The organism is Microbacterium sp. IEGM 1404, assembly GCF_030056775.1.
Lineage (GTDB): Bacteria > Actinomycetota > Actinomycetes > Actinomycetales > Microbacteriaceae > Microbacterium.
The window spans coordinates 390731-448026 of record NZ_JASHKP010000004.1 but is presented as its reverse complement, the minus strand read 5'-3'; the positions used below and the strand labels follow the sequence as shown (position 1 = coordinate 448026).

At 71.3% G+C, this 57296-nt stretch carries 52 protein-coding genes and 3 tRNA genes (2 of these 55 running past the window's edge); 23 read left to right on the top strand and 32 right to left on the bottom strand.

The window, feature by feature from the left end:
• A protein-coding gene (locus QM517_RS16495) for an ATP-dependent Clp protease ATP-binding subunit (protein WP_303655684.1) crosses the window boundary here: on the bottom strand, positions 1-1751 show its 5' portion. It extends 775 nt beyond the left edge of the window; only the first 1751 of its 2526 coding nucleotides appear in the window; it begins with the start codon at positions 1749-1751; the stop codon falls past the left edge of the window.
• A 192-nt stretch (positions 1752-1943) separates the two neighbouring features.
• Here QM517_RS16495 and QM517_RS16490 point away from each other — a divergent pair, with 192 nt between their 5' ends.
• The 3 genes from QM517_RS16490 to QM517_RS16480 are packed head-to-tail and all read left to right on the top strand — an operon-like array spanning position 1944 to position 3405.
• Positions 1944-2570 carry a hypothetical protein gene (locus QM517_RS16490; RefSeq protein WP_283289014.1) on the top strand — a complete coding sequence of 209 codons (627 nt, stop codon included), beginning with the start codon at positions 1944-1946 and terminating at the stop codon, positions 2568-2570.
• Entirely contained in the window at positions 2570-3175 is a 606-nt protein-coding gene (locus QM517_RS16485) for a hypothetical protein (protein ID WP_283289012.1), read from the top strand. The genes QM517_RS16490 and QM517_RS16485 overlap by 1 nt, the downstream gene beginning before the upstream one ends.
• Complete coding sequence (locus tag QM517_RS16480; RefSeq protein WP_283289010.1) at positions 3172-3405, top strand: helix-turn-helix domain-containing protein; 234 nt, start codon at positions 3172-3174, stop codon at positions 3403-3405. Before QM517_RS16485 ends, QM517_RS16480 begins: the two co-directional genes overlap by 4 nt.
• 1 nt (position 3406) lies before the next feature.
• On the opposite strand, the gene QM517_RS16475 is transcribed toward QM517_RS16480, so the two are convergent.
• The 3 genes from QM517_RS16475 to QM517_RS16465 all read right to left on the bottom strand — a co-directional run bounded on the left by QM517_RS16475 (position 3407) and on the right by QM517_RS16465 (position 5856).
• The gene (locus QM517_RS16475) at positions 3407-4120 is read right to left on the bottom strand and encodes a hypothetical protein (RefSeq protein WP_077050795.1); all 714 of its coding nucleotides are present in this window, start codon (positions 4118-4120) and stop codon (positions 3407-3409) included.
• A 16-nt stretch (positions 4121-4136) separates the two neighbouring features.
• Positions 4137-5600 carry a cardiolipin synthase gene (gene cls / locus QM517_RS16470; protein ID WP_077051350.1) on the bottom strand — a complete coding sequence of 488 codons (1464 nt, stop codon included), beginning with the start codon at positions 5598-5600 and terminating at the stop codon, positions 4137-4139.
• 70 nt (positions 5601-5670) lie between these two features.
• A complete protein-coding gene (locus tag QM517_RS16465; RefSeq protein ID WP_077050796.1) occupies positions 5671-5856 on the bottom strand; it encodes a hypothetical protein in 186 nt (61 codons plus the stop codon).
• Between the two features lie 136 nt (positions 5857-5992).
• Here QM517_RS16465 and QM517_RS16460 point away from each other — a divergent pair, with 136 nt between their 5' ends.
• Positions 5993-7153 (top strand): DUF4192 family protein, encoded by a 1161-nt coding sequence (locus QM517_RS16460; protein ID WP_283289007.1) that lies wholly within the window; start codon positions 5993-5995, stop codon positions 7151-7153.
• Here the strand turns inward: QM517_RS16460 and lysS are convergent.
• From lysS to tilS, 13 genes are all read right to left on the bottom strand, one after another.
• Positions 7104-8621, bottom strand: coding sequence for a lysine--tRNA ligase (gene lysS / locus QM517_RS16455; protein ID WP_077050798.1), 1518 nt, complete (start codon positions 8619-8621; stop codon positions 7104-7106). The genes QM517_RS16460 and lysS overlap by 50 nt on opposite strands.
• A gap of 81 nt (positions 8622-8702) precedes the next feature.
• Positions 8703-9557, bottom strand: coding sequence for a pantoate--beta-alanine ligase (gene panC, locus QM517_RS16450; protein WP_283289003.1), 855 nt, complete (start codon positions 9555-9557; stop codon positions 8703-8705).
• Positions 9554-10285, bottom strand: coding sequence for a DUF2520 domain-containing protein (locus tag QM517_RS16445; RefSeq protein ID WP_077051351.1), 732 nt, complete (start codon positions 10283-10285; stop codon positions 9554-9556). The genes panC and QM517_RS16445 overlap by 4 nt, the downstream gene beginning before the upstream one ends.
• On the bottom strand, positions 10282-11865 hold the full coding sequence (locus QM517_RS16440; RefSeq protein WP_283289000.1) for a PH domain-containing protein: 1584 nt from the start codon (positions 11863-11865) through the stop codon (positions 10282-10284). The genes QM517_RS16445 and QM517_RS16440 overlap by 4 nt, the downstream gene beginning before the upstream one ends.
• Entirely contained in the window at positions 11862-12461 is a 600-nt protein-coding gene (locus QM517_RS16435) for a PH domain-containing protein (RefSeq protein WP_283288998.1), read from the bottom strand. Before QM517_RS16435 ends, QM517_RS16440 begins: the two co-directional genes overlap by 4 nt.
• Complete coding sequence (locus tag QM517_RS16430; RefSeq protein ID WP_283288996.1) at positions 12403-12900, bottom strand: DUF3180 domain-containing protein; 498 nt, start codon at positions 12898-12900, stop codon at positions 12403-12405. The genes QM517_RS16435 and QM517_RS16430 overlap by 59 nt, the downstream gene beginning before the upstream one ends.
• Complete coding sequence (gene folK / locus QM517_RS16425; RefSeq protein ID WP_283288994.1) at positions 12897-13424, bottom strand: 2-amino-4-hydroxy-6-hydroxymethyldihydropteridine diphosphokinase; 528 nt, start codon at positions 13422-13424, stop codon at positions 12897-12899. Before folK ends, QM517_RS16430 begins: the two co-directional genes overlap by 4 nt.
• Entirely contained in the window at positions 13421-13789 is a 369-nt protein-coding gene (folB, locus tag QM517_RS16420; protein ID WP_077050802.1) for a dihydroneopterin aldolase, read from the bottom strand. The genes folK and folB overlap by 4 nt, the downstream gene beginning before the upstream one ends.
• A complete protein-coding gene (gene folP / locus QM517_RS16415) occupies positions 13789-14580 on the bottom strand; it encodes a dihydropteroate synthase (protein ID WP_303655683.1) in 792 nt (263 codons plus the stop codon). The genes folB and folP overlap by 1 nt, the downstream gene beginning before the upstream one ends.
• Positions 14577-15167 (bottom strand): GTP cyclohydrolase I, encoded by a 591-nt coding sequence (gene folE / locus QM517_RS16410; RefSeq protein WP_283288986.1) that lies wholly within the window; start codon positions 15165-15167, stop codon positions 14577-14579. The genes folP and folE overlap by 4 nt, the downstream gene beginning before the upstream one ends.
• A gap of 6 nt (positions 15168-15173) precedes the next feature.
• Positions 15174-17177 (bottom strand): ATP-dependent zinc metalloprotease FtsH, encoded by a 2004-nt coding sequence (gene ftsH / locus QM517_RS16405; protein ID WP_283288984.1) that lies wholly within the window; start codon positions 17175-17177, stop codon positions 15174-15176.
• Between the two features lie 152 nt (positions 17178-17329).
• Complete coding sequence (gene hpt / locus QM517_RS16400; protein ID WP_077050806.1) at positions 17330-17881, bottom strand: hypoxanthine phosphoribosyltransferase; 552 nt, start codon at positions 17879-17881, stop codon at positions 17330-17332.
• Positions 17882-17904: 23 nt separating this feature from the next.
• The gene (tilS, locus tag QM517_RS16395; RefSeq protein WP_283288981.1) at positions 17905-18906 is read right to left on the bottom strand and encodes a tRNA lysidine(34) synthetase TilS; all 1002 of its coding nucleotides are present in this window, start codon (positions 18904-18906) and stop codon (positions 17905-17907) included.
• A gap of 106 nt (positions 18907-19012) precedes the next feature.
• Here tilS and QM517_RS16390 point away from each other — a divergent pair, with 106 nt between their 5' ends.
• A complete protein-coding gene (locus tag QM517_RS16390) occupies positions 19013-19546 on the top strand; it encodes an inorganic diphosphatase (protein WP_283288978.1) in 534 nt (177 codons plus the stop codon).
• 52 nt (positions 19547-19598) lie between these two features.
• Here QM517_RS16390 and QM517_RS16385 read toward each other — a convergent pair whose 3' ends face one another.
• Entirely contained in the window at positions 19599-21053 is a 1455-nt protein-coding gene (locus QM517_RS16385; protein WP_283288977.1) for a peptidoglycan DD-metalloendopeptidase family protein, read from the bottom strand.
• Between the two features lie 216 nt (positions 21054-21269).
• On the opposite strand from QM517_RS16385, the gene QM517_RS16380 reads away from it, so the two are divergent.
• From QM517_RS16380 to QM517_RS16365, 4 genes are all read left to right on the top strand, one after another.
• A tRNA-Glu gene (locus tag QM517_RS16380) sits at positions 21270-21342 on the top strand.
• 26 nt (positions 21343-21368) lie between these two features.
• Positions 21369-21442: transfer RNA gene (locus tag QM517_RS16375), tRNA-Asp, on the top strand.
• Positions 21443-21506: 64 nt separating this feature from the next.
• Positions 21507-21579, top strand: a tRNA-Phe gene (locus tag QM517_RS16370).
• 161 nt (positions 21580-21740) lie between these two features.
• A complete protein-coding gene (locus QM517_RS16365; protein ID WP_283288976.1) occupies positions 21741-23126 on the top strand; it encodes an MFS transporter in 1386 nt (461 codons plus the stop codon).
• A gap of 8 nt (positions 23127-23134) precedes the next feature.
• Here the strand turns inward: QM517_RS16365 and QM517_RS16360 are convergent, their stop codons facing one another.
• From QM517_RS16360 to QM517_RS16345, 4 genes are all read right to left on the bottom strand, one after another.
• Entirely contained in the window at positions 23135-24718 is a 1584-nt protein-coding gene (locus tag QM517_RS16360) for an AMP-binding protein (RefSeq protein WP_308208917.1), read from the bottom strand.
• Positions 24719-24819: 101 nt separating this feature from the next.
• Positions 24820-26190 (bottom strand): MDR family MFS transporter, encoded by a 1371-nt coding sequence (locus QM517_RS16355; protein ID WP_283288971.1) that lies wholly within the window; start codon positions 26188-26190, stop codon positions 24820-24822.
• Between the two features lie 34 nt (positions 26191-26224).
• Positions 26225-27418, bottom strand: a complete 1194-nt coding sequence (gene chrA / locus QM517_RS16350; protein WP_283288969.1) for a chromate efflux transporter — start codon at positions 27416-27418, stop codon at positions 26225-26227.
• A 43-nt stretch (positions 27419-27461) separates the two neighbouring features.
• Positions 27462-28418, bottom strand: a complete 957-nt coding sequence (locus tag QM517_RS16345; RefSeq protein ID WP_283288968.1) for a Gfo/Idh/MocA family protein — start codon at positions 28416-28418, stop codon at positions 27462-27464.
• Positions 28419-28530: 112 nt separating this feature from the next.
• On the opposite strand from QM517_RS16345, the gene QM517_RS16340 reads away from it, so the two are divergent.
• The 7 genes from QM517_RS16340 to QM517_RS16310 all read left to right on the top strand — a co-directional run bounded on the left by QM517_RS16340 (position 28531) and on the right by QM517_RS16310 (position 35770).
• Entirely contained in the window at positions 28531-29685 is a 1155-nt protein-coding gene (locus QM517_RS16340; protein ID WP_283288966.1) for a polysaccharide deacetylase family protein, read from the top strand.
• A gap of 133 nt (positions 29686-29818) precedes the next feature.
• The gene (locus QM517_RS16335) at positions 29819-30943 is read left to right on the top strand and encodes a glycosyltransferase (protein ID WP_077050815.1); all 1125 of its coding nucleotides are present in this window, start codon (positions 29819-29821) and stop codon (positions 30941-30943) included.
• A gap of 45 nt (positions 30944-30988) precedes the next feature.
• Complete coding sequence (locus tag QM517_RS16330) at positions 30989-31243, top strand: glutaredoxin family protein (protein WP_077050816.1); 255 nt, start codon at positions 30989-30991, stop codon at positions 31241-31243.
• 9 nt (positions 31244-31252) lie between these two features.
• Positions 31253-32188: a hypothetical protein gene (locus QM517_RS16325; RefSeq protein WP_283288963.1), complete on the top strand. Its 936-nt coding sequence runs from the start codon at positions 31253-31255 to the stop codon at positions 32186-32188.
• Positions 32178-33416 carry a kynureninase gene (locus tag QM517_RS16320; RefSeq protein WP_283288961.1) on the top strand — a complete coding sequence of 413 codons (1239 nt, stop codon included), beginning with the start codon at positions 32178-32180 and terminating at the stop codon, positions 33414-33416. Before QM517_RS16325 ends, QM517_RS16320 begins: the two co-directional genes overlap by 11 nt.
• Positions 33417-33461: 45 nt before the next feature.
• Positions 33462-35207: a cation:proton antiporter domain-containing protein gene (locus tag QM517_RS18740; RefSeq protein ID WP_077050819.1), complete on the top strand. Its 1746-nt coding sequence runs from the start codon at positions 33462-33464 to the stop codon at positions 35205-35207.
• Positions 35208-35296: 89 nt separating this feature from the next.
• On the top strand, positions 35297-35770 hold the full coding sequence (locus QM517_RS16310) for a dehydrogenase (protein ID WP_077051355.1): 474 nt from the start codon (positions 35297-35299) through the stop codon (positions 35768-35770).
• 57 nt (positions 35771-35827) lie between these two features.
• On the opposite strand, the gene QM517_RS16305 is transcribed toward QM517_RS16310, so the two are convergent.
• The 3 genes from QM517_RS16305 to QM517_RS16295 all read right to left on the bottom strand — a co-directional run bounded on the left by QM517_RS16305 (position 35828) and on the right by QM517_RS16295 (position 40610).
• Complete coding sequence (locus tag QM517_RS16305) at positions 35828-38173, bottom strand: excinuclease ABC subunit UvrA (protein ID WP_283288959.1); 2346 nt, start codon at positions 38171-38173, stop codon at positions 35828-35830.
• Between the two features lie 137 nt (positions 38174-38310).
• On the bottom strand, positions 38311-39852 hold the full coding sequence (locus tag QM517_RS16300) for a DEAD/DEAH box helicase (RefSeq protein ID WP_077050821.1): 1542 nt from the start codon (positions 39850-39852) through the stop codon (positions 38311-38313).
• Between the two features lie 185 nt (positions 39853-40037).
• Positions 40038-40610, bottom strand: coding sequence for a DNA-3-methyladenine glycosylase I (locus tag QM517_RS16295; RefSeq protein ID WP_283288957.1), 573 nt, complete (start codon positions 40608-40610; stop codon positions 40038-40040).
• A gap of 82 nt (positions 40611-40692) precedes the next feature.
• On the opposite strand from QM517_RS16295, the gene QM517_RS16290 reads away from it, so the two are divergent.
• Positions 40693-40893: a hypothetical protein gene (locus QM517_RS16290; RefSeq protein WP_077050823.1), complete on the top strand. Its 201-nt coding sequence runs from the start codon at positions 40693-40695 to the stop codon at positions 40891-40893.
• A 49-nt stretch (positions 40894-40942) separates the two neighbouring features.
• Here QM517_RS16290 and QM517_RS16285 read toward each other — a convergent pair whose 3' ends face one another.
• The 3 genes from QM517_RS16285 to QM517_RS16275 form a co-directional block, all read right to left on the bottom strand.
• The gene (locus QM517_RS16285; protein ID WP_283288954.1) at positions 40943-43045 is read right to left on the bottom strand and encodes an acyl-CoA dehydrogenase family protein; all 2103 of its coding nucleotides are present in this window, start codon (positions 43043-43045) and stop codon (positions 40943-40945) included.
• Between the two features lie 153 nt (positions 43046-43198).
• On the bottom strand, positions 43199-45238 hold the full coding sequence (recQ, locus tag QM517_RS16280) for a DNA helicase RecQ (RefSeq protein ID WP_283288952.1): 2040 nt from the start codon (positions 45236-45238) through the stop codon (positions 43199-43201).
• A gap of 87 nt (positions 45239-45325) precedes the next feature.
• Entirely contained in the window at positions 45326-45526 is a 201-nt protein-coding gene (locus QM517_RS16275; protein WP_283288950.1) for a hypothetical protein, read from the bottom strand.
• Positions 45527-45551: 25 nt separating this feature from the next.
• Here QM517_RS16275 and QM517_RS16270 point away from each other — a divergent pair, with 25 nt between their 5' ends.
• The 3 genes from QM517_RS16270 (at position 45552) to QM517_RS16260 (ending at position 47547) form a co-directional block, all read left to right on the top strand.
• Positions 45552-46067 carry a CGNR zinc finger domain-containing protein gene (locus QM517_RS16270; RefSeq protein WP_283288948.1) on the top strand — a complete coding sequence of 172 codons (516 nt, stop codon included), beginning with the start codon at positions 45552-45554 and terminating at the stop codon, positions 46065-46067.
• A gap of 122 nt (positions 46068-46189) precedes the next feature.
• Positions 46190-46528 (top strand): GNAT family N-acetyltransferase, encoded by a 339-nt coding sequence (locus QM517_RS16265; RefSeq protein ID WP_283288947.1) that lies wholly within the window; start codon positions 46190-46192, stop codon positions 46526-46528.
• Positions 46525-47547 (top strand): pirin family protein, encoded by a 1023-nt coding sequence (locus QM517_RS16260; RefSeq protein ID WP_283288946.1) that lies wholly within the window; start codon positions 46525-46527, stop codon positions 47545-47547. Before QM517_RS16265 ends, QM517_RS16260 begins: the two co-directional genes overlap by 4 nt.
• A 213-nt stretch (positions 47548-47760) precedes the next feature.
• Here QM517_RS16260 and QM517_RS16255 read toward each other — a convergent pair whose 3' ends face one another.
• Entirely contained in the window at positions 47761-51333 is a 3573-nt protein-coding gene (locus QM517_RS16255; RefSeq protein ID WP_283288945.1) for a S8 family serine peptidase, read from the bottom strand.
• Between the two features lie 151 nt (positions 51334-51484).
• On the opposite strand from QM517_RS16255, the gene QM517_RS16250 reads away from it, so the two are divergent.
• Positions 51485-52039 (top strand): ECF transporter S component, encoded by a 555-nt coding sequence (locus tag QM517_RS16250; RefSeq protein ID WP_283288943.1) that lies wholly within the window; start codon positions 51485-51487, stop codon positions 52037-52039.
• Here the strand turns inward: QM517_RS16250 and QM517_RS16245 are convergent.
• From QM517_RS16245 to QM517_RS16235, 3 genes are read right to left on the bottom strand one after another with little or no spacing between them, the layout of a single operon-like run.
• Positions 52036-52587, bottom strand: coding sequence for a hypothetical protein (locus tag QM517_RS16245; protein ID WP_283288941.1), 552 nt, complete (start codon positions 52585-52587; stop codon positions 52036-52038). The genes QM517_RS16250 and QM517_RS16245 overlap by 4 nt on opposite strands.
• On the bottom strand, positions 52584-52931 hold the full coding sequence (locus tag QM517_RS16240; RefSeq protein ID WP_139340644.1) for a hypothetical protein: 348 nt from the start codon (positions 52929-52931) through the stop codon (positions 52584-52586). The genes QM517_RS16245 and QM517_RS16240 overlap by 4 nt, the downstream gene beginning before the upstream one ends.
• Positions 52928-54709, bottom strand: coding sequence for a TIGR03767 family metallophosphoesterase (locus QM517_RS16235; RefSeq protein WP_283288939.1), 1782 nt, complete (start codon positions 54707-54709; stop codon positions 52928-52930). The genes QM517_RS16240 and QM517_RS16235 overlap by 4 nt, the downstream gene beginning before the upstream one ends.
• 193 nt (positions 54710-54902) lie before the next feature.
• On the opposite strand from QM517_RS16235, the gene QM517_RS16230 reads away from it, so the two are divergent.
• Together QM517_RS16230 and QM517_RS16225 are read left to right on the top strand one after the other, a co-directional pair.
• Positions 54903-56651: an ABC transporter ATP-binding protein gene (locus QM517_RS16230; protein WP_283288936.1), complete on the top strand. Its 1749-nt coding sequence runs from the start codon at positions 54903-54905 to the stop codon at positions 56649-56651.
• Positions 56648-57296: the 5' portion of an energy-coupling factor transporter transmembrane component T gene (locus tag QM517_RS16225; RefSeq protein ID WP_283288934.1), read on the top strand. Its footprint extends 110 nt past the window's final position; the window shows 649 of its 759 coding nt (coding positions 1-649); its start codon is at positions 56648-56650; its stop codon lies beyond the right edge, outside the window. The genes QM517_RS16230 and QM517_RS16225 overlap by 4 nt, the downstream gene beginning before the upstream one ends.

Sequence of the window (57296 nt, the reverse complement as noted above, 5' to 3'; positions counted from 1 at the left end):
GACATGTCGAGGGAGATCAGCGCGCCCTCGTCGTCGAAGAGGAACTCGGCGAGCGCCTTGGCCAGCTCGGTCTTTCCGACGCCCGTGGGGCCGGCGAAGATGAACGAGCCGCTGGGACGCTTCGGGTCCTTGAGGCCCGCGCGCTGACGACGGATCGTGCGCGACAGGGCCGCGATCGCCTCTTCCTGGCCGATGACCCGCTGGTGCAGGGCCTTCTCCATGAACATGAGGCGGCTGGACTCCTCCTCGGTGAGCTTGAACACCGGGATGCCGGTCGCCTGCGCGAGCACCTCGGCGATCAGGCCCTCGTCGACCACCGCGTGGGAGGCGACGTCGCCCGAGCGCCACTGCTTCTCGAGGCGCAGACGCTCGGCGAGGAGGGACTTCTCCTCGTCGCGGAGGGCTGCGGCCTTCTCGAAGTCCTGCTCCTCGGAGGCGAACTCCTTCTGCTCGCGGACCTTGGCGATCTTCTCGTCGAACTCGCGCAGCTCCGGCGGCGACGACAGGATCGACAGGCGGAGGCGCGCGCCGGCCTCGTCGATCAGGTCGATCGCCTTGTCGGGCAGGAAGCGGTCGCTGATGTACCGGTCGGCGAGGTTCGCCGCGGCGACGATCGCGCCGTCGGTGATCTGCACCTTGTGGTGCGCCTCGTAGCGGTCGCGCAGCCCCTTCAGGATGTTGATCGCGTGGGGCAGGCTCGGCTCGGCGACCTGGATCGGCTGGAAGCGGCGCTCGAGCGCGGCATCCTTCTCGAAGTGCTTGCGGTACTCGTCGAGCGTGGTGGCACCGATGGTCTGGAGCTCACCGCGGGCGAGGAGGGGCTTGAGGATGGATGCCGCGTCGATCGCGCCCTCGGCGGCACCGGCACCCACGAGGGTGTGGATCTCGTCGATGAAGACGATGATGTCGCCGCGCGTGCGGATCTCCTTCGTGACCTTCTTCAGGCGCTCCTCGAAGTCACCGCGGTAGCGGGAACCGGCGATGAGCGAACCGAGGTCGAGCGAGTAGACCTGCTTGTCCTTCAGCGTCTCGGGGACATCGCCCTTGACGATGGCCTGCGCGAGGCCCTCGACGACGGCCGTCTTTCCGACACCGGGCTCGCCGATGAGGACGGGATTGTTCTTGGAGCGACGCGAGAGGATCTGCATGACCCGCTCGATCTCCTTCTCGCGCCCGATCACGGGGTCGAGCTTGTTGTCGCGCGCGGCCTGCGTGAGGTTGCGACCGAACTGGTCGAGCACGGCCGACCCGCCCTGCGCACCCTGCGAGGTCTGCTCGCCGGCGCCGGAGGCGACGCCCGCTGGCTCCTTGCCCTGGTAGCCCGAGAGCAGCTGGATGACCTGCTGGCGGACCTTGTTCAGGTCGGCGCCGAGCTTGACGAGCACCTGGGCGGCGACGCCCTCGCCCTCGCGGATGAGGCCGAGCAGGATGTGCTCGGTGCCGATGTAGTTGTGGCCGAGCTGCAGCGCTTCGCGCAGCGACAGCTCGAGCACCTTCTTCGCGCGCGGCGTGAAGGGGATGTGCCCGGTCGGCTGCTGCTGGCCCTGGCCGATGATGTCCTGCACCTGCTCGCGCACGGCGTCGAGCGAGATCCCGAGGGATTCGAGCGCCTTGGCGGCGACACCTTCTCCCTCGTGGATGAGGCCGAGGAGGATGTGCTCGGTCCCGATGTAGTTGTGGTTGAGCATCTTCGCCTCTTCTTGGGCGAGCACAACCACGCGACGGGCACGGTCGGTGAATCTCTCGAACATCTCTCAGTCCCTCCAGAAATGGGCTGACAGGCACGCCTCCGCGCGCCGTACATCGAGAGTAACCAGCGGCCGGATGCCAGAGCCCCGTGTTCGCCGTGGGCATAGCCGTCGCGCCATCGGGGTTGCGGAACACATCGACAGTCGATAACTTATCGACAACCGATAACAACGAATTTCGATAAGGAGTGAGCCATGGCATCCCCTCGTCCGACCTCGCGCATCCTCTCCCGCGGTGACACCGCGGGGTTCCTCTTCTTCGTCGCGCTCGGCGTGGGCCTCGCCGTGTGGGCCGTCGTGCACAGCGTGATACGCATCGTCGAGGTCCTCCCGAACCGCGACGTGCGCGTGAGCGCACCGTTCCTCGACACCGTCGCGCAGGCGCCGCTCGGCCCGGACGGCGCCACCGTGCCGGTCGAGCTCGGCCCCGGCATCATCGTCGCCCCCGAGCTGCCGATCGCCTCCCTATGGGCGCTCGTCCTCGCCGAGGTCCTCCTCGCCGCCGTCGTCGTGACCGTCGTCGTGCTCCTCCTCCTGCTCACCGCCGACATCCTGCGCGGCCGCATCTTCAGCCGACGCAACACGGCCCTCGTGTCGGTCGCGGGCACCGTGACCCTCGTCGGCCTCGCGGGCGTCCCGTTCTTCCAGAACATGGTGGCCAACGGCGCGCTGGCGCGGATGTCGGACTACACCTACGACCGCGGAGCCGTGCAGGTCATCGATCTGCCGACGCTCTTCGGAGCGGCCTTCGTCGCGGCCCTGGCCGGCACGGTGTTCACCGTCGGCGACCGCCTGCAGCGCGACACGGAAGGACTCGTGTGATGACCGATGCGACACCGGTCTCTCCCCGGATGGAGCGCGGCATCGTGCTGCTGTTCGTCGCGGCGGGTCTCGTGATGGGCTTCACCCTCGCCCTCCCCGGCGTTCGCGCGGCGATCGGCATCGCCACGGGTGCGGGCGGCTTCAGCCTCTTGACGGAGGCGCCCGTCGCGACGGACCCCGGCGCGCCGATCCTGTCGGCCCGGTACGAATCGGCGTGGGTGATCACCGACGCCCTGAGTTTCGGCGCGCGCACCCTTCTCGTGCTCGGTACCGCTGCAGGAGCGCTGACGACCCTCTTCACCATCGGAGCGCTGATGCTGTTCTTCCTGCTGCTGATGTGGCGGCGCCCGTTCCATCGTGCCCTGGTGGTCGCGACGCGCGTCGCGGGGGCCTCCCTGCTCATCGGCGGCGTCCTGTCTGCCGGTCTGACCGGTCTCGGTCGCATGATGGCCGCCTCCGAGTTGAACCCCTCGGCCGGGGACGTCTTCGTCGTCGGATCCGCCTTCGACCCTGCCTGGGCGCTGGTCGGTCTGGCCGTACTGGCCCTTTCCGTCGTGTTCTCCTACGGAACCCGCCTGCAGCGCGACACGGAAGGACTCGTGTGAGCCCCGCGATCGACGACGACGGCCCCAGCGGCATCCACTGCCGACTCGACGAGCTGCTCGCCGAACGGGGCATGACGCTGACGCGGCTGAGCGAGCTGGTCGGGGTGAGCATCGTCAATCTCTCGGTGCTCAAGAACGACCGCGCTCGCGCGATCCGCTACTCGACGCTCGCCGCGATCTGCCGCGCCCTCGACTGCGAGGTCGGCGACCTGCTGGTGGTGCAGGGGTAGCTCAGCGGGTGCCGAGGACGGCGATCGGGCCCTCGGACGCGACGTTGCCGCCGGTCAACGTGAGCTCCACGGGTCCGTCGTCGACGATGCCCGTCAGGTCGGCCAGGCTCACGCGAGGCGCCATGTCGGCCGTGCAGACCTGATCGGCGGGCGGTTCCACGAACGTCACCGTCGCCCCCGCGCCGGCCGATGTCACCGCTTCGACCTGCGGACGGCAGCCGGAACTCCCCCAGGTGAGGATCGCGACCTGTCCGTCTCCGACCCACCCGGCGCTGGGAAGGAACTCGTCGCCCGCGGCCGGTGCGTCGGCGAGGCCCGCGAGCGACGTGGAGCCCTCGACCGCACCGGTCACCACGACCTCGAGATCGCGGCTCGGGTCGACACCGGCGGGCAGGCCCACGTACGTCGCCCGCGGCGCCAGATCGCGCGTGCACGGCCCGTCCGACGGCTCGACGAGGTCGACGGTGAGCGTCGTTCCGGAGAGGACGGGCTCGGTCGCGACCGGAACGCACGAGGAGCTGCCGAGCGTCACGACCGCGATCCCGCGGCCCGCGTCGAGCCACCCCGCGCGGACCTCGGAGGGGGCGATGGATGCCGTGGCATCCGGGGTCGCCTCCGACGTCGGGGACGAGGCGGCGCCCGTCGCGCATCCGACCAGCGCGCCCATCGACAGGATGCCGACGCTCAGGAGTGCGACGAGGGAACGGCGGGTCATCTGTGCCTCCGGAAGGTCACTGCAGCGCCGAGGTGAGGCGCGCGAGGTTGTCGAGGATCGTCGAGCGGAGGGGCTGACGGCGCCACTCCTCGACCGTGAGTTCGCGGCTGAGCGTCCGGTACACGTCTTCGACGCGCCGCATGTCGCGGACGAACTCCTCGCCGCGCACGAGCATGGAGATCTCGAGGTTGAGACCGAACGAGCGCATGTCCATGTTGCTCGACCCGATCACGGCGACCTCGTCGTCGATCGTCAGGCTCTTGCTGTGCAGGATGAAGGGCTTGCGGTACATCCAGATCTTCACGCCGGCCGTCAGCAGTGCCTCGTAGTAGCTGCGCTGGGCGTGGTAGACCATCGCCTGATCGCCCTCTTCCGAGACGAACAGCTCCACGTGGACGCCGCGCTGGCAGGCCGTCGTGATCGCCAGCAGGAGCGCCTCGTCGGGCACGAAGTACGGGCTCACGATGATGATGCGCTCGCGGGCGGCGAAGAGCAGGCCGAGGAACAGCTTGAGGTTGTTCTGGAAGTCGAAGCCGGGGCCGGAGGGGACGATCTGGCAGTCGAGGTCGCCGGGGCCGGATTCGACGCTGAACAGGTCGATCTCGTCGGTCAACGTCTCGTCGGTCTCGCTGTACCAATCGCTGAGGAACACGGCGTTGATGCTCGCGACGACGGGGCCCTCGACCCGGACCATGAGGTCGACCCAGTGGAGCCCGCGGCGGATGTTCTTGCTCAGGTTGTACGTCGAGTCGGTCACGTTCTGCGAACCCATGAACGCCACGTCGCCGTCGATGACCAGGAGCTTCCGGTGGTTGCGCAGGTCGGGTCGCTGATACCGGCCCCGCAGCGGCTGGACGGGCAGCATCAGATGCCAGTGCGCGCCCATCTCGTCGAGCCGGCGAAGCGTCTGCCGGTAGTACGGCTTGCCCCTGTTCGCCCAGTGGTCGAGCAGGACGCGCACGACCACGCCCCGCGCGGCGACCTCTTCGAGGGCGCGGAAGAAGTTGTCGGTCGCGGCGTCGGCCTGGAGGATGTAGAACTCGACGTGCACGTACCGATCGGCCCGGCGGATGGCATCCGCCATCGTGTCCAGGCTCTCCTGGTAGTCGGCGATGAGGGTCGCGCCGTTGTCACCCGCGATGGGCATGGCGCCGAGGTTGCGGTTCAGCCGGACGAGCGCACGGAACCAGTCGGGCGCGTTCGGTCGCAGCGTGCCGAACTCGAGGGATTCGCTCGTGTCGTGGATGTACCGGTTGATGTCGGCCTGTTTGCGGCGGCGCGTGCGCGGCAGCCGCGGATTTCCGATCAGGAGGAACAGGACCACGCCGACGAAGGGGATGAAGTAGATCGCCAGCAGCCACGCCATGGCCGCGGTCGGGCGACGGTTGCGCGGCACGATGATGACCGCGGCGATGCGCACGACCAGATCGATCACGAACAGCGCGATGACGAGCCAGCTCGCCTCGAACGTGGTGTCGATCACGGGACCTCCTGGGCGGGATGTCCCCCCAGCGTAGTGATCGGCCCCGACACGCGGGGGATCCGGTCGATCAGCGGGTCGTGCCGTCGGAGGCGGGGAGACCGCGCTTGGCGCGCTCCTGCGCCTCGATGCGCGCGTACGCCTTGCGCTCGGTGCGGTCCATCCGGATCACGCCGCGCAGGATGAAGAAGAAGCTCACCGACACGGCGAGCGTCGGCAGGAGTGGCCACAGCACGGCGGCCCAGATGTCATCCACGGTTCCAGGATACGGGCACCGCCTGAGTGTCGGGAGGGAACGCACCCCTCCTCCCCACCGTGCGGATCCGCCCCGCTCTCCCCCGATCGCGCGTCCCCGCCCCCGCGAGCACGCGCCGCCCGGGCACTCTCGGGGCATGTCACAGATCGTCCGCGCCGGCGCTCCCGCCGAGTTCCTCTCCCTCGTCCCCCATCTGCTGGGATGCACGCCCCGTTCCAGCCTCGCCGTGGTCACGTTCGCGGCGGGCCGCTCGCTCGGCGCACTTCGGATCGACCTGCCCGCCCCGGGCGCCGTCGCGGACGTCGAGAGCGTGGCCTCCACCGTGATCGGTATGGCCTGCAAGGTCTCGCGGACGGATGCCGTCGCGCTGGTCGTGTACACCGATCTCGCACTCCGGGATGCCGGGGAGCTCCCCCATCGCGCCCTCGTCGACGCCGTCCTGGCCCGCGCCGACATCTGCGGCCTCCGCGTGATCGATGCGTTCGCCGTCGGCCCCGACGGGTGGAACGGCTATCTGAGCGGAGGGGAGGGTGAGCCGCGGCCGCTCGCGGAGATCGCGCCCGACCCCGATCTCGTGCCGACGCCGGAGGTCGACGGCGACCAGTTCGCCGCAGCGACCCTCCCCGCGATCACCGCCGCCGAACGCACGGCGGTGCACCGGCTTCTGGACGACGCCGAGCAGCTGGTCGCCCGCTCGCGCGAGGCCAAGCGCCTCCCGGCCCGGCGGCGCGCCGCCGCCACGCTCCTCCTCGACGACATCGCCGACCCGCCGGCGGTGTTCGAGGCGTTCGTCTCCCCCGACGACGATCCGGATCACCGCGCGGTCGCGGCCGTCTCGTTCGGCTTGCAACGGCCGCTCCTGCGCGACGTCGCCCTGATGCAGTGGCTCAGCGACCTCGCCACCGGCGATGCGACCTACGGGGCGCAGACCGCCTACGCGGCGGGGCAGCCGTTCCCGGCGGACCTCGCCCGGCCGATGTGGGGAGAGGGCGCCCACCCCGACCCTCCGCGGCTGCTGCGGGCGCTCGACCGGTGCCGGTACGCGGCCGCCGCGACACCGCGCGCGCGACGCGCCGGCCCTCTCGCCGCGTGCGCGTGGCTCGCGTGGGCGACGGGCAGGTCGACGCACGCCGCGGCCTACGCCGCCGACGCGCTCGAGATCGACCCCGACCACGGACTCGCCGATATCGTGCGGATCATGTGCGCTCAGGGGCGACTGCCCGAGTGGGTCTTCGAGCGCGAGCCGGTCACTTCACCAGCGGGAACAGGATCGTCTCGCGGATCCCGAGACCGGTGATGGCCATGAGCAGTCGATCGATACCCATCCCCATGCCGCCGGTGGGGGGCATGCCGTGCTCGAGCGCACGGAGGAACTCCTCATCGATGGGCATCGCCTCGTCGTCGCCCCGCGCGGCGAGCTTGGCCTGCTCGGTGAAGCGTTCGCGCTGGATGACGGGGTCGACCAGCTCGGAGTACCCGGTCGCCAGCTCGAAGCCGCGCACGTACAGGTCCCACTTCTCCACGACGCCGGCAATGGAACGGTGCTCGCGCACCAGCGGGCTGGTGTCGAGGGGGAAATCCATGACGAACGTCGGCCGCGTGAGTCCGCCCTTGACGAAGTGCTCCCACAGCTCCTCGACCCACTTGCCGTGCGTCTCGTGAGCCGGCGCCTCGACACCGGCTTCGGCACCGAAGGCCCGCAGATCCTCCAGCGTGGTCTCGGGCGTGATGGTCCGGCCGGCGGCTTCGGACAGCGAGTCGTACATCGAGATGCGATCCCACTCGCCCCCGAGGTCGTACTCGGTCCCGTCCGCCCAGGTCACCGTCGTCGAACCGGCCACCGCGATGGCCGCGTCCTGGATCAGCGTCTGCGTCAGATCCGCGATGCCGTTGTAATCGGTGTAGGCCTGGTACGCCTCGAGCATCGCGAACTCGGGGCTGTGCGTGGAGTCGGCACCCTCGTTGCGGAAATTGCGATTGATCTCGAACACCCGGTCGATACCGCCCACGACCGCGCGCTTGAGGAACAACTCGGGCGCGATGCGCAGGTACAGGTCGGCGTCGAACGCGTTCGAGTGCGTGATGAACGGGCGAGCACTGGCACCGCCGTGCTGCACCTGCAGCATGGGCGTCTCGACCTCGACGAACGCCCGGTCGGCGAAGGTGCGTCGCAGGCTGGCGTTGACCTTGGCGCGCGCGAGCACGGTCTCGCGGGCACGATCGCGCACGATGAGATCAAGGAACCGACTGCGGACCCGGCTCTCCTCGTTCAACTCGGAGTACATGTTGGGCAGGGGCAGGACGGCCTTGGCGGCGATGGCCCACTCCGACACCATGATCGACAGCTCGCCGCGGCGACTGGAGATCACCTCTCCCGAGACGAAGACGTGGTCGCCGAGGTCGACGAGTTCCTTCCACGCCTGCAGCGACTCGTCACCCACGTTCGCGAGCGACACCATCGCCTGGATCCGGCTGCCGTCGCCGGACTGCAGCGACGCGAAGCACAGCTTCCCGGTGTTGCGGCTGAAGACGACGCGCCCCGCGACGCCCGCGGTCACGCCGGTCTCGGCGCCCGCCTCGAGGTCGGCGTAGCGTTCGCGGAGCGACGGAATCGTGTCCGTCACCGGGACGACGACGGGGTACGGGCCCCCGGCGGCATCCGACCGCTCCTCGAGCAGGCGTTCCCGCTTGGCGAGGCGGACCGCCTTCTGCTCGAAGACGTCGTCTTCGGTCGGTTCGGCGTCGTTCGCGGGCGCGTCGGTCATCGTGAAGGCTCCTCGGGGTCGCATCGAGTTTATCCGCGAGGCGCGGGACGTTTCCCCGCGCGGTGCGACCCGCGAGGAGCGTCAGCGCAGCGAGATCTCCGCGTTGTCGATGAACCGGTGCCCGCCCACGGTCGCGGCGATGAGCGCGATCGCGCGTCCGCGGTGGCCGTCGTCCACGGGCAGGAACGTCTCGGGGTCGACGACCGACAGGTACTCCAGGTGGATCCGCGCCTCGCCCATGAGCGAGGACTGCGCCGCCGCGATGCAGGAATCCACACCCAGATCGGCGTTGGATGCCGCCGCTTCCAGGGCCACGGGGAGCTTGGCGGCGGCTCGGCGATCGGCCTCGTCCAACAGACCCACGCGGCTCGAGACGGGCAGGCCGTCCTCGGCGCGCACGGTCGGGACGAGCATCGTGTCGATGCCGAAGTCGAGGTCGCGGATCATGCGGCGCACGAGGAAGGCCCGCTGCAGATCCCGCTCTCCGTACACGGCGACGTCGGGCCGGATGAGGTGAAACAGCTTCGCCTCGACCGTGAGGACGCCGTCGAAGTAGAACGGGCGGACTCGCCCCTCGTATCGGAGCCCCAGGTCGCCCGCCGACACCCGCGTGGTCGCCGTTCCGGCGGGCAGGAATTCCGCGGCGGTCGGCGCGAAGACCAGATCGATGCCGAGGTCGTCGAGAAGATCGGCGTCGGCGTCCGGCGTGCGCGGATAGGCCGCGGTCTCCTCGGCCGTGCGGAAGCGCAGCGGATTGACGAAGGTCGACACGACGACGACGTCCGCGCGCTCGCGCGCCGCGCGGATGAGGTCGACATGGCCGTCGTGCAGGGCTCCGAGCGTCGAGACGAGCGCGACGCGGGCCGCACCGCCCGGGCGGTCTGCGCTTCTGGCTTCGGCCAGTCGGGTGCGCAGATCCTCGATGGTGCGGATCATCCGTCGATCGTAGCGTCCGGCGGCGCACCGTCCGCACCGACCGGCCCCGCGCCTTCGGCGAGCGCCTGGTCGACGCTCGACCGCACGAGCGCGGACAGGTACGCCCCCGCATTCTCCACCCCCACCCCGGTGAGCAGCGCCGCGGACTGGCGGATGATCGAGCGCGAGAACTGCGTCGCCGTGGCGACCGCCTCGGCGTACGCGACGCGGTCCGCCTCGGCGACGACCACCGGCTCGCACCCCAGCTCGACGGCGAGCGCCTGGGCGATCGGCAGTACCGGCCCCGGTGCGGTCACGGCGGCGTACGCCTGCGCGAGCTGGCGCAGATCGATCGACGACGCGCCCGTGAACACGATCGCCGGATGGATGGCGAGCGGGATCGCGCCGCGCTGCAGCGCCGGCGCGAGAACCTCGACGCCGTATCCGGGGTCGGTGTGCATCACGAGCTGCCCGGGCTGCCACGCGCCCAGGTCGGCGAGCCCGGCGACGAGGCCGGGGAGTTGGTCGTGCGGGACCGCGACGACCACGAGTTCGCTCCGACGGACGACCTCCTCGGGTGGCAGCACCGGCACACCCGGCAGGATCGCCTCGACGCGGTCGTCGTCGGATCCCGACGTGATCCCGGTCAGCGCATGGCCCGCTCCCGCCAGCGCCGCCCCGATCACCGGACCCACGCGACCCGCACCGATGATGCCGACGCCGAGCCGACCGTCGCGACCCCCGCTCATCCGGCCCACCGGTGGCTGCGGTCGCCGGCCGCGGCGGCGACGGTTGCGCGGGACGTCTCACCGAACAGGGTCAGCGCGGCGTCACGGTCGAGGGCTCCGACCGAGGTCCGCACCGTCCCCGCGATCACGTGCGCCGCCAGGGTGGCGGTACGCGTGGCGCGCGCCAGGGGGCCTTGATGCAGGCCGATCGACTGCAGCCGCGCCAAGGGCACGATCGCGAGCGTGCGGCGCAACCACCCGCGACGGAGGAACAGCGCGTCCTCCGTCACCACCACACCGTTGCGTCGCCATGAAAGGGGTCGGAGCAGCCGCACGCGCCGCGGGGTGACGACGTACGGGTCATCGTCCACCGGGCCGAGGATGCCGTCACGGAACACGAAGCTCCACTCCTCCAAGGGCAGCGCCGGAGCGAGGATGTGCAGAACCCGCTCGATGTCGTCGCGTGTGCCGATGGGGAGCACGGCCGCGAAGGGGTCGGTGGTCGAGTCGGTCGAGCCCCGGCCGGTGAGCCGATTGACCGAGATGCTCCACCACCCGAACGGGCGCCACAGCAGCGGCTGATGCACCTCGATCGCGTGCACGCGGCCCGGCGGGACCACCTCGCTGATCGTCGTGAACAGCCCGAACGTCAGCCGCACGCCGTCGGAGGTCGGAGCGATCGAATAGCGCAGACCCCGGGCGATCGAGCGCACGTAGTACGCCCCGAACGCCAGGAACGCCGGGACGATCGTGAACAGGAGCCACAGTGTCGAGAGCGAGGCCGCGACGATGATCGCGACGATCAGTGCCACCAGCATGAGCGTCGACCCGCTCAGCACGCGCGAGGCGACGAGTCGTCCGAACGGGATCCGCACGATGCTCTCGGGCTCGGCATCCGAGAAGTCCTCGCCGTCGACGATGCCCTGGATGCCGGCCGCCACCGCATCGGCGGCCTGCTGGACCGCCGAACCCGCCGGCGCAGCCGCGACTCCGCGCTCCGAGAGGCGTCGACCCGAGGCCAGGCGGAGGATGTCGCCGCGGACCGTCTCGGCGGCCTTCGCGGACAGGTACTCCAGCTTGACGTTGGAGTCGAGCCCGGCACCGACCACCTCGAGCTTCGCCAACCCCAGGAGGCGCGCCACCATCGGACGCGTGAGGTTGACGCCCTGCACACGATCGAGCGGGGCACGGCGGTGGGTGCGGAAGAGGACGCCGGAACGCACCTCGACGTCGTCGTCGCTGACGCGGAAGGTGTGGAACCGCCAGGACAGGCGGAAGATCACGAGCAGCACGACGAGGACCGCGAGGGCACCGCCGCCGGCGATGAGGATGAGGTTGTTCGCGAGGATGAAGTCGACCGGGTCGGGCGGGAGGACTCCCGGCGGCAGATCCGTGACGGCCGGGAGGAACAGCTCGAACAGCCGCTCGCGCAGGTTCGCGACGATGACGCCGATGATGACGAGGAGGAACAGCCCGCCCCGCAGGAGCGGTGTCAGCGGATGCAGGCGCTGCCACTCGCCGTCGCTCAGCGGCGATCGGACGAGGGCACGTGCCACCGGGGAATCGGGACCCCGGCGCTCGGCATCGTGCGGGTCGGTCACAGCCCGGTCCGCCGGGTCTCGGCGACGTCGATGAGGGTGTCGCGCAGCTGTTCGGCCGCGCCCTGCGTCAGGCCCGGGATCGTGACCCCCGACGACGCGGCCGCCGTGACGAGCTTGAGCTGCGCGATGCCGAAGCCGCGGTCGAGGGGACCATGGGTGATGTCGACGAGCTGCATGCGCCCGTAGGGAACGGCGACGACGCGCTGCCACAGGATGCCGCGGCGGAAGACCAGATCGTCGCGTCGCAGCTGATAGCCGAAGGACCGCGCCTGGCGGGGCGTGATGATCATGCCGATCGCCGTGACGAGGAGCACGACACCGGCCGGGATCCACTGCCACATGAATCCGGAGACGGCCTGCGCCACGATCGCGGCGACGAGCACCAGGACGAAGACCGCACCCTGCGAGATCAGCTGCACCCGCACGTACGCGCGAGCGAGCTGGTGCCACGTGCCGTCGCCGAGCGGCAGACGGCCGGCGCCCCTCGGCTCGAGAATTCGGTCGTATGTGGCCTCGTCCAGGACGGGAGCCGACGACTCAGCGAACGGAGGGTCCGGCGTCGGGGTGCGCTCCGGAAGATCCGGGGTGTTCGTCATCGTCGTCCTTCCGGATGGTGCACAGCTGTTCGGCCACGAGGCCCGCGGCGACGAGGACGGCACCGCACACGGCCGTCGCGATCACCGATCCCAACGAGCCTAGCGACGGAGTGAACGGCCGCGTGAAGACGAACGCCAGGAGCCCGAGAGCGAAACCCGTCGCCGTCGCCCCGACGAGCGAGGACGCCTTGGCCAGCATCGCGACCCGCAGCGCGCGGAACGGGTCGATGCGCCGATCGGTCCGTCCGCGGGAGGCGCGGAAGATCGGCACCGCCACCGCCACCACGATCGCGCCCAGGAGCACGAGGATCGTGGGCAGGCTCACCGCCGGGACGAAGGTCGGACGTCCGGCCGCGGTGAGCATCGCATCGACGAGGAACCCGACGACCAGCCCCGCGAGGGCTGCCACGATGAGGGTCGTCGCCCCGGTGCGCTTCACGATGCCCCCTCGCGCAGGGCGGCGAGCAGCGCGTCGACACGACCGCGGCCGGGGATCTCGGCATCCGGGTCGACGTCGTGCCAGGGAGCGAGCACGAACTCGCGCTCGTGCGCACGCGGGTGCGGGACCGTCAGGTGGGGCTCGTCGATGCGGGCGTCGCCGTAGGCGATGAGATCGAGGTCGAGGGTCCGGTCGCCCCACTTCTCGCGACGCACGCGCCCGTGGTCCGCCTCGATGCGGTGCAGCTCGCGCAGCAGCGTCGCCGGCGCCAGCCGCGTCTGCAGCAGCGCGACGGCGTTCAGATAGCGCGGCGCGTCGGCGTCCTCTCCGGTGAGGGTCACGGCGACGGTCTCGATGGGCGCCGACACCCGGACATCGGTCGTCAGAGGCAGGAGGCGCAGCTCGTCGACGGCTGCTGCGAGAGTCTCGGCGCGGGCACCGAGGTTTGCGCCGAGGGCGACGACGGCGGCGACCGGTTCGTAGGAGGGCGGGTCGCCGATGCCGTGGGCGAGACGGACGCTCACGCGCGTCCCCTCCGGATCGTCACCGAGACGTCCGCGAACGGCACGGTGATCGGGGCCTGGGGTTTGTGCACGGTCACGGTCACCAGCATGATGCGCTCGTCGGCGAGGACGTCGTCGGCGATGCGCTGCGCGAGCGTCTCCAGCAGGTCGACGGCGTCGCCCTCGACGTGGGCCACGATGCGTTCGGCCAGTTCCCCGTAGTGCACCGTGTCCACGACATCGTCCGACTCGGCCGCCGGTCGCAGCGAGAGCTGCAGCACCACGTCGACGACGAACTCCTGCCCCTCCCGCTTCTCATCGGCGTAGACGCCGTGGAAGCCGAAGGCGCGCACCCCCGTCAGCGTGATCTCGTCGGCGAAGTCCATCAGGCCTCCCAGGCGCGGGCGACGGCGAGGGCGTCGCGAGTGGTCGGGACGTCGTGCACGCGCACGGCCCACGCGCCCGCGCGGTCCGCGAGAGCACTGGTGACGGCCGTGGCGAGGTCGCGGCGGACCAGATCGGCGTCGGCGCCGATCGTCTCGGCGAGGAACCGCTTCCGGCTCGTGCCGACGAGCACGCGGCATCCGAGCCCCGCCACCCGCGGGAGCGCGCGCAGCACCTGCCAGTTCTGGTCGCCGCGCTTGCCGAACCCGATGCCCGGGTCGACGACGACACGGGAACGCGGGATGCCGGCGGCCTCGGCCGCGTCGACCCGCTCGTGGAGTTCCGCGAGCACCTCGGCCACCACGTCGCCGTACTCGGCGCGCGCGTACATCTCGGCCGACGGACCCCGCCAGTGTCCGAGCGCGATGTCGGCGCCCGATTCGGCGACGGCGGCGAGCATCTCCGGGTCGGCCAGCCCGCCCGACACGTCGTTGACCAGTCGCGCTCCCAGGGCGACGGCCGCGCGCGCGGTCGTCGCGTTCATCGTGTCGACGCTCACGTACAGACCCTCGGATGCCAGCGCCTCGACGACGGGAAGCACCCGCTGCTGCTCGATCCGGGGCGCGACCCGCTCGGCTCCGGGGCGCGTCGACTCGCCGCCGACGTCGAGGAGGTCGGCGCCCTGCGCGTGGAGCGCACGGGCGTGCGCGATCGCGACGTCGGGATCGAGGAACCGGCCGCCGTCGCTGAACGAGTCGGGGGTCACGTTGACGATCCCCATGACGAGTGTCATCCGCGACCTCGACCGATCAGCGCGATCAGCTCCGCGCGGGCGACGGGGTCGGCGTACACTCCGCGCGCGGCGATCGTGACGGTCGACGCGTCGGGCTGGCGTCCCCCGCGCATCGTGACGCATTCGTGCGTGGCATCCAGCACGACCAGCACGCCACGGGCGTCGAGCGACCCCGCGATCGTGTCGGCCACCTGCTCGCCGAGGCGCTCCTGCACCTGGGGTCGCGCGGCCAGGACGTCGATGACACGGGGCAGAGCACCGAGCCCGACGACCTCCTCGCCGGGGAGGTACGCGACGTGCGCGTGACCCCGGAACGGGAGCAGATGATGCTCGCACATCGAGCGGAACGCGATGTCGCGCAGCATCACCGCCCCCGAGGGCAGGGTGTCGGGCGCCGGCCCGCGGGTCACCGAGATGGTGTGCTGCAGCGGAGCACCGGCATCCTCGCCCACTCCCCCGAAGAACTCGCTCCACGAGTCGGCGACGCGGGCCGGGGTCTGCCGGAGACCCGGGCGATCGGGATCCTCACCGATCGCTTCGAGCAGCTCGCGTACGAGCGCGGACACGCGCTCCCGGTCGACGGCCACGGCGCCTTAGGCGGTGGCCGGACGCGTCTGTCCGCTCGGCCGGCGCTGCGGCTGGGTCGCGGTCTGCGCGTCGGCCTCGGTGGACGCCGCGACCCCGGCGGGGGCCGAGCGACGCGGGACCTCGACGGGCGGCAGGCTCGACACCGGACGGTCGCCCGACGAGAGCCACTGCGGGCGCGGGGGCAGACGCTTGACGTCCTTGAAGATCTCGGCGAGCTCCAGGTGGTCGAGCGTCTCCTTCTCGAGCAGCGCGAGCGCGAGGCGGTCGAGCACCTCGCGGTTGTCGTTGATCACCTGGTAGGCCTCGTTGTGGGCCTGCTCGATGAGCCCGCGCACCTGCGCGTCGACGCGCTCGGCGATGCGCTCCGAGAAGTCGCGGCCGTGACCCATGTCGCGGCCCATGAACACCTCACCGGACGAGGAACCCAGCTTGACCGGACCGACCTCGTTCGTCATGCCGTACTCGGTGACCATCTTGCGGGCGATGCTCGTCGCCTTCTCGATGTCGTTCGAGGCACCCGTGGTGGGGTCGTGGAACACGATCTCCTCCGCCACACGGCCGCCCATCGCGTAGGTCAGCTGGTCCTGCAGCTCGTTGCGGGTGACGGAGTACTTGTCATCCAGCGGCAGGACCATCGTGTAGCCGAGCGCCTTGCCGCGCGGGAGGATCGTGACCTTGGTGACGGGGTCGGTGTGGTTCATCGCCGCTGCCGCGAGCGCGTGTCCGCCCTCGTGGTACGCCGTGATGAGCTTCTCCTTGTCCTTCATCACGCGCGTGCGCCGCTGCGGACCCGCGATGACGCGGTCGATCGCCTCGTCGAGGGCACGGTTGTCGATGAGCTGGGCGTTCGAGCGCGCGGTCAGCAGGGCGGCCTCGTTGAGCACGTTCGCGAGATCGGCGCCGGTGAAGCCGGGCGTCTTGCGTGCGACGACCTCGAGGTCGACGGAGTCCGACAGCGGCTTGCCGCGACCGTGCACCTCGAGGATGCGCTGGCGGCCCTTGAGGTCGGGGGCGTCGACGCCGATCTGGCGGTCGAACCGGCCCGGGCGCAGCAGTGCGGGGTCGAGGATGTCGGGGCGGTTGGTGGCCGCGATCACGATCACGTTGACCTTGGGGTCGAAGCCGTCCATCTCGACGAGCATCTGGTTCAGGGTCTGCTCGCGCTCGTCGTGCCCGCCGCCCATTCCGGCGCCGCGGTGGCGACCGACGGCGTCGATCTCGTCGATGAAGATGATCGCGGGCGAGTTCTCCTTCGCCTGGTTGAACAGGTCGCGGACGCGGCTCGCACCGACGCCGACGAACATCTCGACGAAGTCCGAACCCGAGATCGAGTAGAACGGCACGCCCGCCTCCCCGGCGACCGCGCGGGCGAGCAGCGTCTTACCGGTTCCGGGAGGGCCGTACAGCAGCACGCCCTTGGGGATGCGCGCACCGACCTCCTCGAACTTCTTCGGGTCCTTCAGGAAGTCCTTGATCTCCTCGAGCTCCTCGATGGCTTCGTCGGAGCCGGCGACGTCCTGGAACGTCACGGTCGGGGTCTCCTTCGTCACGAGCTTCGCCCGCGACTTGCCGAACTGCATCACCTTGCTGCCGCCGCCCTGCGCGCTGGAGAGCAGCCACCAGAACAGCAGACCGAGCAGCACGAGCGGCAGCATCAGGGAGATGAATCCGTCGAGGAATCCCGGACGCGGAACGACGTCGTTGAACCCGTCCTTCGGGGCGGCCGCGTCGATGGCCGTGGCCACCTCGGACGCGCGCGCACCGCCGTAGTAGAACTGCACGGAGTCGGCGCCCTCGAAGGGCTGGGACAGCTTCAGATCGACGCGCTGATCGGTGTCATTGGTCGTCGCCGAGGTGACCGTGGTCCCCTTGAGCAGCTCCAGACCCTCCTGGGTGGAGATCTGCTTGGCTCCGCTGAGGTTCGAGATCAGCGAGAAACCGATGACCAGAAGCAGACCGACCAGCAGAACGTAGATGATCGGATTGCGCGTGATCTTCTTGAAATCCATGGTGGGCGAGCCCAGCCCTTTCGTGATCCGCTTCGGAAAAAGCGGTGGGATCAGGGTAACGCCCGCCGGCTATGCCGGGACTGTGCGTTCGTCGTGGGCGTACCCCGGGCGACGGATGCCGCGCCGAGGCGCGCCCGGCATCCGGTCCGCGGTCAGGAGTAGACGTGCGGCGCGAGGACGGCGACGTCGCGGAGGTTCCGGTACTTCTCGGCGTAGTCCAGGCCGTAGCCGATGACGAAGTCGTTGGGGATGTCGAACCCGACGTAGCGGCAGTCGACCTCGACCTTCATCGCGTCGGGCTTGCGCAGGAGCGCCAGGACCTCGACGGACTCCGCGCCGCGCGACGCGAAGTTCTCCAGCAGCCAGCTGAGAGTCAGACCCGAGTCGATGATGTCCTCGACGATGAGCACGTGCTTGCCGGTGATGTCGGTGTCGAGGTCCTTCCGGATCTGCACGACACCGCTCGAGCGGGTGCTCGCCCCGTACGACGAGACCGCCATCCAGTCCATCGTGATGTGCCGGGGAAGGTGACGGGCGAAGTCGGCCATGACCATGACCGCGCCCTTGAGGACGCCGACGAGCACGACCTCTTTGCCGGCGTAGTCGGCGACGACCAGCTGCGCCAGTTCGGCTAGCTTCTCGTGGATCTGCTCCTCGGTGAGGAGGACTTCGCTGATGTCGTCGGGAATGTCGGCCGCGCGCATCCCTGAATCCTACGCGGGACGACTCAGGATGCCGCCCGCGCGACGATCTCGATCCGGCCGCCGACACGGCGGGCGAGGCATCCGGGCAGGTCGATGGGCCCCTGACCGCGCCAGTCGGTCGCCAGCCGCGCGACCTCGAGGGTCTGCGCCCGCGTGAGCGACACCCCGAACTCGCTGTCGACGACGTAGCGCACGATCCGGTTGCGCAGCGCCGCGGGGTTGGCCGCCAGCGCCGCGACCGACACCGAGATGCCCGCTTCGGCGTGCTCGACGATGTCCTCGATGGTCTCGTCGATCATGTCCTGGAACGCCGCCGCATCCTCGCGCAGCTGCTCCGCGGTGCGGGCGAGGGCCTCGGCGACACCGGGTCCGAGCTCGCGCTCGAGCGTCGGCAGCACCGTCTCGCGGACCCGCACACGCGCGTACGCGGGGTCGAGGTTGTGCGGGTCGCGCCACGGGTCGAGGCCTTCCGCGGCGCACGCCGCCGCGGTCGTCTCGCGTCGGATGCCGAGCAGCGGACGCAGCCACACCGGGCCCGTGGCATCCCTCCGCTCCGGCGACATCCCGGACAGGCTCGTGGCGCCGGAACCGCGGGCGAGACCCAGGAGCACCGTCTCGGCCTGATCGTCGAGGGTGTGCCCCACCAGCACCGCGTCGGCTCCCGTCTCGGCGGCGGCACCGGCCAGGCCGGCGTACCGCGCGTCGCGCGCGGCGGCCTCCGGGCCGCTCCCGGGCCGCACGTCGACCGCCACGACACGGGCGGCGAGCCCGAGGCCGCGGGCGAGGTCGGCGGCACGGGAGGCGATCGCGGCGGACCCGTCCTGCAGACCGTGATCGATCACGACGGCCTCCGCCCGGATGCCGAGCCGCGGCGCCTCGAACGCGGTGGCCGCCGCGAGCGCGAGGGAGTCGGCACCACCGGAGAGCGCGACGACGACGGCGCCGCCGCGCCCGTCGAGCGCGACACGGACCGCCCGACGCACCTCGGCGACGGCGGGATCGAGTCCGGGGCGCCGTTCGTGCATGGCATCCACGCTATCCGTCGTGTCGCCGTGAGTACCGGAGCCGACGGCGGCGAGGGAGCCCCGACTAGGCTGGGCGCGGAATTCCACCGATCTAAGGAGCACACGTATGGGCGCGTACGACGCCGTCATCGAGATCCCGCGCGGCAGCCGCGTGAAGTACGAGGTCGACCACGGCACCGGCCGGGTCTTCCTCGACCGCATCCTGTTCACGGTGTTCGGCTACCCGGCCAACTACGGCTTCTTCGAGAACACCCTCGGCGAGGACGGCGACCCGCTCGACGTGCTCGTGCTGCTCGACCGCGACCTCTACCCCGGCATCCTCGCGAAGGTCCGCCCCGTCGGCGTGCTGAAGATGAGCGATGAGGCCGGCGGCGACGACAAGGTCGTCGCGGTCCTCGCGAAGGACCCGCGCTGGGACCACATCCAGGACGTCGACGACATCGACGACTGGACGAAGAAGGAGATCTCGCACTTCTTCGAGCACTACAAGGACCTCGAGCCGAACAAGTGGGTCAAGGTCGACGAGTGGGCGGATGCCGCCGAGGCCGAGCGCCTCGTCGATGAGGCGTTCGCGCGCTTCGAGGAGCACGACGCCCAGACCAAGACGCAGGGCGAGGGCGAGTCCCCGAGCACCCTCTGACCCCCGGTCATGACGAAAGCCCCCGGTCCTCGACCGGGGGCTTTCGCGTCGCTCAGACCCAGACTCCGCGGTCGCGCAGCCACGGCGCGGGGTCGGTCGTCCCGCCCCACGGCGGGTAGACCTCGAAGTGGAGGTGGCATCCGAAGGAGTTGCCCGTCTGCCCGGTCGCGGCGATCTGCTGACCGGCGGACACACGCTGGCCGTAGGAGACGTAGATGCCGCCGTTGACGATGTGGGCGTATCCGGTGCCCGAGCCGTCGTCGTGCTGGATGCGGATGTAGTTGCCGTATCCGCTGTTCAACCCGGCGTACGTGACGCGTCCGCTCGCCGCGGCGTAGATCGGCGACCAGCAGCTCGCACCGAAGTCGAGCCCGAGGTGCCAGGTGCTCGCGCAATAACTCGCGCCACACTGCCCGGTGCGCGGTCCATAACCGGACGTCGTACCGGCCCAGGAAGGACGCGCCCACCCCGAGCTGACGACATCTCCGCCTCCGCCGCCGCCACTGCTGCTCCCGCCGCCACCGCTGCTGCCGCCTCCGCCGCCGTTGTTGTTGTTGTTGGCGGCAGCCGCCGCGGCGGCGGCCGCAGCCGCCTCGCGGGCGGCGCGGTCACGGGCCTCGGCCTCTTCGCGGGCTTTGCGCTCCCGCTCCTCGCGGGCCTTGCGCTCGGCCTCGACACCGGCCTGGTAGTCGGCGACCGTCTTGGCGGTCGTGTCCTGCAGGGCGGCCAGCTGCGCCTGCAGCACGACCTGATTGGCCTGCTGCTCGGTGAGTGCGGCCTGCGCGGCGTCCGCCGCCTGCTGCGCGGCGACCATCTTGTCTTCGGCGATCTTCTGCAGGCGGTCGCGCTCGGCCTTGGCGTCGTCGGCCTGGCCGCTGAGGTTCTTCGCGCTGTCACGGGCGGCGACCGCGGCCGCGTAAACGGAACGGTTGCGGTCGAGCAGCTTGTCCATCGTGCCGAGCTTCGCGAGGAGGTCGTCGGCGCTGGCTGCCGAGCTCGAGAAGAAGAGGTCGAGGGAGGTGTCGTCGCCGCCGGAGCGGTAGAGCTGCGCGGCCACCTTGCCGGCCTTCGTCGCGGCATCCGTCGCCTTGGCGGCCTCGGCGTCGGCTTGCGAGCGCAGCTGCTGCGCTCGGTAGTCGGCGTCGAAGAAGGCCTGCTGCGCGGTGTAGTACTCGTCGGACCGGGCGACCACCTCGGCCTGCGTGCGCTCGACCTCGGACTGCAGGCCCGCGATCAGACCCTGGATGCGGGTGATCTCCGCGCCCTTGGCGGCTTCATTCGCTCGCGCGGCCTCGACATCGGCCCAGGACGGGTAGTCGGCGGCGAAGGCGGGGGACGTCGAGATGAAGGAGGGCACCGTGGCACCGATCGCGCCGAGGGCGACGGCGCCGAAGGCACCCAGTCGCAACGCTCCGCGGCGGTCGAGCGAGGGCCACAGACGTGCGCGCTCGCTCGGGCTGGGCGCGCAACCGCAGTCGTCCGCGCCTTCGGAGGGTTCAGGCGTCACGGGAATACCTCATCTCACCGGTTCGCAACTCGCACCACAGTAGCAACACGAATCACACGAACAACAGGGCGAGTTCCCGCTGCCGCGGCCCAGTCTGGCCCCTCGACACGCCGGGGACGAGGACCGCCACGCCCCCGATTGGCAATCTCGAGAATCATGAAGTAGGCTCGGTCGTCGGCAAGTGAGCACGGAATCGCAGGATTTCGGGGTTCATCCGGCCCCATCGTTTAGCGGCCTAGGACGCCGCCCTTTCACGGCGGTAGCACGGGTTCGAATCCCGTTGGGGTCACTCGCCGAACACAATTGAACAAGCATGGCCCTGTAGCGCAGTTGGTTAGCGTGCCGCCCTGTCACGGCGGAGGTCGCGGGTTCAAGTCCCGTCAGGGTCGCTCCACAGCGACGGGCCTTCTTTCGAGGAGGCCTTTCGTCTCGGAAGCGGCAGACATGCCGCTCGGCTCTGTAGCTCAGTTGGTAGAGCGTTCGACTGAAAATCGAAAGGTCACCGGATCGATGCCGGTCGGAGCCACACGGGTGACCGTTACAGTCACCCCAGGAACCCTCGCGTAGCTTCTACATCGCGGGGGTTTCGTCTTTTCCCGGCGCACTCGCGCCACGTGCTCCCGCCCCGCGTCACCCGTCCGGGTGAGGCTCTCCCCGCCCGGGCGTTCGAACGGGCACCATGAACCGGTGAACGAATCGGTGCCGCTCGAGGTGGATGGCCGGCGCCGCACCCGACCCGGCCTCGTCCTCGCGACCGTCTGCGGCGCGCTCGCCCTCGTCTCCATCGACGTCACCGTGCTCCACGTGGTCGCCCCCACGATCGCGCGAGAGCTCCCCGCCACCGACGCCGAGCTGCTCTGGATCATCGACGCGTTCCCGTTCGTGATCGCGCCGCTCCTGCTGTCGGCGGGCGTGCTGAGCGACCGCTACGGCCGGCGGCTGTTCCTCGTCGTCGGGATGGCGCTGTTCGCGGCGGCCTCGGCCGCGGCAGCCTTCGCCCCCGGACCCGTCTGGCTCATCGCCGCCCGCGCCGCGATGGCGGTGGGGGCCGCCGGTATCCTGCCCCCGACGATGTCGCTGCTGCGCGTGGCCTACCCGGATCGGCAGAAGCGCGTGCGGGCGGTGGCTATCTGGTCGATGTCGTCGGCGGCCGCGGCGGCGGCGGGCCCGGTCATCGGCGGGGTCATCGTCGCGCACAGCTGGTGGGGCGGGGTGTTCCTCGTGAACGTGCCGCTCGCGGCGCTCGTGATCGCCGCGGCGCTGCGGTGGGTGCCGGAATCGCGCTCGGATCGCCCCGGCAGCACCGACCTGGCCGGTCAGGGCCTCGCGATCGGAGCGGTGCTCGCGGCCGCCGTCGCGGCGAACAGTCTCGCCGAGCACCACGTCGAGGTGTTCATCGGGGGCACGGTGCTCTCGCTCGGCGTCGGGTGGGCGTTCGTCCGGCGGCAGTTCGGGCTGGGCCGCCGGGGCGAGCAGCCCACGCTGGACATGGCGCTCTTCCGCAACGCCGCGTTCTCGAGCGCGCTCATCGCGGTGGCGTTGGCGATGTTCGCGATCGTCGGCCTCGAGCTGCAGTTCGCGCGCTACCTCCAACTCGAGCGCGGCTTCGCCCCGCTGGATGCCGCGATCGCCCTCGTCCCGCTCGCCCTGGCCACGGTGGTCGGCGCGCTGCTGTCGCCGTGGGTGCTGCGACTCCTGCGGCACCGCGCGACGATCGCGTCGACGCTGACCGTCGCGGGGCTCGCGCTGGCCGGCCTCACGCTCGCGGGTGAGCCCGTGAACCTCGCGGTCTTCGCCGCCACGACAGCGCTGGCGGGGCTCGCCATCGAGATCGCCGCGGTCAGCGCGAACGATCTCATCGTGTCGTCCGCGGGGGTGCACGAAGTCGGGGGCGCAGCCGCGCTCGAGGAGATCTCCTACGACCTCGGCGGCGGCTTCGGCACGGCTGTGCTCGGCGCCGTCGCCGTCTCCGCCCCCTCGATCGCCGGCGGCTTCCATGCCGCCGTCGCGACCTCCGCGGGGCTCCTCGTCGTGGCCGGTCTCGCGATGGCCTGGGCCCTTCGCCGCGTGTGAGACCTGCGTCACCCCTCTCGGGCGCGCAAGTCCTTCCGCAGGATCTTCCCCGACGCGGACTTGGGAATGGCGTCGATGAACTCCACCCGCCGCACCTTCTTGTGCGGCGCGACCTCCGCGGCGACGAACTCCATGACGTCCTCCGCTGTCAGCTCCGCACCCGGTGCGACGACCACGAACGCCTTCGGGATCTCCTGCTTGTCCTCGTCGAGGACGCCGATGACGGCGGCATCCTGAATCTTGGGATGCGACAGCAGCAGCGCCTCGAGCTCGGCGGGGGCGATCTGATAGCCCTTGTACTTGATGAGCTCCTTCAGTCGGTCCACGATCGTGAAGTACCCGTCGACGTGGTGCGTGGCGATGTCACCGGTGTGGAGGAAGCCGTCGGCGTCGATCGTGTCGGCGGTGGCATCCGGACGATTGAGGTAGCCGAGCATCACGTTCGGCCCGCGCACCCACAGCTCGCCGGGAGCGGTCAGTCCGCCAGCGCCGTGCTCCTCGATCTCGACGCCGGTCTCGGTGTCGACGAGCTTCGCCTCGACGTTGGGGATGAGCACGCCCACCGAGCTCACGGGCATGTCGTCGCGCTCCGGCGGGATCGCGTGCGACACCGGGCTGAGCTCACTCATCCCGTAACCCTGGAAGAACCGCGCGTGGATGCGACGACCGGCCGTCTCGGCCGTCTCGCCGTCCAGGGGCGCCGCGCCCGAGAACACGGTGTGGACGCTGGAGATGTCGAAGTCGTCGACGACGGGATGCTTCGCGAGGGCCACCGCGATCGGCGGCGCGATGAAGAGGAACGTGCAGCGGTGCGCCTGGATGCACCGCAGGAAGGCCAGCAGGTCGAACTTCGGCATCGTGACGAGCGTCGCGCGCTGCCGGAGTGCCAGATTCAGCAGCACCGTCATCCCGTAGATGTGGAAGAACGGCAGCACCGCGAGGACGCGGTCGTCGCTTCCGAGCCGGATGCTCACGCGGCACTGGTCGACGTTGGCCACGAGGTTGCGGTGCGAGAGCATCACCCCCTTCGGCACCCCCGTCGTCCCCGACGAGTACGGCAGCACGGCCACGTGCGTCTCGGGATCGAAGTCGACGGCGGGCGGGGTGCGCTGCTCCGCGAGCAGTGACCGCAGATCGAGGTGCCCCGGAGCCCCGTCCAGCACGATCACGCGGTCGTCGGGGATACCGGCCGCGGCGGCCGCTTCCGCAGCGGGTCCGAGCAGCGGCGACACGGTCACGAGCCAGGTGGCCCCGGCATCCGTCAGCTGCGTCTCGATCTCGTGCGCGGTGTAGAGGGAGTTGACCGTCGTCACGGCGGCGCCCAGACGGAGGATGCCGTGGAAGACCGTCGCGAACGCGGGGATGTTGGGGCACAGCAGCGCGACCACCGTGTCGGTGCCGACGCCCCGGTGGGCCAGCGCGCCGGCGAACGCGTCGACCTGGGCCCGCAGGCGGCCGTAGGTCGTCTCGTCGCCCGAGGCGGGGTCGATCAGCGCGACGCGGTCGAGGTCGTCCTCGTCGAGCGAGCCGAAGAGGTGGTCGTAGACGCTGTGCGACGGAACGTCGATGCGCGGGTAGGGGCTCTGGAACACGGGATCTCCTTCGATACCGACGCGGCGACGCCGCCGTGCGCTCATCCTGCCAAAGGCGGAACCCGGTGTCACGCGCCTTGATACGCAGGCGCAGCCGACTCTCAGCGCGCGACGCCCTGGCGACCCGGGAGCGCCAGGGAAGCGGCCATCGCGGCCGCGCAGATCCCGATCACCACGACGAACGCCGCGTCGAATCCGGCACGGGTCCCGGATGCCGTCGTCACCGCGGCGAGCACGAGAGCCGCCGTGGCCGTGCCGAAGGCGCCGCCGAGCTGCTGCGCCATGCGGGAGAAGGCGGAGGCGTGCGGCATCCGGTCGGGGGCGACGTCGAGGTACCCCGAAGCCATGATGGGGACCAGCACGACTCCCAGCCCCAGGCCTCGGACGAACAGCACCCCGGCCCACACCGCGAGCGCGAGCGTGCCGTCGTCGAGGGCGAACGGCACGGTCATCACCGCGACCAGGGCGAAACCCGAGATCGCGACCGCACGCGGACCCCAGCGCGCGACCAGGCGTCCGGCACCGGCACGGGCGAGCAGCGAGCCGACGCCCTGCGGGATCAGCAGGAGAGCCGCGTCCAGCACCGACACCCCGCGATCGGCCTGGAGCGCGAGCGGAAGCAGGAAGGTCGCCGCGTAGAGGTTCGCGCCCAAGAACGCCATCGCGACGGTCGAAGCGCGCAGAGTCCGGACGCCGAGGAGACGCAGGTCGACCAGCGGATCGCGCCGACCGACGGTCCACGGCACGAACGCCACCAGCAGCACCAGACCGATGACCGCCGGCACCCACACGGCCACCTCGCCCGCACCGGTGCCGCCGGCGAGGTTCGACAGCGCCAGCAGCACGCCGACGAGGCCGGGGGCCAGGAGCAGGAGGCCGATGGCATCCAGAGTCGTCCGGGCACCCGACCGCCCGCCCGGCAGCCACAGGACGGCGAGGACGAGGCCGACCGCCCCCAGCGGCAGGTTGATGAGGAAGAGCCACCGCCAGTCCAGGGCGCTGAGCACGAGCCCGCCGAGCACCGGGCCGATCACGGGGCCGAGCGAGATCGGCACGCTCATCACCGCCATGGTGCGCGCCATGGCCTCGCGCGGCGTGCGCTGCATGGGCAGCGTCTGCATGAGCGGGAGCAGGAGCCCCGCGCCCGCGCCCTGGAGCGCCCGGAACGCGATGAGCTCGCCGATGCCGCTCGCCATCGCGCACAGGACGGATGCCGCAAGGAAGATTCCGGATGCCAGGATCCAGGCGTTCCGGTCCCCGAGGCGGGCCTGCACCCATCCGGCGACGGGGATGACCACGGCCAGTGCCAGCAGATAGACCGTCGACACCCACTGCAGCGTCGCGACATCGGCGCCGAGGTCTTCGCCGATGCGGTGCAGTCCGATCGCGACGATCGTGGTGTCCACGACGGGCATGATCCCGCCGACGATGAGTGCGATGACCAGCCGCCGGGTCGCACGTTCCTCCGTCACCCGACCATCCTCGTCTCGGGAACGGGCCGCTGCGTCAGAGGAGAGCGGCGATCACCCCGCCGATCGCCCCGACGATCACGACGACCCACGCCGGCGCGCGGAACGCCGTCAGCAGCGCGAAGCCGATGAGCGCGAGCACGAACGGCCCGGGGCCGGTGACCGCCGTGGTGAACACGGGGGTGTACAGCGCCGCCCCGAGGATGCCGACGACGGCCGCGTTCGCCCCCCGCATCGCCGCGCGGACGCGGGGGCGACCGCGCAACGCGTCCCAGAACGGCAGAACCCCGACGAGCACGAGGAAGCCGGGAAGGAAGATCGCCACGAGAGCGACCGCCGCCCCCGCGACGCCCCCGGGCCCGACCGCGGAGACGGCCCCGAGGTAGGCGGCGAACGTGAACAGCGGCCCCGGAACGGCCTGGGCGGCGCCGTAGCCCGCCAGGAACACGTCGGGCGACACCCACCCGGTCTGCACGACCTCGGCCTGCAGCAGCGGGAGGACCACGTGGCCTCCGCCGAACACGAGCGCACCCGACCGGAAGAAGGCGTCGGCGAGCGCGACGAGCCCCGATCCCGTGGTCGCCGCGAGGAGCGGGAGTCCGATGAGGGCGGCGGCGGCGACCACGAGGCTTCCGATTGCGACGGCACGGGGCACACCGAACGAGGGCAGGGTCTCCCCCGGCTGCTCCGCAGCCTCACGCAGCAGCACGAGACCCGCCACGACGCCGATCGCCAGCGCCCCCAGCTGTCCGACCGCGCCCGGGGCGAACAGAGCGAGCGCCGCGGCGACGACCGCGATCCCGGCGCGGGGAGCGTCGGGCGTGAGAGAGCGGGCCATCCCCCACACGGCCTGGGCGACGATCGCGACCGCGACGATCTTCAAGCCGTCGAGGATGCCGCCGCCCACCGGTCCACCGAAGAGCGAGGCGCCCGCGGCGAACGCGACGAGCAGCACGGCGGACGGCAGGGTGAAGCCCAGGAACGCCACGATCGCGCCCCAGAACCCGGCGCGCTGCAGGCCCATCGCGAAGCCGACCTGGCTGGACGCGGGGCCCGGCAGGAACTGGCACAGCGCGACGAGGTCGGCGTACGCGCGGTCGTCCATCCACCGCCGCCGGGTGACGAGATCGTCGCGGAAGTACCCGAGGTGCGCGATCGGTCCGCCGAAGGACGTCACTCCCAGTCGCAGGAACGCGAGGAAGACCTCGGGAACTGTTCCGGCTCGTGTCATCCGTCGTTCCTAACGCCCCCGGGCAAACGGCGGGTGAATCCGCTCAGCGGAGCGGCCGGGCAAGGAGCGCGTCGACCAGGCACAGCGTGCGGGTGGTGCGGTCCTGGTCGATGGAGACGTCGGCCCCGCGCACGGCGTCACGGAGGCGCTCGACCTCGCCGATCATCGGGTTCCCGGGGGCGGCGACCTCGACGGTCTCGGGCTCTCCTCCGCGCGGCGTGAGGACCAGCCGTCGCGGCGCATCGATGGCGTCGATGGAGAGAGAGGCCTCCTCGCCCTGGATTTCGCTCGGCAGGGACGTGTCGGTGATCTTCGACCAGGCCACGTCGGCGAGGAATCCGTCGTACTCGGCGATCGCGCTGCCGAGCCCGTCCGTACCCGAGGCGATCCCCACGCGCGCTCCCACGATGTCGCGGGGATCGCCGAAGAGGAGCACGAGCGCGTGCAGGGGGTAGACGCCGAGATCGCGCAGGGCGCTGCCCCCGAGCGCAGGGTCGAAGATGTTCGTCGGCTCGCCGGCCAGCACGTGGTCGTACCGCGCGGAGCGCTTCTCGTACCGGAACGAGACCCGGCGGATCCGGCCGAGCCGCGGCAGGAGCTCCTGGATCGTCCGGATGCCGGGGTCGTAGGCCGTGCGCATCGCCTCGAGCAGCACGACCGCCCGTTCGCGGGCGAGCTCGACGAGCTCCTCCCACTCCTCCGCCGTGAGGGCCGCAGGCTTCTCGACGAGCACCGGGATGCCGGCATCCACCGCCGCCCGCACCTGCTCGGCGTGCACGGCGTTGGGGCTCGCGATGTACACGGCGTCGCTGTCACCGGCGTCGAGCAGCCCCGCGAGGCCGTCGGCGACGCCCGGCGCCCCGACGCGTTCGGCGAAATCCCGCCCCCGGGCGAGGTCACGGGAGGCCACCCGCCCGAGCTCGACGCCGTCGACGGCGTGCACGGCCCGCGCCAGCTGCTCGGAGATGGAACTCGTGCCGACGATGCCGATGCGGATCATCCCCTCATCATCCCGTGTCCTCACCCGCGCGAGCATCCGGGGATCGCGCAATCCGTCCCGCTAGGATCGCCCTGATCGTGGGGACGATCGTCGCAACCCGGGGGAAGATTCGATGGTCACGCGCGCGCAACGACGCCGCCTCACTTCGCGGCGGGTCCGCCTGCGCCGCACGATCGTCGCGGTCGTGGCCGTCGCCCTCATCGCGGGCGGCGTGTCCCTGTTCGCGGTGCTGCGCGGGTCGACCGGCCTGCCCGTGGCGGAGACCCCGCCGACGCCGAGCCCGACGTCCACTCCGACACCCACCCCCACCCCGACGCCGCTCACGGCCGCGCAGCAGCTCCTGTCCACGACGACCGACCCGCGTGCGTGCGCGGTGTCGTTCGCGGGCGAGGGCATCGCTCTCGACCCGCAACTGCAGACGCAGGACCTGCGCTTCGACAAGCTCCCGATCCCCCGGGCCGAGGGTCGCGTCTTCGCCGGCTGGTACGCCAGCGCCGCCGACGCGGCCGCCCTGACGCTCCCGGCGCGGGTGAACGGGGCCGACCTCGTCGCGTGCACCGGCCGCGAGAAGACGTTGTACGCCGCGTGGACGACACCCGAGGCGAATACGGCGGAGGACGCCGGCATCCCGATCCTGATGTACCACCAGTTCACGCGGAATCCCGAGGGCGAGGACAACTGGCTGCGCGCGAACTACATCTACATCGGCGACTTCGATGCGCAGATGGCCTACATCCAGCAGTCCGGTTTCTACCTGCCGACGTGGGACGAGCTGAGCGCCTTCATCGACGGGGCCCTGTTCCTGCCGAAGCACTCGGTCATCATCACCGACGACGACGCCGACAGCACGTGGCTCGAACAGGCGGCCCCGGTCGTCGACGGGCGCAACCTGCTCACCACGTCGTTCGTCATCACCTCGGCCCGCACCGAGGGGACGCCCAACCGCTTCGTCCTGCAGCGCTCGCACACGCACGACATGCACCGCGCCGGCGCGAACGGCAAGGGTCGCATGGTGAACGACGACGCCGACACCATCGCCGCCGATCTGGAGCAGTCCGCAGCGATCCTCGGCGCGAAGGAAGTGGTGGCCTACCCCTTCGGGCACTACGACGAGACGACCAAGGAAGGCGTCCGCCGTGCCGGATTCGAGCTCGGCCGCACCATCGAGCACGGGTACGTGCACGTCGGGACGGACAAGCTCGCGCTCCCCGTCATCCGGATGAACTACGGCATGACGGTGGACGATCTGAGGGATGCCATCGGCTGACGGCGCGCCGTGGCACCGCTCCCGGGGATGCACGCCCCGCTAGCTCTCAGCTAAATGATCCACAATGCTCATTTGGGCACGCGTCGGCCGTTCTACGCTGTGTACTTCCGGCTTCACCGAAACGCGAGTATCCATGGACCTTTCCGTCATCGTTCCGACCTTCAATGAGGGTCCGAACGTCGCCGAACTCGTCCGTCGAACGACGGCTGCGGTTCCGGGTCGTTCGGTCGAGATCATCTTCGTGGACGATTCGACCGATGACACCCCGGACGTGATCCGTGCCGTCGCCGCCGAGGCTGCGGTTCCGGTGCGGTTGCTGCACCGCGACGAGCCCGTGGGGGGTCTGGGGGGTGCGGTGGTCGATGGCATCCGGGCCGCGCAGTCCGATTTCTGTGTCGTGATGGACGGTGACCTGCAGCACCCGCCGGAGGTCATCGCCGAGCTCCTCGCCCGCGCCGAGGTCGGCGACGCCGATGTCGTCGTGGCGTCCCGGTACATCGCGGGTGGGACGTCCGAGGGGCTGGCCAACGCGGTGCGCACGCTGGTCTCGCGGGGATCGACGATGCTGACCAAGGCGATGTTCCCCCGGAAGCTGCACAACTGCTCCGACCCGATGACGGGGTTCTTCCTCGTCGATCGTCGCGCGTTGGATGTCGAGGGGCTGCGCCCGCGCGGGTTCAAGATCCTTCTGGAGATCCTCGCCCGCAAGCAGATGCGGGTGGCCGAGGTGCCGTTCTCGTTCGCTGCGCGCTTCGCGGGGGAATCGAAGGCGTCGTTCAGTCAGGGCCTGCGGTTCCTGACCCAGCTCACGATGCTGCGGTTCGGGCGGATGTCCGCGTTCGCGGTCGTGGGCGGGATCGGTGCGGTCGCGAACCTCCTCATCACGTGGGCGCTGACGGGCCTGGGGGTGCAGTACCTGATCGCGTCGGTCATCGCGAGCGTGCTCACCATCGTCGGCAACTTCCTCGCCCTGGAATACCTGGTGTTCGCCGACATGCGCGCCGAGTCCGGGCTGATGCGCCACCGGTTCCTGAAGTCGTTCACCTTCAACGGCATCGAAGCGCTCGTGCGGATCCCGCTGCTGTGGCTGCTGGTCAGCGCCGCGCACCTGCACGTGGTCATCGCCACCGCCCTCACGCTGATCGCGGCGTTCGTGGTCCGGTTCGTGTACCACGCGCTGGTCGTCTACGCCCCCAAGCGCAGCCGCCTCGCGCAGATGCCCCTGCCCGAGACCCTCGAAGACGAACTCGCCGCCTGACCCCACCCGCGACCAGGCAACCCCCGGTCGGCGTACGCTGGAAGCATGTCCGACGCATCCATCCGCATGTTCGGCGCCGACTGGTGCCGTGACTGCATCCGCACGAAGAAGCAGCTCGACGACCTCGGTGTCGCCTACGAGTACGTCGACCTCGTGGCCGACCCCTCGGCGGCCGACGTGGCCAAGGAGATCTCGGGCCGCACGAACATCCCCGTCGTGGTCTACCCCGACGCCTCGCACCACGTCGAGCCCTCCAACGCCGACGTCGAGGCCAAGCTCCGCGAGCTGTCGCTGATCTGACCCCGCCCGATGCTCACCGCCGCGTGGCCGGTTCGCCGACACGCGACCGGTGAGACCGGAACGGCCCTTCCCGCGTTCGTCGACCACCACGTGCACGCGCACCTGGTCGATCTGCACGCGTTGCCGGCGCGCGGTATCGCCGGAGTCCTCGACCTCGGTGGCGACCCGGTCGCCCTCGCGCGGATCGCGCGGGGTCTTCCGCACGTCGCCTTCGCGGGCGCCTTCCTCACCGTCCCGGGCGGATACCCCGGCGGACGGTCCTGGGCGCCGGATGCCATCGTGCACACGGTCTCGAACGTCTCGCCCCATCCCGGAGAACCCGGCGGTGCCCGCACCGCCGTGGACGCGCAGGCCGACGCCGGTGCCTCGGTCATCAAAGTCGCCCTGAACGCCGACGCGGGCCCCGTGCCGTCGGACGAGGTCCTCACCGCGATCCTCGCCGCCGCGCGGGAACGCGGCCTGCCGGTCGTCGCGCATGCGCAGGGCGCCGGCCAGGTCGAGCGGGCGATCGACGTCGGCGTCGAGGCCCTCGCCCACGCACCCTTCGACGGCGCGCCGTCCCGACGGCTGCTCGCGCGCGCCGCGGACAGCGGCCAGGTGTGGATCTCGACCCTCGACATCCACCGCGGCGACGCACGCACCCGAGCGGTGCACCACCTGCGCGCGTTCGCCGCGCGCGGCGGCCGCGTCCTCTACGGCACCGACCTCGGCAACGGCCCGCTCCCTCTCGGCGTCAACCGCCGCGAGCTCCTCGCACTGCAGGACGCGGGCGTGCGCGGTGACGCCCTCGTGGCATCCCTCAGCGATCCGTGGCCCGCCCGCTCCGGCCCCGACGGCGTCCGCACGTTCGTCGCCGGCCCCGCCCCCGCCGACCCCGACGACATCGCGACGTGGTTGTCGCACGCGATCGTCGTCCCGACCGAGGAGCTCAGCCGTGTCGACTGAACCGTTCGCCGCCGAGGCCGAGGCCCTGGACCAGGCCGATCCGCTGGCGGCGCACCGCGACGCCTTCGTCGGAGCCGAGACGTCCCTGGTCTACTTCGACGGCAACTCCCTCGGGAGGCCGCCGCGCGCCACCGCGAGTCGACTCGCCGAATTCGTGACGGCCGAGTGGGGCGGTCGCCTCATCCGCGGATGGGACGAGTCGTGGATGGACCTGCCGTTCCGGATCGGCGACAGGCTCGGGCGCCTGACCCTCGGCGCGGCGACGGGGCAGACGATCATCGGCGACTCCACGACGGTCCTGCTCTACAAGCTGCTGCGGGCCGCGCTCTCCGAGCGTTCGGCGACCGACCCGGAACGCGTCGAGATCGTCGTCGGGCGGGACGACTTCCCCACCGACCGGTATCTCGTGGAGGGGATCGCCGCCGAGCGCGGCGCGCGGGTCGTGTGGATCGAGGTCGACACCGCCCGCGGGGTGGATGCCGACCGGCTCCGCGCCGCGGTGGGCCCGCGGACCGCCGTCGTCCTGCTCAGCCACGTCTCCTACCGCTCCGGGTATCTCGCGGATGCCGAGGAACTCACCCGCATCGGCCACGACGCCGGCGCGCTCGTGCTGTGGGACCTCTGCCATTCCGCGGGTTCCGTCCCGGTCGCGCTCGACGCGTGGGGCGTCGACCTCGCGGTCGGCTGCACCTACAAGTACCTGAACGGCGGCCCCGGAGCACCCGCCTTCGCCTACGTCGCGGCTCGGCATCAGGGGATGCTCACCCAGCCGATCCAGGGGTGGATGGGCGCGGCCGACGTCTTCGCGATGGGACCGGAATACCGCCCGGCCGACGGTATGCGACGGTTCCTGTCGGGCACCCCGCCGGTCCTCGCGATGCTGGCGATGCAGGACACGCTGGATCTCATCGACGACGCCGGCATCGAGGCGATCCGCGCGAAATCCGTGGCCCTGACCGAGTTCGCGCTGCGGGTGGGCGATGGCATCCTGAGCCCGCTCGGAGTGACCCTGGCCTCGCCGCGCGACCCCTCGGAGCGCGGCGGGCACCTGACGCTGTCGCACCCGGCGATGCGGGCGGTCACGGCACGACTGTGGCAGCAGGACGTCATCCCCGACTACCGCGACCCGCACGGACTGCGGATCGGACTGGCCCCGCTCTCGACGAGCTTCACCGAAACCCTCACGGGACTCATGGCCGTCGCCGAGGCGGTCCGCACCGAGAGCTGAGGCGCGACGTCGTCATCGACAAGGTGGCGGCGCTAGCCTCGGAGCGTGGTCGACCCCCTCCTCATCATCGTCGGCGGGATCGTGGTGATCTCCCTCGTCACCGTGATCGCGCCGCGATTCAACGTCGCCGGTCCCCTGGTCCTCATGGCCATCGGGCTCGGGGTGAGCCTGCTGCCGTTCGTGCCGGCGTTCGCCGTCCCGCCCGAGGTGATCCTCATCGGCGTGCTCCCCCCGCTGCTCTATTCCGCGGCCGTGCAGCTCCCGGCGATCGAGTTCCGCCGCGATTTCGCACCCATCGCCGGGCTGTCGGTGCTGCTGGTCGTGCTGAGCGCGCTCGGACTCGGCCTGTTCTTCTCGGCGGTCATCCCCGGCATGGGGCTCGCGCTCGGCGTGGCGCTGGGCGCGATCCTGAGCCCGACGGATGCCGTGGCCACCTCCATCGCCAAGCGCCTGGGCATCGCTCCGCGCGTGGTCACGCTGCTCGAGGGCGAGAGCCTGCTGAACGACGCGACCGCGCTCGTGCTCCTGCGCACGGCGGTGGCGGCCGTGGCATCCGGATTCGCGTTCGCCGATGCCGTCGCGAACTTCGCCTGGGGCGTACTGCTGGCGCTCGCGCTGGGGGCGCTCGTCGGGTGGGGCAATCTGCGGATCCGCGAGCGGGTGACCAATCCGGCGGCCAACACGGCGCTGAGCTTCACCGTTCCGTTCATCGCGTACCTGCCGACCGAACACCTCGGCGGCTCGGGACTCGTCGCCGCCGTGGTCGCGGGCATCGTCACGGGTCAGGGCGCCGCCCGGCGCTTCACCCCGGAGCAGCGTGTCAGCGACCGCGTCAACTGGCGCACCATCGAGCTCATCCTCGAGGGCGGCGTCTTCCTCGTCTTCGGCCTGGAGCTGAAGGACATCGTCGGCGCCAACCTCCGGGAGCACGAGGGGCTCTGGTACGGCACGTGGCTCGCGCTCTCGGCGCTCGGCATCGCCCTCGGCGTGAGAGCGCTGTACGTCGCCGGTCTGATCTGGCTGCAGGGCCGGAGGAGCCGCGGGCACTCCCGGTACCGCGAGCGCGCCGAACGCATCGGGGAACGGGTCGACCAGCTGCACGAGGCCTATCGCTCCGACCCCGAGACGTTCGGCCGCCGCGGAACGGATCCCGAGCGCGCCGAACGCCGATTCTCGTGGATGCGCCGACGGCTCGCCCGCACCACGGCCGACCTCGACTACTACCGCGACAGCCCCCTCGGTTGGCGCCACGGCGTCATCGTCGTATGGGCGGGGATGCGCGGCGTCGTCACCCTCGCCGCCGCGCAGACCCTGCCCAGCGAGGGCGTGTCGGACCGCCCGCTGCTCATCTTCGTCGCCTTCCTCGTGGCCCTGTTCAGCCTGCTGCTGCAGGGACTGACGCTGACGGCCGTCGTCCGCGCCGTCGGACTGTCGGAGGGCGGCGGAGAAGGACCCACGCGCGAAGAACAGCACGCCCTGGATGCCGAGCTGCGACAGGCCGCGGTCGCCGCGGTCACGTCGGGCACCCTCGCCCGCCGCAACGGCGAGGCGTTCCCCGCGGATCTCATCGAGCAGGCCGGAGCGCGGCTGACCCGCCCGCCGGACGACGACGTCACCACGCGGGCGCGCGACCTGCTGGAGCTGCGGCTCGCCTCGATCGACGCGATGCGCCAGGAACTGAACCGCATCAGCCACGACGGGCGGTACAGCACGGCGGCGCTCCGTCACGCGCTGGCCGAACTCGACGCCGACCAGTTGAGCCTCGAGCTGCGCATCGACGGCGACGACTAGGGGTCCCGCCGTCCGCGGGCGGCCAGGACGGGCGCGCGACGAGACGGTTGCGAGCCGCGGCGTGCGGCACAATGGACGTGGAGGTGCCCATGAGCGATCCGATCCCGACGCCGACGTCACCGGCGGACGCCACGAGCGCCGCCGTCCCCGTCGCGCACACCGCAGCCGACTGCCCGCAGTGCTTCACCGAGATGCAGGGCGACGGCGCGTGGTGGCGGGCTCGTCCCGCCGGGTCGCGCCTGGTCGGACTCGTCGTCTCGCGCGACGGCCTTCCCTCCGTCGTGCAGCAGCGCGACGATCTGACCCGGTTCGGCGTGCCCATCGAGGGGTTCCGCCACCCGGCGCCCGAGACCCTCGAGGACTGGGCGGCCCGCCTCGATCGCTTCTTCGGCACGCTGACCCGCGGCGACGTCCTGGTCGTCACGACCCTCGAGGCGCTCGGGGTGTCGCGCGCCGACGCCTCGCGCGCCGTGGCGGAGCTGCGTCAGCGCGGGGTCATCGTGAAGGTGCTCGCCCACGGCGACCGCCACCTGCACACCGCCACGGTGACTCCCCCGGCCTGAGCGTCGCCGCCGCGGCGCCCGCCCGCGGGCCGTCCCGCCGGCGTTCGAGGGCGTCGGTCAGGATCCGACGTAGCGCGCGAGGTGCTCGCCCGTGAGGGTGGACCGACCGGCCACGAGGTCGGCGGGAACCCCCTCGAACACGATCGATCCGCCATCACGTCCGGCACCCGGGCCGATGTCGATGATCCAGTCGGCATGCGCCATGACCGCCTGGTGATGCTCGATCACGACGACGGTGTTGCCGGCATCCACGAGGGAATCCAGGAGGGCCAGCAGGGTCTCGACGTCGGCGAGGTGCAGGCCCGTCGTCGGTTCGTCGAGCACGTACACGGCCCCCTTCTTGGCCATCGAGATCGCCAGCTTCAGGCGCTGGCGCTCACCGCCGGACAGGGTGTTGAGCGACTGCCCGAGCGTGATGTACCCGAGCCCCACATCGACCAGCCGGCCCAGCACCGCGACCGCCGGCCCGGTGGTGAGGAACGCGGATGCCTCGGCGATCGACATCTGCAGCACCTCGGCGATGTTCCTGCCGTCGAGGGTGTACTCGAGAACCTCGTCCGCGAAGCCCGTGCCGCCGCAGAGTTCGCAGGCCGTCTCGACCGTGGACTGGAAGCCGAGCTGGGTGACGATCACGCCCAGCCCGTTGCACGCGGGACACGCGCCCTCGGAGTTCGCGCTGAACAGCGCCGGCTTGACGCCGTTCGCCTTCGCGAAGGCCGCGCGCACGGCGTCGAGGATGCCGGTGTAGGTCGCGGGGCTGCTTCGCCGGGAGCCCTTGATGGGCGACTGGTCGACGACGACGACGTCGTCGAACGCCGGAAGATTGCCGTGGATGAGAGACGACTTGCCCGAACCGGCGACCCCGGTCACGACGGTCAGGATGCCGAGCGGGACGTCGACGTCGACGTTCTTGAGGTTGTGCTGGGTCGCTCCGCGGATCGGCAGCGCGCCGGTGCGCTCCCGGACCGAAGGCTTCAGTCGCGCGCGGTGATCGAGGAAGCGGCCGGTCAGCGTGTCGGAACCGCGGAGTCCGGCGACATCGCCCTCGTACTGGATCGCCCCGCCGTCGCGACCGGCGCGGGGACCGAGGTCGACGACGTGGTCGGCGATCTCGATGACCTCGGGCTTGTGCTCGACGACGAGCACGGTGTTGCCCTTGTCGCGCAGCTGGCGCAGGGTGTCGTTCATCCGCTGGATGTCGTGCGGGTGCAGCCCCGCCGTCGGCTCGTCGAAGACGTACGTGATGTCGGTCAGGCTCGAGCCGAGGTGACGGATCATCTTCGTGCGCTGCGCCTCGCCTCCCGAGAGCGTGCCGCTCGCGCGGTCGAGGGAGAGGTATCCGAGCCCGATGTGGACGAAGGCATCGAGCGTGTCGCGGAGACCGTCGACGATGGGGGCGACGGACGGGTCATCGATGGTGCGCACCCAGGCGGCGAGGTCGGTGATCTGCATCGCCGCGGCATCCGCGATGTTGATCCCGTCGATGCGCGACGAGCGAGCCCCCTCGTTGAGCCGCGTACCGCCGCACGCGGGGCACGGCACGAACGTGACGGCGCGGTCGACGAAGGCGCGGATGTGCGGCTGCAGCCCGTCGCGGTCCTTCTGCAGCATGCTCTTCGTGATCTTCGGGACGAGACCCTCGTAGGTCATGTTCGAGCTGGCGATCCGCACCTTCCGCTGCTCGCCGTAGAGGAAGGTCTGCCGCTGCTCCGGGGTGAAGTCGCGCACGGGGGTGTCACCGTCGAAGAAGCCCGCCTCCGCGAAGATCCGCACCATCCAGCCGTCGGCGGTGTAGCCGGGCACGAGGATCGCGCCGTCGTTGAGCGAGAGCGACTCGTCGACGAGCTGCGAGACGTCGATGTCGCTCACCTGTCCGAGCCCCTCGCAGTCCGGACACATGCCGCCGGTGATCTCGAACGACCGCCGCTCCCTCTGCCCCTTTCGGGCTCCGGTCGCGATCGTCACGGCTCCCGCGCCGGAGAGGGACGGGACGTTGAAGGAGAACGCCTGCGACGACCCGACGTGGGGCTGCCCGAGCCGGCTGAAGAGCACACGCAGCATCGCGTGCACGTCGGTCGCGGTGCCGACGGTCGAGCGGGAGTTGGGCGCCATTCGCTCCTGGTCGACGCGGATCGTCGCGCTGAGGTTCTCGAGCGCATCGACCTCGGGCCGCGCGGGCTGCCCCATGAACTGCTGGACGAACGTCGGGTAGGTGTCGTTGATCAACCGCTGCGACTCGGCGGCGATCGTGCCGAACACCAGCGACGACTTGCCCGAACCGCTCACGCCCGTGAACACCGTCAGGCGCCGCTTCGGCACGTCGACGTCGATGTTCTTGAGGTTGTTCTCGCGCGCACCGCGCACGCGGATGACGCCGTGGGCGTCGGCGGGGGCATCGGGCATGGCGGCCTCCTCGGCTGGGTCGCCCCTCAGTGTGCCCGAGGCCTCCGACATGCGCGACCGTGCGACGGCGCCCGCGTGCCCGCAGGAACGACGTCGCCCCCGCGGACGGATCCGCGGGGGCGACGAGAAGGAGGGGGTCAGCCCTGGGCGCGACGGTTGGTGCGGGCGCTGCGCCCGACGACCATGCCCGTCGTGGGGGCACCGGATGCCGACCGCCCGGCGCTCTGCGTACGACCGGCGTTGCCACCCGTGCGGGCGTTGCCGCCGGCACCCTGGCCGCGACCGGCACCCGAACGCTGGCCCTGACGGGCGGGCTGCGCGGCGTCTCCCGTGGAAGCGGCCTGACCGGCACCGCGACCGCGGCGACGACGACCCTCACCGGGAGCGGACACGCGGGGAGCGGCGTCCGAGGACCCCTGGCCGCGGGCCGCGCGCTTGCGCTGGGCGTTGGCGCCCTGCGAGCGTCCGCCGCCCTGGGGCTGCGCGACGACCGGCTCGGGCTTGACGTACGGCGCGACCTCGCCGACGAGCGCGACGACCTCGGGCGAGGCCGAGGTGACCGGCTGCGGGGTGACGTCGATCTTGGCCTTGCGCAAGATGTCGAGGGTGTCGCGACGCTGCTCGGGCAGCATGATCGTCACGACGTCGCCGGCCGAACCCGCGCGCGCCGTACGACCGGAGCGGTGCAGGTACGCCTTGTGCTCGACGGGCGGGTCGACGTGGACGACGAGCTCGACGCCGTCGACGTGCACACCGCGGGCGGCGACGTCGGTGGCGACGAGGACCTTCGCCCGGCCGTCGCCGAACGCCGCGAGGTTGCGGTCACGGGCCGGCTGCGACAGGTTGCCGTGCAGGTCGACCGACGGGATGCCGGCGGCCGTGAGCGCCTTCGCGAGCTTCTTGGCCTGGTGCTTGGTGCGCATGAAGAGGATGCGGCGAGCCGTGCCGGACGCGAGGGTCTCGACGAGCTTCTTCTTGGCATCCGCGTCCGCCGGGACGAACACGTGGTGCGTCATCGCGGCGACGTGCGAGTGGGCCTCGTCGACGGAGTGGAGGACCTCGTTGCGGAGGAAGCGCTTCACGAGCTTGTCCACGCCGTTGTCGAGCGTGGCCGAGAAGAGGAGGCGCTGTCCGTCGGCGGGCGTGCGCGCCAGCAGACGAGTGACGCCGGGGAGGAAGCCGAGGTCGGCCATGTGGTCGGCCTCGTCGAGGACGGTGATCTCGACCGCGTCGAGGCTCGCGAAGCCCTGACCGATGAGGTCTTCGAGACGGCCGGGGCAGGCGACGAGGATATCGACGCCGGCGTTCAGAGCGTCGACCTGACGCTTCTGGTTCACGCCGCCGTAGACGGTCGTGGTCGTGAGGTCGTACGCCGCGGCGAGGGGCTTGATGACCTCGTCGATCTGGTTGGCGAGCTCACGGGTGGGGGCGAGCACGAGCGCGCGGGGCTTGCGCCCGCGCCGGCGGTCGCTCTTCGCGGCCAGACGCGCCACGAGGGGCAGCGAGAAGGCGAGGGTCTTGCCGGAGCCGGTCTTGCCGCGGCCGAGCACGTCGCGGCCGGCGAGGGTGTCGGGCAGGGTGTCGGCCTGGATCGGGAACGGCTCGTTCTTGCCCTGCTCGGCGAGCACGGCGATCAGCGGCGCGGGCACGCCGAGGTCGGTGAAGTTCTGGGACGTCATGAAGTCTCCTGCCGGCGCGCACGCACGCACGGCGGTTCGGGATGCCGCGATGCTGCGGCTGCAATGGGCGAAGGCGCCGGGTGGCGCATCCGTTCGCCGTGAAGGTCAAAGGCCCGCGGGAAGGGGGCCGGTGCGTTCGACGACGCTGGGAGCGAGAGCTCCGGCCACCAGTCTAGCGGGTGCGGTCAACCCGCCGCTCGCCAGCAGCCCGCGACGTGATCGTCGACCATTCCCGAGGACTGCATCAACGCGTACATGGTGGTGGGTCCGACGAAGCGGAACCCGCGGCGCCGCAGCTCTTTGCTCATCGCCTCGGACTCGGGCGTCACGGCCGGAACCTCGGCGAACGATGACGGAGGCGTGTGCGCGGCGGGAGCGAACGACCACAGCAGGGCGTCGAGCTCGCCCGTGTCCATGCCGGCGACGAGGGCGGCGTTGCCGATCACGGCCTCGATCTTGCCGCGGTGGCGGATGATCCCGGCATCCTGAAGCAGGCGATCGACGTCGTCGGGCCCGAACGCGGCGACGGTGGACGGTTCGAACCCGTGGAACACCTCGCGGAACCGCGGGCGTTTGCGCAGGATCGTGATCCACGACAGACCCGCCTGGAAGCCCTCGAGGCTCATCTTCTCGAACAGCGGCCGGTCGCCGCGCAACTCGGTGCCCCACTCCTCGTCGTGGTAGCGCCGGTACTCGGTGTCGTCGCCGGCCCACGCGCACCGGGCGACGCCGTCGGCGTCGATGATGAGGTCGCTCATGCTCTCAGCGTAGGCCGGGGGTCGGACACGGGCCGGGCGCAAGCCCTGGCCCCGCGATCAGCCGACCGCTAGCTTCCCGGGCATGCACACCGTTCCCCTCGGTCCGCGCCGGACACGCGTTTCGCTCGTCCTCGGCCTGGTCCTCGCGCTCGTCATGATCGTGATCGGCATCGTCACCATCGGCGTGAACGGACCGCTCTGGTTCGCGATCGTCCTGCTCGTCGCGGGCGCGCTCATCGCCGCGCTCGCCCTCGTGCGTCTGGCGCTGCTGCGCCGCAGCTGACACGACGGAGGGCGGCGATCCTCGCGACCACCGCCCTCCGTCCGTGCGCCTACTTGCCCGGCTTCTTCTCCGGCACCGGGGCGTTGCCCGACGCCCGCAGCGCCGCGTAGTACGACGCCGCCTCGTTCTGCCGGTCGTCCTCGACGCCCGTGGCGATCGAGGCGCGGATGTGCTCGGGGCCGTAACCGAACGCGTCCACGAGGTCCTGCGCGTGCGGGCGCAGTCGCACGCAGAGCCGGTCGATGTAGCTCGACACCGCCGCCGCGCGCTGTGTCGAGAGGCGGCCGTTGATCAGGTACCAGGCCAGGTGCTTCTCGATGAGCTGCAGGCCGAAGAGGTCGCGCAGCCACGTCAGCACCTGGCGGGAGCCGTCGTCGCCGAGACGGTTGACGGCGTCGGTGAACGCCTCCCACTGCAGGAGCTCACCGTGGGCCCGGGCAGCTTCGATCAGCTCGGCCTGGTTCTCGTTGAAGAGTGCCGCCGCCTCCTCGCGGGAGAGCTTGGATGCCGGGCGCAGCCGCCCCGCGATGTCGGCCACCATCTGCTGCACGCGGTCGGCGAGCAGCTCGTGCTGCTGCTGAGCGCGGAGTCCCTTCTCCACCGAGCGGGCCGTCGAGCCGCGGTCGGTCACGGCCTGACCCAGCTGACGCAGACCCGCACCGTGGAAGAGCTTGCCCGCGGTCTGTCCCACCGCGAACGCGGCGAGGGCCTTGGCATCCTTGCCCTTGAACTGACGGGCGTAGTCGGCGAGCAGGCGCTTGCCGACGAGCTGCAGGAGGACATTGTTGTCGCCCTCGAAGGTGACGTAGATGTCGAGGTCGGCGCGGAGCCCCACGAGACGGTTCTCGAAGAGGAAGCCCTGGCCGCCGCATGCTTCGCGCGACTCCTGCAGCGTGTCCAGCGCGTGCCACGTCGACAGCGGCTTCAGCGCGGCGGCGAGCGTCTCGAGGTCTTCGCGATCGGCATCCGTGTCGAGGCGTCCGCTGAAGACGCCGTCGAACTTCTGAAGGAACTCGTCGTGCGCGAAGATCTGCGCGTACGTCGTCGCCAGGCGCGGCAGGAGGCGGCGCTGGTGCTTGCCGTAGTCGAGCAGAGTGACCTCGGGCGTCCCGCTGCCCGAGTCGAACTGCCGACGCTGGTTGCCGTAGGTGATCGCGATCGTGAGGCCGATCGCGGACGCCCACGCGGCCGCACCGTCGAGCGAGACGCGTCCCTGGACGAGGGTGCCGAGCATCGTGAAGAAGCGACGCCCGGGGCTGGCGATGTCGCTCGAGTACGTGCCGTCGGCGGCGACGTCGCCGTAGCGGTTCAACAGGTTCTCACGGGGGACGCGCACGTGGTCGAAGTGGAGGCGTCCGTTGTCGATGCCGTTGAGGCCGCCCTTGAGGCCGTCGTCCTCGCCGCCGATGCCGGGGAGGAAGGCCCCCTCGTCATCGCGGAGCGGAACGTAGAAGCAGTGCACGCCGTGGTTGACGCCGTTCGTGATGAGCTGGGCGAACACGGTCGCGGCCTTGCCGTGCAAGGCGGCGTTGCCGAGGTAGTCCTTCCACGCGCCGCGGAACGGCGTGTGGATGACGAACTCCTCGGTGTCGGCGTCGTACGTAGCCGTCGTGCCGATGGCGGCGACGTCGGAGCCGTGGCCGGTCTCGGTCATCGCGAAGGCCCCGGGGATGTCGAGGCTCATGATGCCGGGCAGCCACTTCTCGTGGTGCTTCTCGGTTCCGAGCTGGAGGACGGCCGAGCCGAACAGGCCCCACTGCACGCCCGACTTGATCTGCAGGCTGGGGTCGGCGGCCACCAGCTCTTCGAACCCGGCGATGTTCGCGCCGTTGTTCTCCTCGCCCCCGAACCGCTTCGGGAACGCACGGTGCACGGCCTTGCGCGCGACGAGCTCGTGCAGCTGGCCGAGGGTCCGCTCGCGGTGCGCGTCCATGGCGAGGCTGTCGTCGCGCCAGAAGATCGGATCCTTCAGCATCGCGCGCGCCTCCCGGCGCGTGTCCGCCCACGTTCCGAGCAGGAGGTCGGTGACCTTCTCGATGTCGATGCGGTTCTCGGCGGCCTCGGCGGCGGAATGCGCGGCTGTCGGCGCACCCCCGACGGGGGTACGCGTGCTCGTGGCGGGCGTGGTGGGACGGACGGCGGCGTCGGTCATTTCGGCACCTTTCGACGTTGCAAAGGGATGTCCCCACGGTAGGAGTCCCACAACAGCGGATCAAACATTGTGTGAGGTGGCCACAATGCTCTGGCGCGACGCCGGGTCGGTTGGTTGTGGGGGGTCAACATCCCTGTGAGGGTGCCGAGCGCGTCAGTGCTGGGCGACGACCGCGAGGATGCCATCGCCGTAGGCCTCCCGCTTCTTGGCGCCGATGCCGGTGATGCCATCGAGGTCGCCCATCGAGCCGGGCCGCTCGGCGGCGATCGCGCGCAGAGTGGCGTCGCCGAAGACGATGTATGCCGGCACGCCCTGCTCGCGCGCCTGCTCGGCGCGCCACGCGCGCAGCGCCTCGAACAGATCGCGGTCGCCGGCAGCGACGTCGTCGGCACTGGACTTGCGCGGGCGCGATCCGCCACCCCCACCGGAGCGACCGAGGGCATCGCGGCGCAGAGGTACCGGCGTCTCTCCGCGCAGCACGCCACCCGAGGCCTCGCTGAGCGCGAGGGTGCCGTAGTCACCCTGGGCGACGATGATGCCGCGCGCGAGGAGCTGACGGATGACACTGCGCCAGTCCTGATCGGACAGGTCGGCGCCGAGCCCGTACGTGGAGAGTCGATCGTGGCCCTGCTGAGCGATGCGCTCGGTCTTGGCGCCGCGCAGGATGTCGATCAGGTGGCCGGCGCCGAAGGCCTGCCCGCGCTCGCGCTGCAACCGGACGATCGTGGACAGCAGCTTCTGCGCCGCCACCAGGCCGTCCCACGTGTCGGGCGGCGTCAGGCACGTGTCGCAGTTGCCGCACGGCTCGGACGGTTCACCGAAGTACGACAGCAGGTTCTGGCGGCGGCATCCGACCGTCTCGCACAGGGCGAGCATGGCGTCGAGGTGCTGGCCGAGACGCATCTTGTAGGAACGGTCGCCGGGAGACTGGTCGATCATGCGGCGCTGCTGCACGACGTCGCCGAGGCCGTACGCCATCCACACCACCGAGGGATCGCCGTCGCGGCCCGCGCGACCCGTCTCCTGGTAGTAGCCCTCGACGGACTTCGGCAGATCGATGTGCGCGACGAAGCGGACGTCGGGCTTGTCGATGCCCATGCCGAAGGCGATCGTGGCGACCATGATCACCCCGTCGTCGCGGAGGAAGCGCGACTGGTTCGCCGCGCGCACCGAGGTGTCGAGGCCCGCGTGGTACGGCAGGGCGTCGAGGCCCTGCGCGGCGAGGTACGCCGCGGTCTGCTCGACGCTCTTGCGGCTCAGGGCATACACGATGCCCGCCGACCCCTCGGGCTGGGAGCGGATGAACGACACGAGCTGGCGGCGGGGGTCGACCTTCGCGTCGACGCGGTACTGGATGTTGGGCCGGTCGAAGCTCGCGACGAACGTGCGGGCGTCGCGGAGGCGCAGGCGCTCGACGATCTCGCGGGCGGTCTCGGGGGTGGCGGTCGCCGTGAGAGCCATGCGCGGGACACCGGGGAACCGCTCGGCGAGGTCACCCAGGGCGAGGTAGTCCGGCCGGAAGTCGTGGCCCCACTGCGACACGCAATGGGCTTCGTCGATCGCGATGACGCTGAGCCGTCCGCGCGACAGGAGCGCCAGGGTCTGCGCTCCGTTGAGCCGCTCGGGAGCGACGTAGAGGAGATCGAGGTCGCCGGCGAGATACGCCTGCTCGACCGCCTGCCTCTCGGCCGGGGCCTGCGTCGAGTTCAGGTACGCCGCCCGCACGCCGTTGGCCACGAGCGCGTCGACCTGATCGTGCATGAGGGCGATGAGGGGGCTCACCACCAGACCGGTGCCCGGGCGCACGAGCGCCGGCACCTGGTAGGTGACGCTCTTGCCACCGCCGGTGGGCATGAGCACGACGGCGTCGCCACCGTCGATGACCTGCTGCACGATCTCGGCCTGGTCGCCGCGGAAGGCGTCGTAGCCGTAGACCTCGTGCAGCACCTCGCGCGGATCGCGCCCGGTGAAATCGCGCACGTCGGGCAGTTCGCGAGCGGTTCCGGTCACCACCGCGGCTCGCGCGAACGGGGAGGTCGTGGCATCCATCGGCGGGGGCGGAGCGTCGGGGTCGTCGGGCGGGGCGAACAGATCGGGATCCCAGTCCGCCCCCGCGTACGGATCGTCGTATCCGTCGAACGCCTCGGGAGGCGCATCGGCGTACGGCTCGGGGGCGGCGCCGGGGAAAGTCACTCCACCACGGTAACCCCGGGCACGGACACGCATCCGGCGAGCGCTCTGTTCGGGGGAGGAATCGTCAGGAATCGGGGGTGTGGAGGATCAATGCGACGCGCGGGTCAGCGGCGTCGGCGGGAGGTCGGATGCCTCGAGCTCGACACGTCGCGCGGAGCAGCCGACGCAGCGGACGTACCGCACCCGCCCTTCGCTCGTCGCGTGCACCGACTCGGTGATCCACGCGTGTTCGTGGACGGGGGCGACGGGCGAGGCGACGGGCGAGGCGAGGGTGTCGGCGGCGGTCATGAGGCCAGCGTGCTGTAATGCCGTTATGCATCTCAACCCTTACGGGGAGTACGCCGTGCTGCTAGCGGCGTCGCTCGCGAACGACTGGCCCGCCGACCGCGCGGGCATCGAGGAGCGCACGCGCGAGCTCGGCATGACGATGGCGTTCCCGGTGGCATCCGACGACCACCCGCGCACGCGCGACGTGATCGACCGGTGGCTGCGGGTCGTCGATGAGCCCGACCCCGCGGCGCGCGCGGCGCTGCTGAACCTCGAGATGGCCGGGGCGGCGGCGTATCCGCGGCTCACCGACCACGACGGCGAGGGCTGGCACCTCCACTACCGCGACACCGACGACTCGCTCCCCCGAGTGCTGGCGGCGGTGATCTCGGTGGGCACCGCGCTGCACCTCGTCACCCGCGGCATCCACCGCCTGGGCCGATGCGGCGCCGCCCCCTGCGACCGCGTCGTCGTCGACGTCACCCGTAACGGCCGTCAGCGCTACTGCTCGGTGCGCTGCGCGAACCGCGCCGCCGTGCGCCGGCACCGCGCGCGCGGCTGAACCACCAACCCCGAACCACGAACGCCCACCGGCGCTGGCACAGCGTGCCGCGCGGCACCGGGGATGGCGGAACAGGGCTCGCCCTGCGAACGTTGAGGGCAGTACCGACGACCGGAGGCGACATGACCGACGCAGTGACCGTGACCCGCAACGACGAGGCGCGCCGATACGAAGTGCACGTGGACGGCGAACTGGGCGGGGTGCTGCAGTTCCGTCCGGCCGGTGAGGGACGCGTGGTCCTCCCCCACACCGAGATCGACTCCTCGTTCAAGGGCAAGGGCCTGGGTTCGACCCTCGCCGGCGAAGCGCTGGCCGATCTCGCCCGGCGCGGCGACACGATCGTGCCCACGTGCCCGTTCGTCGCGCACTACCTTCGCGAGCACGACGTCCCCGGCCTCGTCATCGAGTGGCCCCGCGAGGAAGACGCGGCCGACTCGGCGGATCCCGGCGAGCCGGCATGACCCGACTCGACGTCGCGCCACCGGCATCCGAGGGCCCGGTCGACTGCGACGGACCGCGCGCCCTCGTGGTCGAGGCCCGGGAGGTCCCGCTCGGGGGCGTCCGCAACATGGAGGTGCACCGCACCCTTCCGCATCGTGCGCTGCCGATGGTGGGGGCGTGGTGCTTCCTCGACCGGTTCGGACCGCAGGAGACCCTGATGCGGGTCGAGCCGCACCCCCACATCGGTCTGCAAACCGTGACCTGGCCGATCGTCGGCGAGGTGCGCCACCGGGATGCCGTGGGCAGCGACGTCGTCGTCCGCCCCGGCGCTCTGAACCTGATGACCAGCGGCGACGGCATCGCGCACTCGGAATATTCGGTCGGCGACGACCCCGTCCCCCTCGACGCACTCCAGCTCTGGGTGGCGCTGCCGGAGTCCCGCCGCCACGGCGGACCGGCGTTCGAGCGGCACGAGGACCTCCCGGTCCTGGATCTCGGCCAGGGCGCGGACGCCATCGTCGTCCTGGGCTCGCTCGGGGGAGTCTCGTCCCCCGCCACCGTCCACACCGCCATCGTGGGAGCGGAGCTCCGACTGCCCGCCGGCATCCCGGTCCGCGTGCCCCTCGACACCCGATGGGAATATGCCCTCTACGGCATGATCGGTTCCGCCGAGGTGCAGACGGGGGTGGATGCCGTCGACGCCGACGCCGCACGCCGCACCACTCCTCTCCCGACAGCGGAGGCCACGGCATCCGTCGACGGATCACGTCTGCTCTACCTCGGCACGGGTCGGGACCACGTGGAACTGGTGTCCGCCGAGGGCGCCCGCGTCTTTCTGCTCGGCGGTGAGCCGTTCGAAGCGGACATCGTGATGTGGTGGAACTTCGTGGGTCGTTCGCACGACGAGATCGCCGCGGCCCGCGAGGCCTGGGAGGCCGGTGCTCCGCGCTTCGGCACCGTCGTCGACCACGGTCCCGAGCGCATCCCCGCCCCGCCGCTCCCCGCCGTGCGGCTCACGCCGCGCCGCCGCCGGGTGTAGCGCGCGTCGGGCGGGGCTTCACTGTCCAGGACACGCGGACGGCCCGGCCCGGCGTCCGCGTGTCTTGGACACTCGGCCTGGGGCCCGAGCGAACGCACGCCCCGGACGCGAACGCACGCCCCGAACGCGAACGCACGCCCCGAACGCGAACGCACGCCCCGAACGCGAACGCGGCGCCCGAGCCGGAGCCCGGGCGCCGCGTCGGCGTGAGGATCAGCGCAGCACGATGAACGCGCTGTACGTCTCCGAGGCCGAGACGGTCTCGCTGCCCTCGTACTCCGCGGCCACGATGCGCAGGCCCCGCGTCTGCGGGTCGAGCGTGATCGTGGCACGGCCGTCCTCGAGCGTCGCCGTGTACGGCTTGCCGGCGACGGTCACCGTCACCTCACCGGTCGCCGCGGGACCACCCGAGGGGCGGACCTTGACGGTCAGGGTGTAGGTGTCGCTCGTGCGGCCGACCCACGGGTTCACCGTCACGGTCGTCCGCGACGAGGCCACGACGGGCACGCCCGCGCTGTCCGCCGTACCGGTGAGCCCGGTGCCGGCGTCGGTCGCGGTCACCCGCACCGAGAGCACCGCACCGACGTCGTCGCGCTTCACGCGGTACGTCGACGAGGTCGCGCCCTCGATCGGCTCACCGCCGCGCAGCCACTGGAACGTCGTGGTGACCTCGGCCGGGTCCCAGGTGCCGGCGGTCGCCGTCAGGGTGCGGCCGAGCTTCGGCGTGCCCGAGATCGTCGGAGCGTCGACGTTGACCGGGGCCGCTTGACCCGAGTCGACCGTCAGCACCGTCTGCACGTTGGATTCGCCGTACTGCACGACCCCGAGGTACCGGGTCTGCGGCTGCAGTCCCTGCCATGACAGGTCGTAGGTCGTCGCCACTCCCTGCTCGGCGGGGATCGGGTTCGGCGTGGCCGTGAGCTGCCCCTCGCCACCGGGCTGCACGTTCGCGTAGGTCATGTCCCACGTGAACGGCGCCGTGAACGAGTAGATGTTCGCCTCGACGAGGTAGGTGCCGGGGGTCGGGTTCGGCAGCGAGACGCGCTCGTCCGCCGAGCCGGTCGCCGAGGTGAACCGCTCGTAGTACCGGAGGTCGTCCGGGCTCACCACGCGCGACACGAACAGGTCGAGGTCGCTGCCGGTGTCGTCGGAGGAGTCGAGGTCGAAACGCGAGAGGGTCGTCCCCTCGGGCACGTCCACGATCCACCGGACGTAGCCGTCCGCGTCACCCGAGTCCTGGTCACCGGAGTGTCCGTCGACCGGGTTGTCGGGATCGGTCAGCAGGGTGACGGCCGAGAGACCCGACACCGTCAGCGGCAGGTCGCCGCTCACGCCGGGGAGGATCTCCACGCCCGTCGAACCCGACAGCCCGGTGCCCGCGACCTCGGCCGGGGCCTCGGCGGTCGTCGGCCGCACCGCGATCGGCGAGCGCACCTGGGTGTCGCCGCTGGTCCACGTGAGGAAGCCCGTCGTCCACTGCTCGGCTGCCGCGGTGGTGCGGGAGAACGTGACCGTGAAGGTCTGCGTCTCGCCCGCCGCGCCGAAGGTCAGTGTGGACGGCTCGACCGTGGCATCCAGTCCGGGGACGTCGATGGATGCCTCGAACGTGCCCGCCTGCGTGGAGGTCACGGTGCGCGTGACGGTCTGCGGCTTGGCCAGGGATCCGATGGAGATGGATGCCAGGTTCAGGTCGCTGCCGTCGATCGGCTCGACGCCGAAGTCCTCGAGGCCCTTGCCCTGCAGGAACGCCGCCCAGTCGGCGGGACCGTTGAGGTACAGCAGACCCGGGTCGAAGTACTTCGTCGGGTCGACGTGACCCGCACCCTGCGCGAACGGATCCTGCGCAGGGGCGCCCTCGACGTCGACGGTGTCGTACGCCGTGGTCATCATGGCGGACTTCACCTCGGCGGGCGTGGCCAGCGGTCGCTCGCCCAGGTACAGGGCGGCGAGACCGGCGATGTGCGGCGAAGACATGGACGTGCCCGAGAGGAACTCGAACGTGGGAGCGGCACCCTCGGCGTTCGCGGCGGCGGCGAGGATCGCCACGCCGGGCGCCGAGATGTCGGGCTTGAGCACGTCGCTGCCGTCGGCGAGCATCGGTCCGCGGCTGGAGAAGCCGGCGACCTGCGGCGTCGGCGTCTCGACTCCCGTGACGTTCTCGCCCACGAGGGTCGCCGTGGCATCCGCGTTGCCCCGCACGTAGGCGAGGAGGTCGTCGCGGTAGCGCGCGTCGATGTGCACGGTCGGCACGGAGTGGAAGTCGTTGTCGACCGACGCGGGGGTGACGTTGACGAGAATCATGCCGATCCCGCCCGCCTCCTTCACGGCCTGCGACTTCTCGATGCGCGCGTTCTGCCCGCGGTCGCACACGACGATCTTGCCGGCGGCCTGCGCCGCGTCGAGCGATCCGAGGAGGCATAGGGCGGCGTTCGCCGGATCCGCTCCGGATGCCGCGATGTCGCCGGCGTAGACCACCGGTCCCGTCACGTCCTCACCCGCCCGGACGGAGACCGAGGCACCCGCGGCCTGGAAGCCGTTCGGGAGCTTCACGGTGCCCTCGTAGGTCGGGATCGTGGATGCCGCGACCGTGGTGTACCAGGGCGAGGCGTGGTCGGCGGTGGAGGCGTCGGGGCCGGAGTTGCCGGCCGAGACGGCGACGAAGATGCCCGCCGCGGCGGCGTTGAAGAACGCCGCGTCCTCGAGGGCGAGGGTGGTGGTGGCCGCCCCGCCGCCGATGGAGTAGTTGATCACGTCGACGCCGTCGGCGACGGCGGCGTTGATGGCGCCGAGCAGGTCGCTCAGCGCGCAGACGTCGTCGGTGGTGACGAGCGGGTCGGGACCGGAGTAGCAGGCCTTGTACGCGGCGACCTTCGCGGCCGGGGCCACGCCCGAGATGGCACCGAAGTCGATGCCCTCGACGCTGGCGTCGACGCCGTTGTTGCCGGCGGCCGTGCTCGCGGTGTGCGAGCCGTGCGCGTCGCCGTCGCGCGGGGAGCGGTAGTCGGCTTCGAAGGTGAAGCCGGTCGCGGCGGCACCCTGATCGAAGTAGCGCGCGCCGACGAGCTTCGTGGAGTAGTCGTCGACCGACCAGCCGTCGCCCGTGGCGACGCGCGGCGACCGGAAGTCGGTGCCGTCGGCCTTGCGGTAGACGACGTCGTTGCCGTCGAGGTACGGCTGGTCACCGGGCGTCGTGCCGAGCGGGTCGCCCGCGAACGACGGGTTCTCGGGCGCGATGCCGGTGTCGACGACACCGACCACGACACCCTCGCCCGCCGCGTCGACTCCGCCGACCTGCTGCCACACGCCGCCGTCGCCCTCGAGCCCGAGGAACTCGGTGGAGGGGACGGCCGCCGGGTGGCGGATCTCGTCGGGGACGACCTTCTGCACGCCCTTCGTGGCGGCGAGCTTCGCGGCCTGGTTCGGGTCCATCGCCGCGCTGAAGCCGTTGACGGCGAGCGTGTACGAGTAGTCGGCGTCCACCCCGGCTTCGTCGGCGACGTCCTGCTGGCGCTGCTCGAGGAAGGCCGAGTACTCGCGGACGGCATCCGAACCGGTGTCGAGGCGGGCATCGTCGGACTTCGTCGCGCGCAGGCCCGCTTCGCCGCCGTCATAGGTGGCGACGGGCGCTTCGTCGAGGACGACGATGTACCGCCCGGTGGCGGACTCGATGGGTGTGGGAGGGGTCACCCCCTCGCCCACGACGGCGGCCTGCGCGGAGGTGACTCCGGCAGCGGTGAAAAGCCCGGCCAATGCGATGGCCGCGGCCGAACGCAGGGTACGACCCATAGTGCGCTCCAAACGGGGGGATGAATTGAGCGATGTGCGCGACTTCTTCGGCGCGCGTCGCACAAACATAACTCACGGCGAATTCATCACCAACGGTTTCTTTTGGACTCCGTCCGGTAACCGGATGCCGCGGTCCCGATACGCTGACCCCGTGTCGTCGGCATCCCGTCTGTCCACTCGCGTCCTCCTCGTCTGCGCGGCGATCGGCGTGGGCACGGGGATCCTGGGCGGCGCCGCGGGCTGGCTGACGCTCGTCGTGCTGGCCACCGCGCCCTGGGCGTACGGCCTCGTGCTCGGGTCGCACGTCCTGCCGGGGATCATCGCGCAGCAGGTCGTCCGCCGGGCGTGGGTGGCGTTGCTGACCCACGTGCTCGCGGCGCTGGTGGCGAGCGCCATGGCTCCGCAGTGGACCTTCCGCTTCCTCGGGACCGCGATCCTCTTCGGCGGCATCCAGGAGGCCGTCGCCGCCCTCACCCGCTACCGCGTGTGGGCCGCGGCCCGCTTCTTCGTGTCGGCCGTGATCATCGGGGTGCTCGTTGCCGCGGCCGTGTGGTTCGCCGCCGACATCGGCGCGCTCGCTCCGTGGGCCCGGATCACCTATCTCGTGATCGGCGTGCTCGGTCCGGTCGTCTGGACGGCCGTCGGCCTCGCAATCGGGTCGGGCCTGCGCGGCGCGGGCGTCGCCCGCGGACTGTCGCAGCGCTAGTCCGCCCGCCGCGGCCGCCGCGCCAGCCCGACCCACGCCCGCACGAGCAGCGCGGCCGCGGCGCCCGCGACGATCCACGTCAGGAGCGACCCCAGCCACCCGGTCACGAGGAAGCCGAGGAGCAGCGCGGCCACGACGAGCACCGCGATCACCAGCAGCGTCACGACGGCGAGCAGGACGGCCCGGACCGGATGCCGGGCGAACGCGCGCAGACCGCCCCACGCCGTGGCATCCGGATCACCGGCGGGCGACACGAGGACGAAGGCGACGAGCAGGGACGGAACGACGGTCGCCGACGACACCACGGCGAGCGCCCCGACGACGACGAGCGCGACGACCACGGCGGCGAGCGCACGCAGCCACCGGGCACCCGGACCGCCCACGAGCGCGATCACGGCCGTCGCCGCGGCGACGAGCGAGAGGACGGATGCCGAGAGCATCGCGAGGAACAGCGGGTCGATGGCGGGCGTCGCTCCCGGCAGGACGCACAGCGCCTGCACGACGGCGTTCCCCAGCACGACGGCCGCGACGAGCAGGACGCGCCTCACGGGGTCACCCCCGCGGCCTGGTCGATCACGGCGCTGACGCTGCCGGTGAACACCGTGTCGGAGCCCACCGTCACGGTGAAGCTGTCGGGGTCGGCCGCGGGGGAGGCTGCGGTGACCGCGGCGCCGTCCTCCGTCGTCCCGGTGCAGGAGATCGCGCCGTCGGACGCGCGCGTGCACGTCGGCACGGCCTCGAGCGCGATGCCCTTCTGCTGCAGCACGTCGATCGTGGCGAAGCGCACCTCGGTCAGGTGGTTCCCGCCCACGGGCGCGATCGCGGCGACCTGCGAGCAACCGGCCAGCGCGAGGGTCGCCGCAAGGGCGCACACTCCGAACAACCGCCTCACAGCCCCCGCTCCTTCTCGTACGCGCGGATCCGCGCCCGCTCGGTCACGTGCTGCGCCTCGAGCTGCGCGTCGGTGATCACCGAGAGGTCGAACGGCGCGGGGAGCAGCAGTTCGGTGTTGCGGTCCAGCGGCGACCCGCGTCGCATGAGCGGCGTCTCGGCCCAGTCGTTCGCCGTGAGCTCGCGGCTGCGCGCGGCGAGGTCGGCGACCGAACCGGAGTTCCCCGGAGCCGCGGGCGAGGCGTGATCGAGCACCGTCGTGAACAGCGACAGCGTGCCGTCGCGGTTGTCGACGACCTCCACGACCTGTTGCTGCTGGGGGAAGTCGATGCAGGACGCGGTCGTGATCTCCCAGAACCCGCCCTTCGCGTTCGTGTGCGCGAGGATCTGGTTGAGGTGCGTGTGGCCGTTCAGCCATCCGACGACGACGGGGAATTCCAGCAGCAGGGCGACGAACTCGTCCGCCCCGTAGAGCTTCTCGTCGACCCCCGGTCGGGTCGCGCGGTTCTCGAGCGTGAGGCTGTTGTGGTGGCTGAAGATCAGCGCGAGCACCTGGTCGCGCTGCGCGATCTCGAGCTGCGCGCGCAGCCACTGCATCTGGGATTCGGGCACCGCACCGTCGGGGCCGGCGACGGCGTTGCACGTGTCGAGTCCGAACGCCCGGACGCGCGGGCTCAGGTCGGCCTGCCACCACGTCTCGCCCGAGGCGAGGTTGTGGGCGGTGAAGCCGTGGCCGACGGGTCCGGGCGTGGGCTCGGTCCGGAAGTGCTCGGCCATGAAGTCGCGCTGCTCGAACAGGTAGCGCTCGGGGTTGGCCGTGACCTCCGTGAACCCCGGACCCCCGGATGCCAGCCCCAGCGCCGCGAGCACCTGCGCGAGGACGCTCGTCCCCGCGGCCCATCCCTCGAGGGCCGTGGAGGCCGTGGCATCCAGGGTGTACGACTTCCGGGCGCCGACGGCCAGTGCGCGCAACTGCGGGCTGATGTCGAAGGTTCCGAGGAGCAGGGTGTCGTGGTTGCCGTACACGGCGTACCAGGGCGCCGGGAGGCCGACGGACTGCACGGGCTGGGCGATCGCCTGCGCGAGGAGGTCGGGGAGGCGCGGGAATCCGTAGTCGCCGAAGTCGCCGCCGCTCGGATCGCCGGGACGGTACGCCCACGTCGCCTCGCTCCACGCCTGCACGCCCTGCCACGTCGGTCCGCCGGTGGCCGGGTCGACCGCGAGGCCGTCCATGAGGTCGATGTACCAGCGCAGCTCGAGGTGCGAGTGCATGTCGGCGCTGTCGCCGGTGACGATCGCCGCGCTCATCGGCGCGCCCGTGAGCGGGCTGTAGCGGGCGTCGGAGAAGGCCTGCACCATCGCCGCGGTCGCGTGGGGACTCAGCGGATCCTGCGGGTGGAAGGCCGAGCCCCACGCGGAGTGGTCCTGCACGATCATCGGCTCGATGCGTCCCGGGGACTGCGCCTCGATGACGTGGAGGTCGGACAGGTGGCCGAGGTACAGCAGCGAGCGGCGCGCCGTGGTGCGCGTCGGCGACGGGGTGCGCCGCAGAACGTCGATGCGCGGGAGGTACGGCTCCCCCGGCCCGGTGGTGAGCGTGCGGTACCTGCCCGAGAGCACCGAGCCCTGGCGGATCGTCTGCAGCAGGGTCGACGGGACGTCGGCGGACGGCGTCGCCGCCCGCGCCAGCTGCGGTGCGAGGACGTCGAACCCGAGCCCCGTCGCGGCGGCAGCGGCGGCGGTGGCGTGCAGGAACTGACGGCGGGAGAGACCGGTCACGAGATCGTCCGTTCGGGCGGAGGAACCTCGAATGTACCGTTCGCGCATTTCAGGCGTCCAGAGCGCAGGATGCCGTGCCTCCGTGTCGCGGCGGCGGGAGCCCCCGACCGAGCGCGTCGCCTCGACGTCGAGACGCCTCCCCCCACGGGTAAGGCGAACCTAAATAGACTGGACGCCTCGCCGAAGGACACCCGTGACCGCCCACCCGCACCCGACCGCCGCGGCGCCCCGCGCGGGCGTCGACGCCCTCCTGCGCCTGCGGAACGTCGCCGTCACGCACTTCGAGGCCGACCGCGCGACCCCCGCCGATGTGAGCTTCGAGGTGCGCCCCGGCGAGGTGGTGCTCGTGCTCGGACCGAGCGGGTCGGGCAAGTCGACCCTGGCTCTCACGATGAACGGGCTGCTCCCGCACGTCGTCCCGGGCGACGTCACCGGCACGGTGATCGTGAGCGGGACGGATGCCGCGACCACCCCGGTCGCCGAGCTCGCGCAGACCGTCGCGATGGTCTTCCAGGACCCCGACGCCCAGCTCATCACCGGCACCGTGCTCGACGAGGTGTGCTTCGGTCCGGAGAACCTCCGCCTCCCCGTCGACGAGGTGCTCGCGCGAGCCGAGGCGGCCCTCCGCCGCGTGGGGCTCTGGGACCGGCGCGACGACTCCCCCGACATCCTCTCCGGAGGGGGCCGGCAGCGTCTCGCGATCGCGTGCGCGCTGGCCATGGCCTCCCCTCTCCTGGTGCTCGACGAGCCGACCGCGAGCCTCGATCCGGCCGGGGTCGCGGAGGTCTACTCGGCGCTGCGCGAGGTCGTCGCGACCGGGGATCGGGCGATTCTGCTCATCGAGCACGACCTGGATGCCGCGGTGGAGCTCGTCGATCGGGTCGTCGCGCTCGACGGCGCGGGCCGCGTGATCGCCGACGGAGACGTCGACGAGGTTCTGCGCGGGCGGGCGCTCGAGCTGCACGGACTCGGGGTGTGGCTCCCGACCGCGACGCTCGCGGCGCTGCGGCTCCGCCGCGCGGGCTATGCGCTGCAGCGACTGCCGCTCACGCCCCGAGAGCTTCGGGCGGCGCTCGAGGATACCGCGCCCCCCGCTGTGGCATCCGTTCCCGGTCCGACCCCGGTGCGGGTCGGGGGCGAGCCGATCGTCCGCGTGCGCGGTCTGAGGGTGACGCGGGGCCGCACGCCCGTGCTGCACGCCGTCGACCTCGACGTGCGAGAAGGCGAGTTCGTCGCCGTCGTCGGCCCCAACGGTGCCGGGAAGACGACCCTGGCCCAGGCGATCGCCGGCGTCCGACGGCCTCCGCGCGGGGTCGTCCGCATCGACGGGCGCGACGTGCGACGCCTGTCCCCTCGACGGTTGTCGCGCCACGTCGGGTTCGTGTTCCAGAACCCCGAGCACCAGTTCGTCACGACGACGGTCCTCGACGAGCTCGCTCACGGCCTCCGTCGGATGCGGCTCCCCGAAGCGGAGGTGCGCAGCCGCGTCGACGAGATGCTCGGGCGGTTCGGCCTCGCCGATCTCGCGGACACCCACCCGTTCCTGCTCTCGGGCGGGCAGAAACGACGGCTGTCGGTGGGGACGGCGCTCGTCGGCGGGGCCCGGCTGCTCGTGCTCGACGAGCCGACCTACGGACAGGATCGCGCCCGCGCCGACGAGATGATGTCGATGCTCGACGATCTCCGCGACGGGGGCACGACGATCATCGTGGTCACGCACGATCTGCAGCTCGTCGCCGAGCACGCCGACCGGGTGGTCGTGATGGATGCCGGGCGCCTCGCCGCCGACGCCCCCGCCGATGCCGTGTTCGCCGACGCGCCGCTGCTCGAGCGCACGGGCCTGGGCGTCCCGCCCCTGCGCCGCGCGTTCACCGGGCTGCAGCGGCATCCGGAGCTGGCGGCGATCACGCGCCTCCGCGACGTCCCCGGCGGCGGATCGTGACCGCCGTCGCGCTCGCGCCGGCCCCGACGGCGTTCCTCGTCGGCCTGAACCCGCTCGCGAAGATCGCCGCGGCGCTCCCCGCGATGCTGGCGCTCGTCTTCGCGCGCGATCTCACGACCCCCGCGGCCTTCCTCGTCCTGTCGTACGTCCTGCTCCTGTGCGGCGCCCGGTGGTCTGCGCGGCTGTTCACGATGCTCGGAGCGGTCGTGCCGCTCGCGGTGATCGTGGTCGGCCTGGGCTTCGCCGTCTGGGTGGATCCCTCGATCGGCGGCGTCGCGGTACTGCGTGTCGGCGGCTGGCCCCTCACCGACGGCGCCCTCGCCGTGGGCTTCTCGACCGGACTGCGCCTGGCCGCGATCATGACGCTCGCCCTCCTCGGGGGACTCACGACCGCCGGCACCGACCTCGTCCGCGCCCTCGTGCAGCAGCTGCGCGTGCCGTACCGGGTCGGCTACGCGGCCCTCGCGGCGATCCGCTTCGTCCCGCGCTTCGGTCGCGAGCTCGAGACCATCCGCCAGGCGCAGCGTGTCCGAGGGGTCGGGGGCTTCGCGCCGACCCGGTGGATCCGCACCGTGGTGCCCCTTCTCGCCGGCGCGATCCGCCACGCGGAGCGGGTGGCCCTGGCGATGGATGCCCGCGCCTTCG

Coding starts and splice junctions, on each gene's coding strand:
- QM517_RS16490 (WP_283289014.1), top strand. CDS start 1,944: ATGGCATCCCCTCGTCCGACCTCGCGCATCCTCTCCCGCGGTGACACC.
- QM517_RS16485 (WP_283289012.1), top strand. CDS start 2,570: ATGACCGATGCGACACCGGTCTCTCCCCGGATGGAGCGCGGCATCGTG.
- QM517_RS16475 (WP_077050795.1), bottom strand. CDS start 4,120: ATGACCCGCCGTTCCCTCGTCGCACTCCTGAGCGTCGGCATCCTGTCG.
- QM517_RS16460 (WP_283289007.1), top strand. CDS start 5,993: ATGTCACAGATCGTCCGCGCCGGCGCTCCCGCCGAGTTCCTCTCCCTC.
- lysS (WP_077050798.1), bottom strand. CDS start 8,621: ATGACCGACGCGCCCGCGAACGACGCCGAACCGACCGAAGACGACGTC.
- panC (WP_283289003.1), bottom strand. CDS start 9,557: ATGATCCGCACCATCGAGGATCTGCGCACCCGACTGGCCGAAGCCAGA.
- QM517_RS16445 (WP_077051351.1), bottom strand. CDS start 10,285: ATGAGCGGGGGTCGCGACGGTCGGCTCGGCGTCGGCATCATCGGTGCG.
- QM517_RS16435 (WP_283288998.1), bottom strand. CDS start 12,461: ATGACGAACACCCCGGATCTTCCGGAGCGCACCCCGACGCCGGACCCT.
- folB (WP_077050802.1), bottom strand. CDS start 13,789: ATGGACTTCGCCGACGAGATCACGCTGACGGGGGTGCGCGCCTTCGGC.
- folP (WP_303655683.1), bottom strand. CDS start 14,580: ATGACACTCGTCATGGGGATCGTCAACGTGACCCCCGACTCGTTCAGC.
- ftsH (WP_283288984.1), bottom strand. CDS start 17,177: ATGGATTTCAAGAAGATCACGCGCAATCCGATCATCTACGTTCTGCTG.
- hpt (WP_077050806.1), bottom strand. CDS start 17,881: ATGCGCGCGGCCGACATTCCCGACGACATCAGCGAAGTCCTCCTCACC.
- tilS (WP_283288981.1), bottom strand. CDS start 18,906: ATGCACGAACGGCGCCCCGGACTCGATCCCGCCGTCGCCGAGGTGCGT.
- QM517_RS16390 (WP_283288978.1), top strand. CDS start 19,013: ATGGGCGCGTACGACGCCGTCATCGAGATCCCGCGCGGCAGCCGCGTG.
- chrA (WP_283288969.1), bottom strand. CDS start 27,418: ATGACACGAGCCGGAACAGTTCCCGAGGTCTTCCTCGCGTTCCTGCGA.
- QM517_RS16345 (WP_283288968.1), bottom strand. CDS start 28,418: ATGATCCGCATCGGCATCGTCGGCACGAGTTCCATCTCCGAGCAGCTG.
- QM517_RS16340 (WP_283288966.1), top strand. CDS start 28,531: ATGGTCACGCGCGCGCAACGACGCCGCCTCACTTCGCGGCGGGTCCGC.
- QM517_RS16335 (WP_077050815.1), top strand. CDS start 29,819: ATGGACCTTTCCGTCATCGTTCCGACCTTCAATGAGGGTCCGAACGTC.
- QM517_RS16330 (WP_077050816.1), top strand. CDS start 30,989: ATGTCCGACGCATCCATCCGCATGTTCGGCGCCGACTGGTGCCGTGAC.
- QM517_RS16325 (WP_283288963.1), top strand. CDS start 31,253: ATGCTCACCGCCGCGTGGCCGGTTCGCCGACACGCGACCGGTGAGACC.
- QM517_RS16310 (WP_077051355.1), top strand. CDS start 35,297: ATGAGCGATCCGATCCCGACGCCGACGTCACCGGCGGACGCCACGAGC.
- QM517_RS16305 (WP_283288959.1), bottom strand. CDS start 38,173: ATGCCCGATGCCCCCGCCGACGCCCACGGCGTCATCCGCGTGCGCGGT.
- QM517_RS16300 (WP_077050821.1), bottom strand. CDS start 39,852: ATGACGTCCCAGAACTTCACCGACCTCGGCGTGCCCGCGCCGCTGATC.
- QM517_RS16295 (WP_283288957.1), bottom strand. CDS start 40,610: ATGAGCGACCTCATCATCGACGCCGACGGCGTCGCCCGGTGCGCGTGG.
- QM517_RS16290 (WP_077050823.1), top strand. CDS start 40,693: ATGCACACCGTTCCCCTCGGTCCGCGCCGGACACGCGTTTCGCTCGTC.
- QM517_RS16285 (WP_283288954.1), bottom strand. CDS start 43,045: ATGACCGACGCCGCCGTCCGTCCCACCACGCCCGCCACGAGCACGCGT.
- QM517_RS16275 (WP_283288950.1), bottom strand. CDS start 45,526: ATGACCGCCGCCGACACCCTCGCCTCGCCCGTCGCCTCGCCCGTCGCC.
- QM517_RS16270 (WP_283288948.1), top strand. CDS start 45,552: ATGCATCTCAACCCTTACGGGGAGTACGCCGTGCTGCTAGCGGCGTCG.
- QM517_RS16265 (WP_283288947.1), top strand. CDS start 46,190: ATGACCGACGCAGTGACCGTGACCCGCAACGACGAGGCGCGCCGATAC.
- QM517_RS16260 (WP_283288946.1), top strand. CDS start 46,525: ATGACCCGACTCGACGTCGCGCCACCGGCATCCGAGGGCCCGGTCGAC.
- QM517_RS16255 (WP_283288945.1), bottom strand. CDS start 51,333: ATGGGTCGTACCCTGCGTTCGGCCGCGGCCATCGCATTGGCCGGGCTT.